The sequence below is a fragment of the Oligella urethralis DSM 7531 genome, from assembly GCF_000372065.1.
GTDB lineage: Bacteria > Pseudomonadota > Gammaproteobacteria > Burkholderiales > Burkholderiaceae_B > Oligella > Oligella urethralis.
On sequence record NZ_AQVB01000001.1, the window covers coordinates 115,344 to 173,014 of the forward strand.

46 protein-coding genes and 1 pseudogene (2 of these 47 cut by a window edge) are annotated in these 57,671 nt (G+C 48.8%); 26 read left to right on the plus strand and 21 right to left on the minus strand.

Going from position 1 to position 57,671, the window contains the following annotated elements; genetic code table 11:
• The 4 genes from A3GA_RS0100555 to A3GA_RS0100570 all read left to right on the plus strand — a co-directional run.
• On the plus strand, positions 1-1,755 hold the 3' portion of the coding sequence (locus A3GA_RS0100555; RefSeq protein WP_018025429.1) for an ATP-binding protein. Its footprint begins 1,638 nt before the window's first position; 1,755 of the gene's 3,393 nt are visible here — the last part of the coding sequence; its start codon lies off the left edge, out of view; its stop codon occupies positions 1,753-1,755.
• Positions 1,745-2,977, plus strand: coding sequence for a Wadjet anti-phage system protein JetD domain-containing protein (locus tag A3GA_RS0100560; RefSeq protein WP_018025430.1), 1,233 nt, complete (start codon positions 1,745-1,747; stop codon positions 2,975-2,977). The genes A3GA_RS0100555 and A3GA_RS0100560 overlap by 11 nt, the downstream gene beginning before the upstream one ends.
• 108 nt (positions 2,978-3,085) lie before the next feature.
• Positions 3,086-3,562, plus strand: coding sequence for a tripartite tricarboxylate transporter TctB family protein (locus A3GA_RS0100565; RefSeq protein ID WP_018025431.1), 477 nt, complete (start codon positions 3,086-3,088; stop codon positions 3,560-3,562).
• A gap of 11 nt (positions 3,563-3,573) precedes the next feature.
• On the plus strand, positions 3,574-5,106 hold the full coding sequence (locus A3GA_RS0100570) for a tripartite tricarboxylate transporter permease (protein ID WP_018025432.1): 1,533 nt from the start codon (positions 3,574-3,576) through the stop codon (positions 5,104-5,106).
• A gap of 80 nt (positions 5,107-5,186) precedes the next feature.
• On the opposite strand, the gene A3GA_RS0100575 is transcribed toward A3GA_RS0100570, so the two are convergent.
• The 9 genes from A3GA_RS0100575 to yihA form a co-directional block, all read right to left on the minus strand.
• Positions 5,187-6,107 carry a DNA adenine methylase gene (locus tag A3GA_RS0100575; protein WP_018025433.1) on the minus strand — a complete coding sequence of 307 codons (921 nt, stop codon included), beginning with the start codon at positions 6,105-6,107 and terminating at the stop codon, positions 5,187-5,189.
• Positions 6,108-6,299: 192 nt separating this feature from the next.
• Complete coding sequence (locus A3GA_RS0100580; RefSeq protein ID WP_018025434.1) at positions 6,300-7,601, minus strand: TRAP transporter large permease; 1,302 nt, start codon at positions 7,599-7,601, stop codon at positions 6,300-6,302.
• A complete protein-coding gene (locus A3GA_RS0100585) occupies positions 7,598-8,158 on the minus strand; it encodes a TRAP transporter small permease (protein ID WP_018025435.1) in 561 nt (186 codons plus the stop codon). Before A3GA_RS0100585 ends, A3GA_RS0100580 begins: the two co-directional genes overlap by 4 nt.
• Before the next feature lie 14 nt (positions 8,159-8,172).
• The gene (locus A3GA_RS0100590; protein WP_018025436.1) at positions 8,173-9,147 is read right to left on the minus strand and encodes a TRAP transporter substrate-binding protein; all 975 of its coding nucleotides are present in this window, start codon (positions 9,145-9,147) and stop codon (positions 8,173-8,175) included.
• Between the two features lie 87 nt (positions 9,148-9,234).
• Complete coding sequence (locus tag A3GA_RS0100595; protein ID WP_018025437.1) at positions 9,235-12,888, minus strand: hydantoinase B/oxoprolinase family protein; 3,654 nt, start codon at positions 12,886-12,888, stop codon at positions 9,235-9,237.
• Between the two features lie 99 nt (positions 12,889-12,987).
• Positions 12,988-15,117, minus strand: coding sequence for a protein-disulfide reductase DsbD (gene dsbD, locus A3GA_RS0100600; protein WP_018025438.1), 2,130 nt, complete (start codon positions 15,115-15,117; stop codon positions 12,988-12,990).
• Complete coding sequence (gene cutA, locus A3GA_RS0100605; protein ID WP_018025439.1) at positions 15,114-15,455, minus strand: divalent-cation tolerance protein CutA; 342 nt, start codon at positions 15,453-15,455, stop codon at positions 15,114-15,116. Before cutA ends, dsbD begins: the two co-directional genes overlap by 4 nt.
• An 86-nt stretch (positions 15,456-15,541) precedes the next feature.
• Positions 15,542-16,558 carry a porphobilinogen synthase gene (gene hemB / locus A3GA_RS0100610; RefSeq protein WP_018025440.1) on the minus strand — a complete coding sequence of 339 codons (1,017 nt, stop codon included), beginning with the start codon at positions 16,556-16,558 and terminating at the stop codon, positions 15,542-15,544.
• Positions 16,559-16,698: 140 nt separating this feature from the next.
• Entirely contained in the window at positions 16,699-17,325 is a 627-nt protein-coding gene (gene yihA / locus A3GA_RS0100615) for a ribosome biogenesis GTP-binding protein YihA/YsxC (protein ID WP_018025441.1), read from the minus strand.
• Positions 17,326-17,577: 252 nt separating this feature from the next.
• Here yihA and A3GA_RS0100620 point away from each other — a divergent pair, with 252 nt between their 5' ends.
• The 3 genes from A3GA_RS0100620 to ccsB all read left to right on the plus strand — a co-directional run bounded on the left by A3GA_RS0100620 (position 17,578) and on the right by ccsB (position 21,953).
• Positions 17,578-18,285, plus strand: coding sequence for a c-type cytochrome (locus tag A3GA_RS0100620; protein ID WP_018025442.1), 708 nt, complete (start codon positions 17,578-17,580; stop codon positions 18,283-18,285).
• A gap of 204 nt (positions 18,286-18,489) precedes the next feature.
• Complete coding sequence (locus A3GA_RS0100625) at positions 18,490-20,595, plus strand: cytochrome c biogenesis protein ResB (RefSeq protein WP_018025443.1); 2,106 nt, start codon at positions 18,490-18,492, stop codon at positions 20,593-20,595.
• Positions 20,596-20,606: 11 nt separating this feature from the next.
• Entirely contained in the window at positions 20,607-21,953 is a 1,347-nt protein-coding gene (ccsB, locus tag A3GA_RS0100630) for a c-type cytochrome biogenesis protein CcsB (protein WP_018025444.1), read from the plus strand.
• A gap of 95 nt (positions 21,954-22,048) precedes the next feature.
• Here the strand turns inward: ccsB and A3GA_RS0100635 are convergent, their stop codons facing one another.
• The 3 genes from A3GA_RS0100635 to lptM are packed head-to-tail and all read right to left on the minus strand — an operon-like array spanning position 22,049 to position 24,876.
• Positions 22,049-23,182 (minus strand): CaiB/BaiF CoA transferase family protein, encoded by a 1,134-nt coding sequence (locus tag A3GA_RS0100635; protein ID WP_018025445.1) that lies wholly within the window; start codon positions 23,180-23,182, stop codon positions 22,049-22,051.
• A 29-nt stretch (positions 23,183-23,211) separates the two neighbouring features.
• Positions 23,212-24,516, minus strand: coding sequence for a diaminopimelate decarboxylase (gene lysA, locus A3GA_RS0100640; protein ID WP_018025446.1), 1,305 nt, complete (start codon positions 24,514-24,516; stop codon positions 23,212-23,214).
• A gap of 39 nt (positions 24,517-24,555) precedes the next feature.
• Entirely contained in the window at positions 24,556-24,876 is a 321-nt protein-coding gene (gene lptM / locus A3GA_RS0100645; protein ID WP_018025447.1) for an LPS translocon maturation chaperone LptM, read from the minus strand.
• A 92-nt stretch (positions 24,877-24,968) separates the two neighbouring features.
• On the opposite strand from lptM, the gene cyaY reads away from it, so the two are divergent.
• Positions 24,969-25,301, plus strand: a complete 333-nt coding sequence (cyaY, locus tag A3GA_RS0100650; protein WP_018025448.1) for an iron donor protein CyaY — start codon at positions 24,969-24,971, stop codon at positions 25,299-25,301.
• Positions 25,302-25,388: 87 nt separating this feature from the next.
• Here the strand turns inward: cyaY and fadB are convergent, their stop codons facing one another.
• A complete protein-coding gene (gene fadB / locus A3GA_RS0100655; RefSeq protein WP_018025449.1) occupies positions 25,389-27,551 on the minus strand; it encodes a fatty acid oxidation complex subunit alpha FadB in 2,163 nt (720 codons plus the stop codon).
• 176 nt (positions 27,552-27,727) lie between these two features.
• A complete protein-coding gene (locus tag A3GA_RS0100660) occupies positions 27,728-30,193 on the minus strand; it encodes a penicillin-binding protein 1A (protein WP_018025450.1) in 2,466 nt (821 codons plus the stop codon).
• Between the two features lie 172 nt (positions 30,194-30,365).
• On the opposite strand from A3GA_RS0100660, the gene A3GA_RS12440 reads away from it, so the two are divergent.
• The 3 genes and pseudogenes from A3GA_RS12440 to A3GA_RS0100675 all read left to right on the plus strand — a co-directional run bounded on the left by A3GA_RS12440 (position 30,366) and on the right by A3GA_RS0100675 (position 33,377).
• Positions 30,366-30,920 (plus strand): shikimate kinase, encoded by a 555-nt coding sequence (locus A3GA_RS12440; protein ID WP_113062403.1) that lies wholly within the window; start codon positions 30,366-30,368, stop codon positions 30,918-30,920.
• A pseudogene (gene aroB, locus A3GA_RS0100670) lies at positions 30,917-31,990 on the plus strand (3-dehydroquinate synthase); the annotation flags it as partial. The gene A3GA_RS12440 and the pseudogene aroB, both read left to right, overlap by 4 nt.
• A 238-nt stretch (positions 31,991-32,228) precedes the next feature.
• Positions 32,229-33,377 carry a deoxyguanosinetriphosphate triphosphohydrolase gene (locus tag A3GA_RS0100675; RefSeq protein WP_018025453.1) on the plus strand — a complete coding sequence of 383 codons (1,149 nt, stop codon included), beginning with the start codon at positions 32,229-32,231 and terminating at the stop codon, positions 33,375-33,377.
• Between the two features lie 59 nt (positions 33,378-33,436).
• On the opposite strand, the gene uvrA is transcribed toward A3GA_RS0100675, so the two are convergent.
• Positions 33,437-36,406: an excinuclease ABC subunit UvrA gene (gene uvrA, locus A3GA_RS0100680; protein WP_018025454.1), complete on the minus strand. Its 2,970-nt coding sequence runs from the start codon at positions 36,404-36,406 to the stop codon at positions 33,437-33,439.
• A gap of 177 nt (positions 36,407-36,583) precedes the next feature.
• Here uvrA and A3GA_RS0100685 point away from each other — a divergent pair, with 177 nt between their 5' ends.
• Both A3GA_RS0100685 and A3GA_RS0100690 read left to right on the plus strand, forming a co-directional pair.
• Positions 36,584-37,774 carry an MFS transporter gene (locus tag A3GA_RS0100685; protein WP_018025455.1) on the plus strand — a complete coding sequence of 397 codons (1,191 nt, stop codon included), beginning with the start codon at positions 36,584-36,586 and terminating at the stop codon, positions 37,772-37,774.
• 88 nt (positions 37,775-37,862) lie between these two features.
• The gene (locus A3GA_RS0100690) at positions 37,863-38,411 is read left to right on the plus strand and encodes a single-stranded DNA-binding protein (RefSeq protein WP_018025456.1); all 549 of its coding nucleotides are present in this window, start codon (positions 37,863-37,865) and stop codon (positions 38,409-38,411) included.
• Between the two features lie 94 nt (positions 38,412-38,505).
• Here the strand turns inward: A3GA_RS0100690 and A3GA_RS0100700 are convergent, their stop codons facing one another.
• The gene (locus A3GA_RS0100700) at positions 38,506-39,516 is read right to left on the minus strand and encodes an asparaginase (RefSeq protein WP_018025457.1); all 1,011 of its coding nucleotides are present in this window, start codon (positions 39,514-39,516) and stop codon (positions 38,506-38,508) included.
• A gap of 350 nt (positions 39,517-39,866) precedes the next feature.
• On the opposite strand from A3GA_RS0100700, the gene A3GA_RS0100705 reads away from it, so the two are divergent.
• The 3 genes from A3GA_RS0100705 (at position 39,867) to A3GA_RS0100715 (ending at position 43,052) form a co-directional block, all read left to right on the plus strand.
• Positions 39,867-40,520 (plus strand): c-type cytochrome, encoded by a 654-nt coding sequence (locus tag A3GA_RS0100705; RefSeq protein ID WP_018025458.1) that lies wholly within the window; start codon positions 39,867-39,869, stop codon positions 40,518-40,520.
• A 6-nt stretch (positions 40,521-40,526) separates the two neighbouring features.
• Positions 40,527-41,594 carry a c-type cytochrome gene (locus tag A3GA_RS0100710; RefSeq protein WP_040613908.1) on the plus strand — a complete coding sequence of 356 codons (1,068 nt, stop codon included), beginning with the start codon at positions 40,527-40,529 and terminating at the stop codon, positions 41,592-41,594.
• A gap of 144 nt (positions 41,595-41,738) precedes the next feature.
• Positions 41,739-43,052 (plus strand): aspartate aminotransferase family protein, encoded by a 1,314-nt coding sequence (locus tag A3GA_RS0100715; RefSeq protein ID WP_244264029.1) that lies wholly within the window; start codon positions 41,739-41,741, stop codon positions 43,050-43,052.
• A gap of 203 nt (positions 43,053-43,255) precedes the next feature.
• Here A3GA_RS0100715 and A3GA_RS0100720 read toward each other — a convergent pair whose 3' ends face one another.
• On the minus strand, positions 43,256-44,299 hold the full coding sequence (locus A3GA_RS0100720) for an AbrB family transcriptional regulator (protein ID WP_018025461.1): 1,044 nt from the start codon (positions 44,297-44,299) through the stop codon (positions 43,256-43,258).
• A 278-nt stretch (positions 44,300-44,577) separates the two neighbouring features.
• Between A3GA_RS0100720 and A3GA_RS0100725 the strand changes: the two genes are divergently transcribed.
• Positions 44,578-45,321, plus strand: a complete 744-nt coding sequence (locus A3GA_RS0100725; RefSeq protein WP_018025462.1) for a GntR family transcriptional regulator — start codon at positions 44,578-44,580, stop codon at positions 45,319-45,321.
• A complete protein-coding gene (gene rfbD, locus A3GA_RS0100730; RefSeq protein WP_018025463.1) occupies positions 45,314-46,144 on the plus strand; it encodes a dTDP-4-dehydrorhamnose reductase in 831 nt (276 codons plus the stop codon). The genes A3GA_RS0100725 and rfbD overlap by 8 nt, the downstream gene beginning before the upstream one ends.
• Here the strand turns inward: rfbD and ubiA are convergent.
• Complete coding sequence (ubiA, locus tag A3GA_RS0100735; RefSeq protein ID WP_018025464.1) at positions 46,124-47,047, minus strand: 4-hydroxybenzoate octaprenyltransferase; 924 nt, start codon at positions 47,045-47,047, stop codon at positions 46,124-46,126. The two genes, rfbD and ubiA, sit on opposite strands and share 21 nt — an antisense overlap.
• Before the next feature lie 140 nt (positions 47,048-47,187).
• Between ubiA and A3GA_RS0100740 the strand changes: the two genes are divergently transcribed.
• The 5 genes from A3GA_RS0100740 to A3GA_RS0100760 all read left to right on the plus strand — a co-directional run bounded on the left by A3GA_RS0100740 (position 47,188) and on the right by A3GA_RS0100760 (position 51,969).
• Positions 47,188-47,730 (plus strand): isochorismatase family protein, encoded by a 543-nt coding sequence (locus tag A3GA_RS0100740; RefSeq protein WP_018025465.1) that lies wholly within the window; start codon positions 47,188-47,190, stop codon positions 47,728-47,730.
• Between the two features lie 115 nt (positions 47,731-47,845).
• A complete protein-coding gene (locus A3GA_RS0100745) occupies positions 47,846-49,135 on the plus strand; it encodes an O-antigen ligase family protein (protein WP_018025466.1) in 1,290 nt (429 codons plus the stop codon).
• 24 nt (positions 49,136-49,159) lie between these two features.
• Entirely contained in the window at positions 49,160-50,206 is a 1,047-nt protein-coding gene (gene rfbB / locus A3GA_RS0100750) for a dTDP-glucose 4,6-dehydratase (protein WP_018025467.1), read from the plus strand.
• Complete coding sequence (gene rfbC, locus A3GA_RS0100755) at positions 50,181-50,717, plus strand: dTDP-4-dehydrorhamnose 3,5-epimerase (RefSeq protein WP_018025468.1); 537 nt, start codon at positions 50,181-50,183, stop codon at positions 50,715-50,717. The genes rfbB and rfbC overlap by 26 nt, the downstream gene beginning before the upstream one ends.
• Before the next feature lie 82 nt (positions 50,718-50,799).
• Positions 50,800-51,969 carry a nucleotide sugar dehydrogenase gene (locus A3GA_RS0100760; protein ID WP_018025469.1) on the plus strand — a complete coding sequence of 390 codons (1,170 nt, stop codon included), beginning with the start codon at positions 50,800-50,802 and terminating at the stop codon, positions 51,967-51,969.
• Here the strand turns inward: A3GA_RS0100760 and A3GA_RS0100765 are convergent.
• The 3 genes from A3GA_RS0100765 to pgi are packed head-to-tail and all read right to left on the minus strand — an operon-like array spanning position 51,966 to position 55,513.
• The gene (locus A3GA_RS0100765) at positions 51,966-52,817 is read right to left on the minus strand and encodes a polysaccharide deacetylase family protein (protein ID WP_018025470.1); all 852 of its coding nucleotides are present in this window, start codon (positions 52,815-52,817) and stop codon (positions 51,966-51,968) included. The two genes, A3GA_RS0100760 and A3GA_RS0100765, sit on opposite strands and share 4 nt — an antisense overlap.
• The gene (locus tag A3GA_RS0100770) at positions 52,814-53,920 is read right to left on the minus strand and encodes a glycosyltransferase (protein WP_018025471.1); all 1,107 of its coding nucleotides are present in this window, start codon (positions 53,918-53,920) and stop codon (positions 52,814-52,816) included. The genes A3GA_RS0100765 and A3GA_RS0100770 overlap by 4 nt, the downstream gene beginning before the upstream one ends.
• An 18-nt stretch (positions 53,921-53,938) precedes the next feature.
• Entirely contained in the window at positions 53,939-55,513 is a 1,575-nt protein-coding gene (gene pgi, locus A3GA_RS0100775) for a glucose-6-phosphate isomerase (RefSeq protein WP_018025472.1), read from the minus strand.
• Between the two features lie 112 nt (positions 55,514-55,625).
• Here pgi and galU point away from each other — a divergent pair, with 112 nt between their 5' ends.
• From galU to A3GA_RS0100790, 3 genes are all read left to right on the plus strand, one after another.
• Positions 55,626-56,465 carry a UTP--glucose-1-phosphate uridylyltransferase GalU gene (galU, locus tag A3GA_RS0100780; RefSeq protein WP_018025473.1) on the plus strand — a complete coding sequence of 280 codons (840 nt, stop codon included), beginning with the start codon at positions 55,626-55,628 and terminating at the stop codon, positions 56,463-56,465.
• 29 nt (positions 56,466-56,494) lie between these two features.
• On the plus strand, positions 56,495-57,367 hold the full coding sequence (locus A3GA_RS0100785) for an acyl-CoA thioesterase (RefSeq protein WP_018025474.1): 873 nt from the start codon (positions 56,495-56,497) through the stop codon (positions 57,365-57,367).
• Between the two features lie 136 nt (positions 57,368-57,503).
• Positions 57,504-57,671 carry the 5' end (the start) of a hemolysin family protein gene (locus tag A3GA_RS0100790; RefSeq protein ID WP_018025475.1) on the plus strand. Its footprint extends 1,143 nt past the window's final position, so only the first 168 of its 1,311 coding nucleotides appear in the window; it begins with the start codon at positions 57,504-57,506; the stop codon falls past the right edge of the window.

The window sequence follows — 57,671 nt, forward strand, 5'->3', positions numbered from 1 at the left end:
GTGGATGCAGTGACGCAAACGGTGAGCTCTTTTGAGGCGGGCGGCTTTTTAGAAAAATTGATTTGGCGTGAGCACGCATATCAAAATTGGCTTAAAAATCATTTAAGCCGTTTTGATCTGTGGTGCGTAGACACGGTGGAGGAATTGAATCGTACGCCTTACTCCATGACGGTAGAGGGTTTAATCCACCTGAAACAGGGTTCTTTTGAGAAAAAAGATCGTCACAAAGTCGATGATCGACGTCAATGGCAATTGGGTTTTGACGCGAAAGCCAAACTGAATTTGTTATTGGCGCAGCAGCAAGCATTGCAAGCCTCGTTAGTCACGGCCAAAGCGCAGGCAGAGAAAAGCCAACAGCAGCGGGATGACTATCGTGAGCAAAGTCAATGGTGTCAGCAATTATTGACCTTTGACTGGGATAGTATTGATGTGCCACGTTATGAAAAAGAACGTGAGGAGTTAAGTAAACGCTTAGCAGCCTTGGAAGATGATCAAAGCGATTTACAACAGGCCAAATTCCGTTGGGAGGAGGCCAAAAAAGCAGTTGTCACGATTCAAAAGCAAAAAGAGGCGCAAAACAAAAAAATCGGCGCTCTGGAAAACGCATTAAAATCAGCCGAAACTCAACATGCAGAGAAATTACCCTTGGCACAAGAGGCTTTGGATGAGGTGGTGCAAGCTCGTCTGGCACTGCGATTGGACGCATATGATGAGAGTGATAAATCACCTTATTATGCGCTTAGTAAAGCCCTGGAGCGAGAGTATGCTCAAGCACAGAATCGCCAAATCAAGGATAAGGAAGCGGTAGCGAGTTTATTAGGTAGCTTTAGAGGACGAGAAAAATGGCAGCCGTATACCGTGGATTGGGTGAGTGGTTTTGAAGCACTGTATGACGCCTTAACCTATCTTGAGTATTTGGAAAAAGAAGGCTTGCCCGTCTTAGTTGAGCAATATCAGGAGCGCTTAAATAAAAATATGACGCAATCGATTGCTTTACTGTATACCAATATTGAAGCGGAGTTCGCTGATATTCGCGATCGTATCAGCCGGATTAATCGGGTGCTGAGTAAAACAGAATTTAGACCCAATAGTTATTTAAAACTGAATCCACGCCGTGAGCGCTATCCTGCGATTCAAGATTTTACGCAAAAAATGAATTTGGCCTTAAGTAGTATGAATGATGCCGATCAGGATAAGCGCTTTAGCTTGGTAAATGACGTGGTCAGTATTTTAAAGAATGCCTTGGAGTCTAGTCGTGTGGATGATGAGCGCTTATTGGATCCGCGTAAACAAATGTCCTTTTATGCTGAAGAAATTCAGTTAGGCACAGAGCAAGTGTTGGATGTATTGGATTCCTCTAGCGGTAAATCAGGTGGTGAAAAGGAGGCCTTTGCCGGTACGATTGTAGCAGCTAGCTTAGCCTATGTATTGACGCCTAAGGATGAGGAGTATCCGGTGTATGCGACGGTGTTTTTAGATGAGGCTTTTTCGAATGCAGCAGAGGGTGTGGCGGCACGAGTGATTAAGGTGTTTAAGGCATTAAAGTTACATGTGAACTTAATTACGCCTTATAAAAATCTGAATGTGGCGCGTGAAGCGGCACGCAGTTTGATTTTGACGGAGCGTAAGGCTGAAACTCATGAAAGTCGATTGCGAGAAATTAGTTGGGAGCTGATTGACGAGCAGCAGGCAAAGCGTCAGCGGGACTTAAAGCAATATGCACAGAGCCAAGGGGTTCAAGTGTATGAGCAGTAAGGCACCGGACTGGGGTGTGTTAGTGACGACAGCGCGCGAGCGTTGGCGTAGTCGTTTTTTGGATAATGCTAAAAACTACCGCAGTGTATTAGCCGGCGAGGTTGAGTTTCCGCTGACGCTACCATTAAAACCACCCAAAAGCGCTAAGGACATTCTTGCGCATACGGCGCACTTTCAAGCTTTTTATCAGCAATGGCAAGCCTTGGAGCGCAGTTTGGCGAATACTGCCTGTGAGGTGGTGTGGGAGCTTAAGCGCTTTCAGTCGGTGGCCGAACAGAGGTTGCCGGTGCGTTTGGTGGTGCACGATGCGGCCGGATTAATGCGTTTTATTGGCTCCTCGGCTTATCAGCAATGGCAGAGCTCAGAGCGCTTATTGCATACTGTGGTAACGGGGATTGGCGCTACAGACTCAGTGAGTCTACGCACGACCTTGATTAAGCATTTAGCCACCTTAGAAGCCATGAGCGAGGACAAGCTGCGCTTATTGTTAGGAGTCTTGCCACAGTTACAAGCGCAGATGGGGCGAGGTGAATACTTAAGAGCCCTGCCGGTCGTGGGTGTTGATACCAAATTTATTGAGCAGCATGGTTATTTGCTCGAAGCTATTTTAGATGTGTTGCATGAGGGGGCGATCAGCGCTGCCGGTGGCTTATCATCTTGGTTAGCTTGCTTGGAAAAGCCGCGTGATTGGCTATTGGTGCGACCTCTATGCCCTAAGCCCTTGGAGGCGTTGGCGGGGATGTCGATTTTACGCCTCTCAACGGAGACGCTATGGCACATGCCTTTGCCAGCACACAATATTTTAATTATTGAAAATGAGCAGTCCTGTTTGGCTTTGAGCCATATTCCGGAGACCATCGCTGTTGCTGGTGGCGGTAAAAACCTAAGTTGGTTAGGGGCGGAGTGGTTGGCCGATAAACGAGTGGCTTATTGGGGTGACATTGACTCCGAAGGCTTTGCCATGCTCAGTCAGGCGCGCACTAAGGTGCCCCAGCTGAAGGCGTTGATGATGGATGCCGCTACCGTTGAGCGCTTTGCGGAGCGGATGGTGGAGGAGCCTCACTCGGTCTTTAAAGCACCGGAATGCTTGCTTGAGGCGGAGCAACATTTATTTCAAAATCTACGTCGTGGTGTTTATCAGCAAGGGCGTCTAGAGCAAGAGCGCTTAGATAGAGATTATATACAGCAGCAGGTATTAGCATGGGCTGTCGCGGAGGAATAGTATTCTCAGCTGTATTGGCAGACTGAAAGCTATCTAAGCATTTACAATATCGCATGACGTTAAAAAAGTCATTGTCGTATCGTTGAATTTATTTTAGGGATGTACTGTATGCGCTTTAAGGTGAATCGTAAGGAACTGTGGTCAGTGTTGCTGATGCTGATATTGGCGGTGCCTACGATAGTCGGAAGTTTAAATTATCAGTTGGGAAGCTTGGCACGCATGGGACCAGGGTATTTCCCGTTGATTCTTGGCTGTGTCTTAGCTTTTTTGGCGCTGCTTTTGTTATTTAGTCCCGAGCCTGTTGAAACGAGTATCAATGAGGGGGTCGAGGAGCATAGTTTGAGTCTTAAGGAGCAAGTCATCACGTGGCTTACCATCATCGCATCCGTGCTCGCATTTATCCTCCTTGGCAAATACGGTGGGCTAATTCCAGCGACCTTTGTGATGTGCACGCTAGCCGCGTTTGCGGATAGAAGAAATTCCTGGCTTACTAATCTCATGATTGGTGTGGTGTTGACAGTGGTGGCAGTGGGCCTATTTCGCTATGGCTTACAGATTCAATTTCCACTCTTTACATGGGGTTAATGGGATAGCGTATGTGGGATAACATTGTATTAGGCGTACAAACCGCTTTTCATCTGCATAATTTATTCTTTGCCTTAATCGGCGTTTTTATTGGTAACCTCATAGGCGTGCTACCGGGGGTCGGTGCTTTAACGGCTATTTCAATGCTGTTGCCGCTGACCTATAGTTTAGAACCGGCCGCCGCATTAATGATGTTAGCTGGTCTTTATTATGGTTCCAGCTACGGTGGGGCGGTGACAACGATTTTGTTGAATTTACCGGGTACGCCGACGCATGCAGTGGTCAGTATTGATGGTCATCCTTTGGCGCGTCAGGGTAGAGCCGGCGTGGCTTTGATGATGGCCATGATCGCTTCTTTTATTGGTGCCACCATCGGGGTGATCTTAATTAATGTGGCCGGTCCACTGTTTGTGAAGATTGCTTTTAAATTCGGCCCGGCAGAGTATTTTTCTTTAATGTTGTTGGGCTTATTAGCGGCATCAACCTTAAGTAGCGGCTCACCACTTAAAGGCATTGCCATGGTGGTGATCGGTTTGATTTTTGGTATTGTCGGTACCGATGTAAATACCGGTATAGCGCGCTTTACTTTTAATCTCCTGGAGCTACAAGACGGGCTGGCTTTGGTGGCGGTGGCGATGGGCTTATTTGGCATTTCTGATGTGTTGCGTAATACCAATCGGATCGCTCAAGGACAAGAAACCACAAGTAGCAAAATTGGTTGGCGTGCGATGCGAGTTGAAAAAAATGAATTAAAAAGCTCTGCTTCAGCTATCGGTCGTGGTGCCGGTATTGGTTCTTTCTTTGGGGTGCTACCAGGGGCTGGTGGCACGATAGCTTCTTTTATCTCCTATGCGATTGAGAAAAAGGTCAATAAAAACTCGAAGAAATTTGGTCATGGTGCGATTGAAGGTATTGCCGGTCCGGAAGCGGCTAATAGTTCCGCAGCAATTACCGCTTTTATTCCTACCTTAAGCCTAGGTATTCCGGGTGATGCTGTGATGGCCTTAATGTTGGGTGCCATGATGATTCATAATGTACTGCCCGGGCCACAAATGATGGTTGAGCATCCAGATGTGTTTTGGGGCTTAATGGTTAGTTTCTGGATTGGTAACTTCTTTCTGATGATTTTGAATGTACCGCTCATCAGCATGTGGGTGAAGATTTTATCGGTGCCGTATCGTCTGTTTTTCCCCGCCATTCTGCTCTTTATTTGTTTGGGTGTGTATAGCACCAATAACAATCTCTTTGATGTGGCGATCGTGCTATGTATTGGGATTTTCGGGGCGATTGCACTTAGGCTAAAGTTTGAACCAGCGCCTTTGCTGTTAGGCTTTGTCCTGGGGCCGATGATGGAGGAAAACTTCAGACGTGCGCTGCTATTATCCCGTGGTGATATGCTGACCTTTATTGAACGACCGATTAGCGGTGTGTGTATTGCCATTGGCTTTTTATTGGTGGCGATGGTGGTATTTAGCCGTTTAAAAACACGGGCGCAGCACCTACAGCGGCTGCGGATGAAAGCTTCTGGGGCGGCAGAGGAGTAATTGTTTGCTGTGAGTAAGGCAGTGGGTGGGTCTTCCCCACGCGAGTGGGGGTGTTCCTTAGCCCCTAAAAAGTCTGAAGTTCAGACTTTGTCTTTCCCCACCCTCTGATTAGTAATCAGCAATTCATTCAGTTTTCCCCGTTTTGATGCCTTGGAATTAATCGCTCGAGTGGCTTGAATTCGTCGGATATGATAGTTGCTATACAGTTCATCAAAAAAGTGATTATTACTATCTGAGTTCTTAGGATCCGAATTGCTTAAAATCCATACGTGCCCTAAGGCATCTAATTGATGGCAAAAATTCGCTAAGGCAATTTGCGCATCATCATCAAACTCATTTTTTGCATAGGCATTAAAACTGGAGGTGGTGCTCAAGGGCTTATAGGGTGGATCGAAATAGAATAAATTATGTTCTTCATCAATAGCTGACAGGGTGTCGCTATAACTACCATTAAGAATGTCTACCTTTTGTAGCGCCTGGTGTACCGCTAGGAGATTAGCGCTATCGCAGATAGTAGGTTTACGATAGTCGCCCATAGGTACATTAAATTCATTATTACGATTCACACGATAAAGTCCATTAAAGCAGGTCTTATTTAGAAAAATAAATAGCGCAGCGTGTTCTATCGCATCGGCTTGGCGTAAGTTAAAACGCTCGCGTTGCGCATAATAATATGCCTTTTTAGACGCTGTTTCAGCTAGTGGGATAAATGTGTCTTGGTGCTTTTGTAGGCGCTCAATCAACGGCAGCGGCGACTGTTTAATCACTTGATAGACATTAATTAGGTCTGTATTAATGTCATTGATGACCGCTTTTTGGAGATTGGGAAAATGATTGATGACCCAAAATAACACAGCCCCGCTACCCACAAAGGGCTCGATAAAGGTAAAAGGCTTTTCTGTGAGTGAGTGTGGCATCAGCTTTGCAATCTCAGGGATTAATTGCGTTTTACCACCCGCCCATTTTAAAAACGGCTTTGCTTCGTTGCGTGTTGAGTTCATTTGCTATGGCTTGTTTTAAGGTATGTGGGCATTGTAGCAATAGATGCTTAGATGGCTTCGCTTTTACGACAGGTCATGCCTGACAAAGAATAGATTAAGACCTTTAGCAAAAACTTAAATCGCCAACAGGCTACTCAAGTCTTTTTGTGCAAAGGTCTTATCGTCGTGCGATGTCAGCCTTAGTGACTCAATTTAGCTGTACATCATTTTTGGTAAGAACATCACAATCTCTGGAAAGACGGTGATTAGAATCACACCCAACAATAGCATCAGAAAAAAAGGTAAGGTGGCAAGGGATAAATACCAAATATGTTTGCCGGTCATGCCTTGTAGCACAAAAAGATTCAAGCCGACTGGCGGTGTAATCTGTGCCATTTCAACGACTAACACCAGAAATAAACCAAACCAAAGGGGGTCAATACCGGCGGCCTGAATGCTGGGTAGCAGGATCGAGGTGGTTAATACGACAATAGAGATACCGTCGAGAAAACAGCCCATGATCACAAAGAATAGCGCCAGTACGGCGATTAGAGCGTAGTGATTGAGTCCCAGCTCAGTAATCCATTGCGCCAACAACATGGGGATATTTGAGTAGCCCATGGCCACGGTTAGAAAAGCCGCACCCGCAAGAATAAAGGCAATCATGGAGGAGGTCAGCATGGCCGAAAAGAGCCCAGCTTTAAAGCTTTGCCAATTTAAATCACCGTAGAGCCAAACCAAAATTAATGACAGCACAACCCCAACGGCCGCGGAGTCGGTAGGGCTGGCAATGCCCAGGTAAATGGAGCCCATGATGCCGATAATCAGTAAGGTGACAGGAATCAGACTGCCACTGGCTTTGATTTTTTGGATAAAAGAAATGGCCGGATCCTTTTGAGGGACTTTGCTTGGATTTAGGATGGACCAAATCGCGACAAAACTCATAAACAGGGCGATCATCAATAGACCGGGGATGATGCCCGCTACAAATAAACGGGTGATGGACACATCGGCGGCCACGCCGTAAACGATCATAATGATTGAGGGTGGAATTAAGAGCCCCAAGGTGCCCGAACCAGCGATCGTGCCAATGGTGAGTTTTTCATCGTAACCGCGACGTTTTAATTCGGGTAGGGTCACTTTAGCAACGGTGGCGCAGGTGGCAGCAGAGGAGCCACTGACGGCAGCAAAAATACCGGAGGCAACAATGCCCACATGGCTTAAGCCACCGGGCAATCTGCGCATCCAGGGCGCCAATCCATTAAAGAGATCCCCGGCAATACGTGAACGAAACAGTATCTCGCCCATCCAGATAAATAGGGGTAAAGCCGCCAGCGACCACTCGGAAGAAGAACTCCAGACATTGGTGGCGAGGACATTACTTAAGGGGGCGTTTGAAAACAGTAAGATACCGACGATGCCGGTTAAAAAAAGCGCAACTGAAACCCAAACCCCTAACGCCAGCGCGCCGATTAAGCTAAAGACTAAAATAAATGAAAAAATGACCTCGCTCATTCAGGCACCTCACCTGTTTCGGTAGGGTCCGGCGTGACTAAGGCCACTGAACGACCATAGCGTAACATCTCAATAAAGGTATCAATACACGCAATACTGAAAATCACTGAACCTAGGGCTAAGCCTGCCTGTGGCATCCATAACGGTGTACGCACCAGACCGGTTGCTGTGTTGTTCCAGCGCCAAGAATCAATAGTGAGCTCAATCAGACTATAACTGATTAGAATGGCTACTAGCACACCCAGTAAGGCCACGAGGGTGTGGCTCCAACGCCGTACGCTGCTGCTAAAGCGCAGCTCTAACAAGGTCACACGAATATGGGCATGGTGCCTGAGGGCAATTGCCAGGGATAAAAAGGTTGCCAGACCTAAGGCATAGCCGGAAAACTGTGCATAAGAGGGAATTAGTAGCCCAAAGCGTTGGTTGAACAAGGCATGGGCTACATAATCAATGATATTGAAAGTGACTTGGCCAAATAGAATCAGCACAATCACTATTAAAGATAATGCAGCGCCGGCCCCACTGAGTTTATAAAGTAAATCGAGACTTTTGCGCATCCTACACCTTGGGATTATTGATTAAACTCTTTCAAAATGGCTTCGCCTTCAGCGCCTGCTTCCTTACTCCACTCGGCAGCCATTTGTGTGCCGATTTTCAGTAGGGCTTGGCGTAGCTCCTCGCTGCCTGGACTGAGCTCAATACCATTATCAATGAGCGTTTGGTTTTGTTTCACCATATCCTCTTTGGAGAGCTCCCAACCGCGTTCCTCGGCCTTGGCAGCCGCTGCGAGTACCGCTTTTTGCGTGTCCTCATCCAAAGACAACCAACTGCGTTTGTTCACTACCACGGCATTTTTAGGTAAAAAAGCTTGCACATCATAGTAGTACTTTAAAAAGTCCCATGCAGCAGAGTTAACGCCGGTAGAGGAAGAGGTGATCATGGCATTGACGCGACCAGTACTAAAGGCTTGCGCCACATCGGTGGCTTCAATTTGAGTCGGTACAGCCCCGGATAATTGAGCGAGGCGCTCGGTCTGTGGGCTATAGGCACGCATACGCATACCGCTTAAATCCTCCAGCTTACTCACTGGGGTGGTGGTATACATGCCCTGAGGTGGCCAGGCAACTGAATACAAGAGCTTCAGATTTTGCTTGTCCAGTAGCTCTTCTAAGGCCGGTTTGGATAGTTGGTAAAGCTTCCAAGAAGCGTCATGTGAAGTCGCTAGAAAAGGTACAGAGTCGAGCGCAAACAGCGGATGCTCATTGGCCATACCAGAAAGAATAAATTCACCCATTTCGATCTGACGTGAGCGAGTCGCATTTTTAATTTCCATGGGCTTAATTAAGGAGCCACCGGGGTGCACGGTAATATTTAATTTGCCCTGAGTCGCTTCTTTAATATCGGCAGCAAATTGCTTGATGTTTTGGGTGTGGAAGTTTTGTTCAGGATAGGGGGTGGCCATGCGCCAGTTTTCTGCATAGGCGGTGCTCACTGTAAAAATTGCACTACTGGCCGCAATGGCTAATGATAATCGCGTTAATTTCATTGCTTGTCTCCTTGGGTTGTTATTGAGGTGGTTAAGGCTTAGGTTCATGCTTGCTGACTAAAATCGCGCCGAATGTCGTTGCGGTGCTTAGTCTGCCTCACCGTAGGACCCACCACCTGGGGTTTTGATCACAAACACATCTCCTCGCTGCATCGCTGCTGAGGCGCTAGAATCCAGTATCTCAATACGACCATCAGCACGTTCTATGTAGTTAGCTCCTACCTCGGCAGCCCCTCCACCAGCTAGACCGAAGGGGGCAATGCGACGACGGTTGGAAAGGATGGAGGCGGTCATGGCTTGTAAGAAACGGATGCGACGAGTGCCGCCGTTACCGCCATTGACCTTGCCGACGCCACCACTGCCTTGGCGGATGGAGAATTCCTCCAATACCACCGGATATCTGAACTCTAGCACCTCGGGGTCGGTTAGGCGTGAATTGGTCATATGGGTTTGCACCACATCGGTACCCGCAAACAGCTCCACACGACCGTCAGGGTGCGTGATTTTACCCGCACCGCTACCACCGGCAATGGTCTCATAGTATTGGTACTGCTCATCACCGAAGGTAAAATTATTCATCGTACCTTGGGCAGCTGCGTTTACGCCTAGTGCGCCATAGAGCGCATCGGTAATGCATTGCGAGGTTTCCACATTACCCGCTACCGTTGCCGCTGGGTAGTGTGGATTCAGCATGCAACCCTCAGGGATAATCACCTCAATCGGCTTTAAGCAGCCTTGGTTCATGGGGATTTCATCATTGACTAAGGTGCGGAAAACATAGAGTACCGCAGCCATACAGACGGCTTTGGGGGCGTTAAAATTACTGGCTAACTGCGCGGAAGTGCCGCTGAAGTCAACGGTGGCACTGCGTGAGGCCTTGTCTACACGGACACTCACCTGAATCTTGGCGCCGTTATCCATGTCGTAGCAGAATTCACCGTCTTGCAGGGCCTCAATAGCGCAACGCACCGATTCCTCGGCATTGTTTTGTACGTGTTGCATATAGGCTTGCACGACCTCCAGACCGAACTGATTGACCATGTGGCGTAATTCCTGAGCGCCTTTTTCATTGGCGGCGACTTGGGCGCGCAAATCGGCGACATTCTGATCAAAATTACGTGCCGGGTAAGGCGCACCTAAAAAGAGCTCGCGCAACGCCTCTTCGCGCATACTGCCATTTTCTACTAAGAGAAAGTTATCAATTAATACACCTTCTTCGATGATGTTTTTACTGTCCGGTGGCATGGAACCCGGGGTAATGCCACCCACATCGGCATGGTGACCGCGTGAAGCAACAAAAAATAGGATTTGCGCTTGTTGCTCGTCAAAAATCGGGGTGACCACCGTGATATCCGGTAAATGCGTGCCGCCATTGTAGGGGTCGTTGAGGGCAAAAGTATCCCCCGGCTTGATGCGCCCTTGGTTTTTGCGAATTACCGTCTTAATACTTTCGCCCATGGAGCCTAAATGCACCGGCATATGGGGTGCATTGGCAATTAAATTACCCTCATGGTCAAACAGTGCGCAAGAAAAGTCTAGTCGCTCTTTAATATTGACGGAAAAGGCTGTATTAGCAAGCGTTGCTCCCATTTGTTCGGCAATGGACATAAAGAGATTATTAAAAATCTCGAGCATCACCGGATCGACGTCGGTGCCAATAGCCATGGTCATTTGCTTGGGCTTCACCCGACTCAGTAGCTGCTCACCTGCACTGAGAATATCCATGCGCCACTCAGGCTCAATCACGGTGGTGCCATTGCTGTCAAAGACAATGGCGGGGCCCTCGATACGCATGCCAGGAATTAGGGTGGCACGGTTGAAAATCGGTGCCCGGTGCCTTTGCCCGTGGCTAAAAAGCTCAATATCCGCCAGTGCGGTAGGCGTGCTGTGCGTAGCTTCCGTGGTATAGGAGGCGGCCAGTTCCTCACCGCTTTTGCCGATAAGCTCTACCGATACTGCCTCAATCATTAATGGGCGATCGTGCATTAAAAAGCTGTAGCGCTGTAAATAGGCCGCATAAAAGTCTTCGCGCATGCGCTCAGGCGTTGCAAAGTCCACCATAATGGCTGAATCTGTACCCTGATAGCGTATATGCGCCCGTCGAATGATTTGCATTTGTGCTTGGCTGATGCCTTGCGTTAGGAGCTCCTTGCTACATTCCTCAATTAAGCCATTAAGCGAGGCTTCAGCGGCTGTCATGGAGGCTTGTCCCAAAGGTAGTTCCACAGCGCTTTCACGCATGGCGGTGATATCGGCTAGACCCATGCCGTAGGCGGAGAGAACGCCAGCAAAGGGGTGAATCAGCACCTTTTGCATGCCTAAAGCATCCGCTACCAGGCAGGCATGCTGACCGCCCGCACCGCCAAAGCTGACCAAGGTGTATTTACTGACATCGTAGCCGCGCTCAATGGAAATCTTTTTAACCGCATTTGCCATATTGGCTACGGCAATTTGCAGAAAGCCCTCAGCGGTTTCTGCGGCTGTGCTACGTACGCCGGTTTGCTCATAAATGGTCTCAGCCAGCTGATTAAATTTTTCCTTAACCAGTTCATAGTCTAATGGCAAGTCGGCGGTGGGGCCAAAAATCGCAGGGAAGTAGTCAGGCTGTAGCTTGCCTAGCATCACATTGCAATCGGTGACCGTGAGTGGTCCACCATTACGATAAGCCACCGGTCCGGGATAGGCACCAGCCGAATGTGGACCAACACGCATGCGTTGACCGTCAAAATGCACAATGGAGCCGCCACCCGCAGCGACTGTATGTATATTCATCATCGGCGCACGAATCCGCACACCGGCTACCGCTGTATCAAAGAGACGCTCAAATTCACCGTTATAGTGCGACACATCGGTTGAGGTTCCACCCATATCAAAGCCGATCACCTGCGCTGTGCCAGCAGCGGCAGCAATGCGTGCCATCCCTACAATACCGCCAGCGGGGCCAGAGAGAATGGCATCCTTACCCTGAAAATTATCCGCTGCTGTTAAGCCGCCATTAGACTGCATAAACATCAGGCGGGTCTCATCTACCTCGGCATCAATGCGGTCTACATAGTTTCTTAATACAGGTGATAAATAGGCATCCACCACGGTGGTATCACCTCGACCGACGAGTTTCATGAGGGCGCTGATCTGATGAGAAACAGAGATTTGAGTAAAGCCGATGCTTTTTGCAAGGGCTGCAATCAGCTCCTCATGCTGGCTAAAACGATAGGCATGCATTAACACAATCGCCACCGAACGAAAACCCGCATCATAGGCTGCCTGCAGTTGCGCCTCGGTGCGAGCCCTATCTAATGGCTTAGCAATCGTGCCGTCAGCTAGGATGCGCTCTGCTACGCCCTCAACCCGGGTATAAAGCAATTCGGGCTTAACAATATGACGATTAAACAGTTGGGGCCGTGCCTGATAGGCGATGCTAAGCGCATCTTCAAAGCCCTCGGTAATCAATAATACGGTGGGCTCACCCTTGCGCTCAAGTAAGGCATTGGTCGCTACGGTGGTACCCATTTTGATGGCTTCAATTTGTGCCCCAGGAATGGTCTCATGCGACGCTAATCCCATCAGCCGACGAATGCCGGCTAAGGCAGCATCGGCATATTGCTCCGGGTTTTCCGAGAGTAATTTGTGGGTGCAGAGGCTGCCGTCCGGCTTTTTAGCCACAATATCGGTAAAGGTGCCGCCGCGGTCAATCCAGAACTGCCAGCGCTTGTCCTGAGGGGATACATCCTGTGTGCTCATCAATATCCTGCGAATCAACTATCCAATCAAGCCTTAGATTTTAGGGAATCGATGTTGTACTTAACATTGGGTATTACCCGATTTATGTTTGGCTTGAGTTCATTGGGCTAAGATGCGATCTAGGCTTTCACTAAAGCGCTCGGCATTTTGAAAGCCCACGACGCGGATATCCTCTCGTTCATTACCCATGGCATCAAAGAAAATAATACCGGGTGGCCCGAACAGTCGGAAGCGCTTTAAAAGCTCACGATGGGCTGCGGTGTTTGGTGTGACATCGACCTGCACTAAGGTCATTTGCGCCATTTTTTGGGCAACGGCAGGCACACTAAAGGTCAGCGCCTCCATTTGATGGCAGGCCACACACCAGTCAGCATAAAAATCGAGCATGACAGGTCGACCGGCACTTTGTGCAATGACTTGCTCCAGTTCGGATAGCGAGTCGATACGTTGAAAATCAACTTGAGAAATGGTGCTGTTGGCGCCGACCGAAGTGCTTGCGGGCGTCGCAGTGAGCGCCAGGGTTGAAGCGCTAGTGAAGCCTTGCAGTGGGGTTAATAAAGCAGGGCGACCGCTGGCGAGACCGATTAAAAGCAAGATACCCCAAACGAGGACCAAATAGGCAATGGCTTTGCTAAAAATAGCGAAGATCGTGCTATTTTGCGCATCGATGGCCTTAAAAGCACCTAAGACCACACTTAAACTGAAGGCGAGTAAGGCCCACAGTAGCACGCTCAACCACGTAGGTAGCAGGGCTTGTACCATCCACAGTGCGACCGCCAGTAGGAGTAGACCGCAGAACTGTGTCACGCCCTTCATCCATGCGCCGGCTTTAGGCATTAAGGCACCAGAGGTAGCGCCAATCGCGATGAGTGAGACGCCTTGACCCCAAGCAAGTACAAAGAGCGCTAGCGCACCCGTGAGGATATCCCCACTTTGTGAAATAAATAACAGCACACCGGCCAATGGTGCTGCCACACAAGGACCAGCGATTAGCGCCGAGAGCATGCCCATCAGCAAGGCGCTACCATAGCGACCACCAGGCAGCTTGTCCATCAGGCGGTTAAGCTTGGCTTGCACACCTAGTGGGGTTTGTAGGGAAAAGCTGCCAAACATGGCAAAGGCTAAAAGGACGAGAATAATCGCAAAAATACTCAGGGTCCAAGGGTTTTGAATCCATACCGCAAGGGCGGCACCAATGGAGGCGGCCGCAATGCCTAACAGTGTATAAACAATGGAGGTGCCCAAAACATAGGCTAAGGTGAGCGCAAGGCTACGGCGACGAGTGTTGGCCGTCTTTGTACCCTGAGTGGGGTGGTCCTTGTCAGTGCTCGCAGCGTTCGGACTAGCAACTGCCGTTTGATTCTGCTGCCCCACCACGAGTGCCAATAAAATCGGTAGCATCGGCAGCACGCAAGGGGTGAGTGATAGCAGTAGACCCAGGCTAAAGCTAATTAGGATGATTTTAAAAAAGCTAGACTCATTCAGCCAATCGGCAATTTGTGTGTCGCCGGCATCACTTAGCTTGGCGAAAGCGGAGTCATCAGTACGAGCCTGCGTTTGCTGCTCAGGGACGGTGATTGCGGTGACGCTAGTTTGAGCGCTGCGCTCATCCGCATCAGCTGCTGCCGCCGCCTCAGTGGGGCTGCTAGCAGTACTGGCGCTGGTAGCCGCTAAGGCATTGAAGTCTAAGGCGGGTGCTGCGCCACGTGTATCACTGCCCAACATGCGCTTAAATAAACCTGCTTGCTGACTGATTTGATAGCCACCCGGCACCGGTTCTAAATCAATGGGATAATCCTCGGGCGGGTAGCACAGACCGGCATCAGCGCAACCCTGAGCAGTCACGATTAAACGTACCGCTTGATTGAGGGGCTTAAGCGGTACATCAATCACCATCGGATCATAAAAAACCGGCATTTCCTGGCCGAAGGTCTCATCAAATTTAATCATGGCTTCGCCAAAGATCGGCTCACCTAGAAGCGCCTCTTTAAAACGCTCTGCCTCATCATCACCCACCACCTTAAACTTAACGTGGTTCATGTACATATAGTAATTGGGGGCGATGTTAAAGCGAATGTGTAGATGATCGGGTGTGGGCGTGGAACTACTGATGACAAAGGCTTTATCAGGCGGTAAAAAATCCTCTTGCGCCTGTGCAGGCACCAGACTTAAAAATAAGCTGACAATGGCAAAGAATAAAGCGGCGAAGTATGACTTAACTGTGTTCATAAGGTTTGACGGGCGATCCACTGTAGATAGTCTGCTGAACCACCGATGATTGGTAACACGATAATCTCCGGTACATCATAACTATGCAGTTCTTGGATCCGAGCAATGCATTGGGCTTGGCGACCGGCGCTGGTTTTGATGGTTAAGCTAAACTCCTCATCGCAGTGAAGCTTATCTTCCCATGAGTAAATGGACAAAGAAGCTGGACTTAAGTTCACACAGGCTGCTAGCGATTCTTGCACCAAGGCCTCGGCAATGGATTTGGCGAGTGCTAAGCTCGGGCTAGTACTTAAAATAAGGACGGCCTCAGACTCAGTGTGCTTGCTATTGATGCCCATAATATTTGCTCCTTGCTGACCGCATATCAGCCTAAAAAATAACAGGGCTTAGCCGCATTAGCCTAAGCCCTGAATCATGGTGCGTCTTAGTTGTGCGCTTTCAGCCAGCGCGCCGCTTCGAGCGCAAAGTAAGTCAGAATGCCATCGGCACCCGCACGTTTAAAGGCAAGGAGCGATTCCATCATGACTTTATCATGATCTAACCAGCCGTTAATCGCTGCTGCTTTGAGCATGGCGTACTCACCACTCACCTGATACACATAGGTTGGCATACGAAACTCATCCTTGACCTCGCGCAAAATATCTAAGTACGGCATGCCCGGTTTGACCATCACGGAGTCTGCCCCTTCTTTGATGTCATACGCCACCTCACGCAGTGCCTCTAGTCGATTAGCCGGGTCTAATTGATAGGTCATTTTGTCGGATTTCCCTAGATTGGAGGCGGAGCCGACTGCATCACGGAAAGGCCCGTAAAAAGCACTGGCATATTTGGCGGAGTAGGCCATTAATTGAGTGTAAATCAAACCCACTTCGTCCAAGGCCTTACGAATAACACCGATACGGCCGTCCATCATATCGCTTGGCGCGATCCAGTCTGCGCCAGCGGCGGCTTGGGCCACGGCTTGCTTAACTAACACCTCCAGCGTGGGGTCATTTAGCACATAGCCATTTTCATCAATGACCCCATCTTGGCCGTGACTGGTAAAGGGGTCCAAAGCCACATCACACAGTACGCCCAAGTCCGGAAATTCCTTTTTAATGGCGCGTGTCACTCGTGGGATTAAGCCATTTTCATCGGCCGCTGCAATACCGTCAGGTGTTTTGAGGCTGGGATCGATGTTGGGGAATAAGGAAATAACCGGAATGCCTAGTTTGACGCATTCCTCTGCGACCTTGAGAATCGTATCCGGTGAGTAGCGCTTTTGACCAGGGAGGCTACCAATCTCTTCCTCAACGCCTTGCCCTTCACGCACAAATACAGGATAAATAAAATCATTTGTCGTTAATACGCTTTCACGCATCAAACGGCGTGAAAACTCATGCTTGCGATTACGACGAGGGCGGGCTGCGGGGAAGTCAGCGAGAATAAAACTAGATGACATAATAACAACTCCAAAAACTTCACATTTAAAATAACTGCTATCAATGGCTGCCGTAGTGGCTTTAACGCTGCGCTTGGGCTAGCTGCCCAGTCAAAGGCTGTAGGACAGTAGGCGGCAGCTTTTGCTGGTAGATTAGCTGATTAAGGCACTACTTGGGGTGAGATCCAGTTAAGGATTTTCTCCGTTGCCTCTTCGAGACCAATACGATTGGTCGCCGAAAATGCAATGGTCTCAACATCGCCTAGCTGTGTTGCTACCTCCTTGCGAATGGTGGCAATCGCTTTTTGTCGTTGACCGTAGGGGAGCTTATCCGCTTTGGTCAGAAGTATCAGTACTGGGCGCTTGGCTTGGGCAATCCACTCAACTAAACCATAATCCTGCTTGGTGATGCCACGACGAATATCAATGAGCAAGACCACGCCCGCAAGAGAAGGGCGCTGCACCAGGTAGTTGCCTAGCTCACGCCCCCACTCTTGCTGTGCTGCAAGCGCAACCGAGGCATAGCCGTAGCCGGGTAGGTCAACCAGATAGCCTAAAGGGTGCTCCGGATCCAAGGGATCGGGGATGCCGAACATATTAATCAGGCGGGTACGACCGGGCGTCTTACTCGAATAGGCTAGACGCTTTTGGTTGGTAAGGACGTTGATGGCTGAGGATTTGCCTGCATTAGAGCGTCCTACAAAACATACCTCGGGACCTCGGGGCGCAGGTAGCTGTGAAACCTTGCTAGCCGACTGATAAAAGGTGGCTCTGTGTAAAAGAGACATTGCGCTGAGACAAATTGATAGTGAATAATCTCTATATTGTATCGTTTTTGCTTAAAATGAATCGACAAAGCGGCTAAAATTTATTACAAAGCATATGAATTGCAACTATTTATCGCATATTGCTTTAAAATATAGAGCGTTTATTTGTATTTGAGCGGCTTGTTTTTAGGTAGTTTATCATCAACTGGTCGAGCTCGCTATTAGTGTTAAATTGGCACCTGCCTTTTATTGGTATGGTTTCAGAGGATATTCATGAAGCACGTTATTTCTAAAATTGTCATGGCTGGTGGTTTAGCTTTAAGTATGGCTAGTGGTGCTGCCCTTGCTCAAACTGCAGTTGGTCCAGTTAAGCCGGATTTTGAACGCGGTCAGCAACTCTATATGAATGGTGACCCGGCACGTGGTATTGCCACCTGTATTGCCTGTCATGGTGCTGATGGCATGAGCATGGTATCTCTTTACCCGCATATTGCTGGTCAATCCTATGAGTATATTTTGAATCAGCTCAAAAACTTCAAGGTGCCTGAGGGCGCGACACAAAGTCATCGTCGCAACCAAAACGCCATGTTGATGGCGCCTAACGTGGTGCAGATGACGGAGCAGGAGATGGCTGATTTAGCATTATTCGTGAGTAGTCTTGAGTTGACCAAGCCTTCGGTGGCTGAGTTAGCGGCGGATCAGGTGATGGTGCAACGTGGTCGTCAGATCTGGCGTGGCGGTATCCCCGAGCGTAATGTCCCTGCCTGTGCTTCTTGTCACGGTGCGGATGGTCACGGTATTCCGGGACAGTATCCTCGTCTGAGTGGTCAGGTACCATCGTATCTGTACGAGCAGCTGATTGCCTTTGCTGACGGTGAACGTGATAATGCCGGTACGGAAAACCACATGGCTGAGATTGCTAATCGCATGAGTCGCCAGGATATTAAGGCAGTGGCGGATTATGCTGCCGGTATTCGTTAATCGATTCGATTCTATACCTGTACCCCACGTTTAGGGAAGAGGAATTATTTTAAGGCTCTAGGGAACTCTAGAGCCTTATTGCACTCAAATACCCTGTAAAATTTTTTTGCGTTTTGTAGTATTTACGAGATGCGCAAAAATTCACCACCCACTTATCTTTACATTGTTTGTTGAGCTCCGTCGGGAGCCTGCTGTTACCCTGTTATGCAAAACGATAAGATTCAGGGCGCAAAGCGCTCACGAAGTGTAGGCAGAGATATTTATGAGCTGCTGGGCTCAATGCGCTTTGCAGTCAGTCTTTTAACCTTTATCGCAATTGCGACGATTATCGGTACCGTGCTTCAGCAAAATATGACTGAAATCGAGTATATCGATATGTTCGGTACTTATTGGTACTCCGTTTTCAGTAAGTTTGACGTAGCAGAAATTTATAATACCTGGTGGTTCTTGCTGATCATGGCTTTTTTGGTCGTTTCCACGACCGTGTGTCTGATTCGTAACGTCCCTAAAATGATCAAAGATATGCGTACTTTCCGTGAGTACGTACGTCAAACAAGCTTACGCGCTTTTCCGCATAAGCTTGAGCTTGCGTCTGATTTGTCACAAGAGGAGAGCGTCACCTTAGGTCGCTCTTGGCTAAGGCATCATGGCTATCAGTTTAAGGAAAAGGCCGATGGTGATACGGTTTTATTAGCGGCTAAAAAGGGTAGTAGTAATCGTTTAGGCTTTATTTTTGCCCATATGGCGATTGTGGTGATTTGTGTTGGCGGTTTGTTGGATAGTGAATTACCTAATCGCTTACAAATTTGGACTGGTTTTAAGCGGGCGATTCCCGAAGAGGTGCGTTTTGTGGCGCAGGTGCAGGAGGATTCACGCTATGCCACGAATAACCCGAGCTTTCGCGGCAATATGATGATCTCTGAAGGGCAGGCGTCTGACTATGCCTTATTAAGCATTGGCGGTGGCTTTTTTATGCAGGAATTGCCCTTTCAGGTCAAGTTAAATAAATTTATTATCGAATATTACCAGTCTAATGGTATGCCCAAGCGCTTTGCCAGTGATGTGGATATTACGGACTATCGAACGGGCAAAACCGACAATCATATTATTGAGGTCAATCACCCCTATACCATTAATGGCGTAACCTTATACCAGTCCAGCTTTGATGATGGCGGTTCCAAGCTTTATCTGACAGCGCTACCGCTACAGTCAGGCGCCAAAGCGGCATTTGATGTGCAGGGTGAGGTGGGCTCAGCGATCCCCATGCAGCTTAGCTTGGTTGATGGGGGCGAGCCGTATCTAGTCCGCTTTACCGGCTTTACACCGATTAATGTTGAGGATCTTTCCAAGCCCGGTGAAACTAAGCGCAGCTTACAGGAGCAGGTGGTTGCAGTGACTGGTAGTGCCGCCCGCAAAAATAATGAAAAGGTGCATAATGTTGGCCCCAGTTTCACTTACACCTTGACCAATGCGGCAAATCAATCCATTGAGTTTAAAAACTATATGTTGCCAGTGCCTTTGGACGAGGGCTTGGTGTATTTATTCGGTATTGCGGATGAGTCTGGCCAAGGCTTCCGCTACATTTATGTACCGGCAGATGATAAGGGTGCCTTAGATGAGTTTTTGGCCATGCGCACAGCCTTGAGTCAGCAGTCTACGCGCACGCGTATTGCTAGGGATTACTCACAAATGATGGAAAGTCCCGAGGTGCCGGCAGCCGCTATTATTAGCATGGCGGATACGGCCTTAAATGTTTTTGCTGAGGGCGGTTTTCCCGGTTTAGATCGCTACATCAGCGGTGAGGGTGTGCCGGAGGCCGAGCGTCTGCCTGCTGAGCTACGAGAGCCAATGCAGCGCTTAATGCGTGACTATATCGTTTTTAGTACAATGAAGGTGCGCGAGTATGTGCGTCAGGATCTAGGCTATCCAGCATTGAATTTTGAGAGTTTCGAGCTGGTTGAACAAAATGCGCAATGGCTTAATTTGGCCATTCGCGCCTTATCTGATTTAACCCATTATCCGGTGCCGATGACCTTACAACTCAAGACCTTCGAGCACGTGCAGGCGAGCGTATTGCAAGCCACGCGTTCTCCGGGTAAATGGATTGTTTATTTAGGTACCATGTTCTTAATGATCGGTGTCTTTATGATGCTGTATGTGCGTGACCGTCGCATTTGGTTCTGGGTTAACCGCTGTGCGGACGGTGGTAGCGAGATTAAAGCGGCAATGACTTCGCATAAGCGGACATTAGACTTCCGCAAGGAGTTTGCTAAGTTTAAGCATGATTTCTCGGATGTCGCAAGGAGTTAGGGGTAATTACAATGAGTCAAACAATTGCACAATCAAAAGCTGCCTCGGTGGCGGCCAAATGGGAAAAAGCGTCCGCTGAGGTTACGACTGAGCGTCATCGCGGTCGCTTTAATTGGACCGATATTGTGTTTTTCCTCGTCTTGATGGCGGCGGCGGTTTACTTTCTGCTCGAGTGGTCGGACTCCATGGATATCTATGAAAAAGTTATCCTTGTTAGCTCTACCTTTGCCATTGTATGGGTGGGCTGGTTGTGGCGTCCACTGCGCAGTTATTTGATCCTGACCTTTGCGCTATCCGTCTTTGCAATCTTGCTCTACGGTGGCGATCTGTCCAAGGCGGAAAGCAACTTTTTCTTAAAGTATTTTCTTTCATCACAATCCGCTGTGCTGTGGATGTGTGCCTTATTCTTTATGTCCACCGTGGCCTATTGGTTAGGTTTAATCAGTGAGCGCTTGAGCTGGATGGGGTCGGCTTTTGCTTGGGCCGGAACGGTGATGGGCTCTATCGGTTTATTAGTGCGTTGGCGTGAGAGTCATCTGATTGCTTTCGATATGGGTCATATCCCAGTCAGTAATTTATACGAGGTGTTTGTTCTCTTCTGTTTAATTACTGTGCTTTTTTATTTGTATTATGAGCGTCGCTATCATACCCGTGCCTTAGGTGGTTTTGTGATGTTGGTGGTGGCGTCGGCGGTGACTTTTTTACTGTGGTACACCTTTTTACGTGATGCGGCCACGATTCAACCACTTAATAATGCCTTAAACAGTTGGTGGATGAAGTTGCATGTGCCGGCAAACTTCGTGGGTTACGGTACCTTTGCCTTGGCAGCTATGGTGGGCTTTGCTTATCTGGTGAAATTGCATGGTGAGACCACCTCTTGGCGACCGATGATTCCGCTGTTATTGGTGGGCGGTGCTTTGGTAGCAGAGCCTTTGATCTTTAGTTCACGTGGTGACTACGGCGTTTGGGTTATTTACTTCGGCGTGAGTGTGCTGATTGTCGCCGGCATCTTGTTAGCACGTAAGCGTATTGCGGCGCATTTACCGAGCTTTGAGGTGTTGGACGACATTATGTACCGCGCTATCTCCATCGGTTTTGCATTTTTTACCGTTGCTACCGTGCTTGGCGCGTTCTGGGCGGCAGATGCCTGGGGTACTTACTGGCAGTGGGATCCTAAGGAGACGTGGGCCTTTATCGTCTGGTTAAACTATGCGGCTTGGTTGCATTTGCGCTTGATGCGCGGTATGCGTGGTCAAGTGATGGCGTATTGGGCCTTAGTCGGGCTGGTGGTAACAAGCTTTGCCTTCTTAGGGGTAAATATCTTCCTCTCCGGCTTACACTCTTATGGTGAGCTATAGGGTATAAAAATAGCGCTGATGATTGATTTTTCATCAGCGCTATTTTGTGGTGCAGCGTCTTTCTTCTGTGCGAGTAGCCGCAGTAACTTGCTTAGTTAATTACACACCTTACGCTCTCTAAAGACTTGAATTTCCTCTGCCGAATAGCCAAGTGATTGTAGGATGGCTGCGGTATGCGCACCGGCTGGATGCACTTCACCTGCCGTGGCGGGGGTGCGACTTAGTATAGGTCCGGGCGCCGGGCAAGCGATACCGTCTATCTGCTGAAAGCTATCTCTTGCTTGGTGATGTGCGTAATGCACCGCTTCATTAAAATCTAACACGGGTGAAAAGCAGGCATCAGTGCCTTCTAAGATCTCACACCATTGGGCTTGGGTTTTAGTAGCAAAGAGCTCAGCCCACGCCTGTTTTTGTTGTGGCCATAAGGCCTTATTCATTTGCTCTTGGAAAATGGCCAGATCCTGTACCCCACAAAGCTCGACTAAGAGCTGATAGAACTGGGGTTCAATCGCACCAATGGCAATAAATTTACCATCGGCGCAGCGATAGCAACGATAAAAGGGGGCGCCGCCGTCGAGCAGGTTTGCGTCACGCTCCACATTCCATAGCCCTTGCTTCATCAAGGCATAGTACATGGTACTGATCAGCGAAGCGCCCGAGGTGATGGCAGCATCCACCACTTGCCCCTTTTGAGAGCGCTGACTTTCAAAGAGTGCGCACACAATGCCATAGGCAAGCATCATCGCACCGCCACCCATATCCCCCACCAGATGCAGTGGTGGGCTTGGTGGTTCATCGCCCTGACCCATGGCGTGTAAAGCACCAGAGACAGCGATATAGTTAATATCATGCCCTGCTGTTTTGGCTAAGGGGCCATCTTGTCCCCAACCGGTCATGCGACCATAGACTAATTTTGGATTAATTGCCCAACAATCCTCGGGCCCTAAGCCTAGTCTTTCCATCACCCCAGGGCGGTAGGGCTCTATCAATACATCAGCCTGAGCGAGCAGTCGTTTAACAATGGCTTTGGCTTCATCCTGTTTTAAGTCTAAGATCAGATTGCGGCGACCGCGTTCAATCACGGTGCCACCACCGCCTAGGAAGGTATCACCATGGCGATCGATACGGATGACTTCTGCGCCCATGTCGGCTAACATCATGGCACAAAAGGGCGCCGGTCCAATACCGGCCATTTCAATCACACGAATACCGCTAAGGGGTCTAGTCATAGTGTGTCTCTCCTAAGCTGTTGCATGGTTTAGATAGCGTTGGGAATGTGCTCGTGCTCAAATAGCTCCTCAATGGTCTCACGGCGTCGAATCACATAGCTTTTATCACCATCGACCAGTACCTCAGCAGCGCGCGGACGGCTATTGTACTGACTGCTCATCACAAAGCCATAGGCGCCCGCTGACTCAATGGCAATGAATGCCCCTGGGGCAATGACAAAATCTCGATCCTTGGCTAACCAGTCACCCGATTCACAAACGGGACCGACCACATCATAACGTTGCGTTTCACCTGCCTTAAGCTCTACCGCTAAGGCGCCATGATAAACATCGTAGAGTGTGGGGCGGAGTAAGTCGTTCATGGCGGCATCCACGATAGCAAAGTTTTTGCTCTCACCCTGCTTTAAAAACAGTACTTCCGTCACTAACATGCCGCTATTACCTACTAAAGAGCGACCCGGCTCCAGCACTAACTGTACGTCAGCATAACCACGGGCTTGCAGTGTTGCAAGGGTGGTGTTAATTAAGTCATGTGGATGTGGTACCTCCTCGTTCAGGTAGCTTATGCCTAAGCCACCGCCAATATCCAAATGCTTTAATTGAATGCCCTTGCTCTTTAGTTGATCCATTAAGCTTAATAAACGCGCTAATGCATCTTGATAGGGTGCTAATTCGGTGATTTGTGAGCCGATATGACAGTCTAAGCCGACAATGTCCACATGCGATAAGCACATGGCATGCTCATAGGTAGCCAGCGCATCCTCCATGGCAATACCGAATTTATTATCTTTGAGACCGGTAGAAATATAGGGATGCGTTTTTGCATCCACATCTGGATTAATCCGTAAGGAAACCGGCGCTTTTTTATCCATGGTTGCGGCAACTTCTTGAATTAACGCGAGCTCCGGGATGGACTCTACGTTAAAGCACTTAATGCCAGCGTTTAATGCGTCTTTAATCTCCCAAGCCTGTTTGCCCACACCAGAAAAAATGATTTTCTGCGGATCGGCGCCGGCCTTGATGGCGCGTGCCAATTCGCCGCCGGAGACAATATCAAAGCCAGCCCCCCATTGGGCAAATAAATTTAAAATGGCTAAGTTTGAGTTCGCCTTCATGGCATAGCAAATTAACACATCACGCCCATCGATTGCTTCCTGATAGCGCGCCCACGCCGCCTTTAATGCTGCTTTAGAGTAGATGTACAAGGGCGTACCATACTGCTCAGCCAGGGCTTTAATGGCAAGCTGTTCGACATATAAGGCATGATCTTGGTAGTGGAAATGGGGGGCACCAACTGGTGTGCGAGTGGTGGAATGAGCTAAGTGATGTTGCATAGTCGTAAAAATAAAATAAATGGCTGATGTGCTTTAGTCCTAAGGCTGCGTATCCTCGTCAGATAAGGTCTCTTGGGACTGGCGATAGGCTTTGGCGCGCTGCTTGCCGTATTCGATACGAGCTTCACGGGCAGCGCGTTGCTCTGGCGTCTCATGCTTAAGCGCCGCTTTGCGTGCCTTGATACGTGCTTCACGCTCTTGCATCGCCTGCTTTTGAGCGCCTGATGGCAGGTAAATTGGTGTTTTTTGACCGCAAGCCGTCAGCAATAAGGCGCCTGCAATCACGAGCACGAGCTTTTTAGCGGTAGCCCCACTGGGCACAAGGTCGTTCTTGTCCGAATGAAATAATTTAATTAACATGAAATCCAATCATCTGTAAATAGAAGCTTGCTTTGTTATAGTATCTAAAAAGCTTAGCCTATTTTAACTAATTGTTTTTAGAAGAATATATTATGACAGAATCTGAATTCCTTGCCTTAGCAGATGCCATTTTGGCCGAAGTCGAAGATCAAGCGGAAGGCTGGTTTGATGAGTTGGATCTAGACTTGGATACGAACTTGGACGGTCAGGTGTTGACCATTGTGTTTAATCGTAGCGATCATCTAGTCTTAAATAGCCAGTCACCCTTACAGGAGATGTGGTTAGCTGCCCCTAGTGGCGCTTGGCATTATGGTTACCAAGACGGTAAGTGGGTCGATACCCGCGGTGGTCCTAATCTAGACGAGCGTCTGAGCGAGCTCTGTACGGGTTTGGCTGGGCAAAAGCTTGAGGTGAGAATCCCTTAGCTTTGCTTTGCTTTGATGCGCAGCGCACGATTGTCAAATGCCGATCGCCACAGTGGTGACGATCGGCATTTTTTATTGTCGCATTAATTAACTAAAAAAGCGTTCACCTTTGGCGGCCATCTCACGCAGAATTTGCGGCGCTTCATAGGCCTTACCGAGGTGGGCGTAGCGATCGCACAGGGCAACATATTCCTTAAGACCTATCTGATCGATATAACGTAAGGCACCTCCGCGGAATCTTGGGAAGCCAAGACCCATGATGAGTGCCATATCCGCTTCTTCGGGGCTGGCGACGATTTTCTCATCAATGCAGCGGGCAACTTCGTTGCACATGGCGAGCATTAGGCGATCGCGAATTTCCTCTGCCGTAAAGTCCACTGAACCTGGCGCAGCGGCGTCCACATGAGGGGCGAGGATGTCTTTTACCTCATCATCAGCGGTTTTGCGCTTACGACCACTGTCATCGGCAACATATTTGTAGAAACCCTTGCCGTTTTTCTGACCTAAACGATCGGTCTTAAATAATGCCTCAGTGGCACCGGTATAATCAGTTTTCATGCGATCAGGGAAACCGTCCGCTAGCACTTTGGATGCATGGACGCAAGTGTCTAAACCAATCACATCGGATAGGTAAGCAGGACCCATCGGCCAACCGAAGTCCTCCATCACTTGATCGATTTTAATCAGGCAAGCGCCGTCTTTAATTAAACGGTCAAAGGCACCGAAGTAGGGGAATAGCACACGATTAACCAAAAAGCCGGGGCAGTCTTGCACCACAATTGGTGATTTACCCATGCTGAGGGCTAAGGCAACAGCGGTAGCAATGGCCTCATCAGAGCTTTGCTCGCCACGGATTACCTCAACCAAAGGCATAACCGGTACTGGGTTAAAGAAGTGCATCCCAACAAAATTCGCTGGACGCTGTAGCCCCTTGGCGAGCTCCGTGATGGAAATGGTTGAGGTGTTAGAGGCTAAAATTGCGTCTTCGCGAAGCGCATTTTCAGCCTCCTTGAGCACCGTGTTCTTAACCTTGATGTTTTCAGTGACTGCTTCAATAACAATATCTACGGCATTAAAGCCGTCGTAGCTTAGGCTGGGTTCAATCAGTTTGAGGGTAGCGTTCTTTTTGTCCTCGCTGATGCGACCGCGCTGTAACTGGCGCGCTAATTGCTTTTCAGCCTCATTCATGCCTAAGTCAAGCTGTGCCTGACCGATGTCCTTCATAATCACCGCTGTGCCTTTGGTGGCTGCTTGGTAGGCAATACCGCCACCCATAATGCCGGCACCGAGTACGGCCGCTTTTTTCACCTCACGTGCGGCAGTAGCGTTTTTCTTGGCAGCGCGTTTAATGACCTGATCGGCTAAGAATAAACCGATTAAGGCATCGGCTTGTGGGGTTACCGCCACGCCAGCAAAATGCTCGGCTTCTACCGCTACCGCCTGATCGCGTGCCATGTCTGCTGACTTTTCAATCACATCTAAAAACGCTTTGCTGGCTGGATATTGCTCAGGGTTAGTGGTTTTGGCAAGCTCTGCACGTACGCCTTCAAAATAGCTATCGGCAGCACCACCTGGTACCTCAACGGCTTGTAGTTTAAGGGCACGTTTGGCTTGCCAATCAATCTCACCGGCAATGGCTCTTTTAAGTGCTGCTAAGGCGGTATCGCGCAGTTTATCATGTTCAGCGACCTCATCAACCGCGCCGTCAGCCAGGGCATCGGCGGCTTTGCGAGGGCGAGTGGAGCTGATCCATTCAATGGCTTTAGCCATACCAATCACCCGCGCCAGACGAATAATACCGCCAAAACCAGGGATTAAGCCAAGGGTTAATTCTGGTAGACCGACTTGTGCCTTATCACTCATCACACGATAGTCATTGGCTAAGCACATTTCAAAGCCGCCACCTAAGGCAAAGCCGTTAATCGCTACGACTTTTGGAATATCCAAGTCTTCAAAGGCGTTAAAAATGCGGTGAATATCCATGGTCCAGTCTTGAATATAGTCGCGACCATGAGCGAAGACGCCGCCGAATTCGGTGATATCAGCACCGACGATAAAGAAGTTTTTACCAGAGGTGACTAACAGCCCCCGAATCTCAGGATGTGCTTTTACCGCTTGCACCGCCGCATCTAAATCATCTAAGGTCACACGGTTAAATTTATTAACCGATTCATTTTGTAAATCAAATTTGAACTCGGCAATGCCGTCATCTAACATTTGCACCGTAATGGCCGGTCCGGAATGAATCATTGCTTACTCCTAATCACTCTTTGGTTTAAGTAAAAATCCGCTAAGACTTGTCTTTTGACATACTACTATAATCATACGTTGTTTTAGCATCTTTGAAAGTCCTTACCAAGACAAAAAAATGACCGCTACGGAAACGCGTAACGGTCATAAAAAGCTTTGCCAAGTTTGTGCTGCCCTTAGAATCGTATGGGCGCACCACCGGTTGGGTTAAAGGACTCGATAGTGCGTTGCACCGGGTCACGTCGTGGCTGAATGGGGCGGAAGCGCTGCGCTTCACCACCACTGCCACCACCCGTGGCTCCGCCACGGGTGCCGAGATTAGCGATAGCCTTGCCCTGAGGGAACTCCTCAAAGTAGTAGTTGCCGCCGTTTTTGGCTAAACCCTTAGGTAGGGGGCCAGGGGCGGTCACGGGTGTGCCTTTGAGGGCGGTCTGCATATATTCGATCCAAATCGGCATGGCTAATTGACCGCCAGTGGCATTACTACCCAAAGAGCGTGGTTGGTCATAGCCTAACCAAGCAACACCCACTAAATCACGGGTGTAACCGGCATACCACGCATCAAAAGCTTGGTTCGTGGTACCGGTTTTGCCGTGTAAATCCTTGCGGCCTAAGGTGCCGGTCGTGCGTGCGGCGGTACCCGAGGTGGTTACCCCATGGAGTAGATCATTCATCACATAGGCCGTACGTGCATCTAAAACGCGATTGGCCTCATCGCCGGCTTTTTGCGGTTGGGCACGCATGATTTCATTACCATCCGGATCCAGTACATAGTCAATAATGTACGGATTCACACGATAACCGCCATTAGCAAAGACGGCATACGCACCTGCCATTTGTAAAGGCGTGACGTTACCAGCGCCTAGCGCCATGGTGAGGTATGCGCCTTTTTGTGGTTGACGACGGATATCAAAGCCGAAACGGGTGATGTAGTCACGGGCAAAGTCCGCACCCACAGCTTCTAGGATACGAATTGAGACCATGTTGCGTGACTGGTAGAGACCGTTACGCATGGTTTGACTCTCCGTGTAGCGACCGCCGTAGTTTTTAGGCTGCCATGGTTTGGAGCCCGTTTGACGGGCAGTCAGCACAAAGGGCTGATCCGAAATGCGAGTTTCAGGGGTTAAACCGCGCTCAAGGCCGGCAGCGTAGATAAAGGGCTTAAAGGTTGAACCGGGTTGACGCCAAGCTTGGGTCACGCGATTAAAGTCGCCGCGGTAGAAGTTAAAGCCACCCACCATGGATTGAATTGCACCGGTCTTGGTATTGAGCGCCACAAAAGCACCCTCGACTTGTGGCTGATTGACAATGCTCCAGCCATTTTCACCAAAACGTTGAATATAGACGATTGAACCGCGCAAAATGGGTTTAGCATTATTAGGCTTGGGAGGTAAGGCGCGGCGTGCGTTATTTAATTCCTTGCCGCTGAGCTCAATAATTTCACCCACACGGCGCATTAAGGTGACCTTGTCCGCAGCGGAAGAAAGCACCACCGCGACTAATAAATCATCGTCATTAGGATGCGATTTACGCACCTCATAAATGATTTTTTCCATGGCCTTATCATCATGCTCTACCCCCTCAGCCAACTCAATTTGACCCTCTGGTCCTGGGTAAGGGCGGTTATTGGTGAACTGCATAATGTTTTTGCGTAAGGCACGATAAGCCACCGCCTGATCCTTTGAGTCAATGGTGGTATACACGTTTAAGCCGCGACCGTAGACATTGTCCTTGTAAGTCAAGTACATCAGTTGACGTGCCAGTTCTGCCACATAGCTACCTTGGCGTTGGGCTTGGGTAATACGGGCCGACTCCTCGCTTTCTACCTCCGCCATGGAGCGTGTGGTCACCGCCTCGGCGCGCGCCTCATCAAACTCCGCTTGAGTGATATAGCCTAAACGCAACATACGATTTAACACATAGTGCTGACGATCAAGCGCACCTTGTAGATTGGTGAGCGGGTTGTTGTTTGATGGGGCCTTGGGAATACCGGCTAACACTGCCGCTTCGGCTAAGCTGACCTCGGATAAAGGCTTGGCAAAGTAGGTACGCGCCGCCACTGAGAAACCGTAGGAACGATGGCCCAAATAAATCTGGTTCATATAGAGTTCAAGGATCTGATCCTTGGTCAGATTTTCTTCAATTTTGTAAGTTAATAGCAATTCATAAAACTTACGCAAGTAGGACTTTTCAGTGCTTAAGTAGAAGTTACGCGCCACCTGCATGGTGATGGTACTGGCACCTTGAGCGCGGCCGCCGGAGGAGAGGTTGGCTAACACAGCACGAATCACGCCACGCCAATCCACACCGGAATGCTCGTAAAAGTTATCATCCTCAGCCGCTAAAATGGCTAATTTCATCTTTTCAGGGAACTCGTCGATACGCAGGACATTACGCCGCTCCTCACCATACTCGGCAAGCAGGATTTTGTCTGCGGAATAAATACGCAAGGGAATGCGTGGACGGTAGTCCGTCATGGCAGTCAGGTTAGGTAAGTTGGGCCACACGGAGCTGACGACGAGGGTGCCGAAAATTAGCCCGCACACTGCTAAGCCTGCGCCGAGGAACAATACTTTAATAATAAAGCGACCAATAAAGGCACCGAAACCTGAAACTTTAGGTGATTGCTTTTTTTGACTCATAGGTAAAATACGCTTTCAGAAGCGAAGGGATAAACCCGGATACAATACGGCTATTTTAAACGTAGCCCCTAGTTTAGCTTTAAAATCACAACAAAGACAGCGGGAAATGTGTAAAATTTGGCTAAACCACCATTTTAACTAATTAAAAATTACGATAACGTTTTACAAGACGATGACTGACACGGTAGCACCTAAGGATTTGCCCACAAAAAGCCTCATCATCCTGATCGGGATGATGGGTGCCGGTAAAACAACAATCGGCCGTGCCTTGGCCAAAAAAATCGGACGCAAGTTTGTCGATTTGGATCATGCCATTGTTGAGCGTTGCGGTGTCGACATCCCGACTATCTTCGACATCGAAGGTGAGGAAGGGTTCCGTAAGCGTGAGTCAGAGGTATTGCAGGACGTGTTGTTAGAGGACGAAATTGTCTTAGCCACCGGTGGTGGTGCGGTCTTAGCTGAGGCTAATCGACAATTAATGCAGCGCTACGGTGAGGTTTTTTATCTGCGGGTGGATGTGGATGAGCTTTATCGTCGCGTGGCCAAGGATAAAAATAGGCCTTTATTAGCCACCCCTGATCCTAAAGCCCGTTTAGCTGAGTTATTGGCTGCACGTGCCGATATTTATGAGTCAATGGCCGATCATATTATTGATTCGGCGGCGGATTCACTCAATACGGTAGTCGATCAAATGATTAACTTATTAGCTGAAAGAGATTCCAAATGAGTATTGTGAGAGTAAATGTACCTGGCGGCTCCTATCCGATTGAGATTGCGCCAAATCTGATGCAGCAGCTTGCTACCTCCATACCGCCGGATACCAGTGCCATCTTGTTGTTGAGTAATCCGACCGTACGTCAGCTTTATGGAGACACGGCATTAAAGGCGTTAAAGGCTAGCGGTAAGGAGATTTATTGCTTTGATATCCCTGATGGTGAGCAGTATAAAAATCTCGATACCTTAAATGAGGTCTTTACCTTTATGCTAGAGCATAAACTGGATCGCAAATCGGTGCTTGTGGCTTTGGGTGGCGGGGTCGTTGGTGATTTGGGTGGCTTTGCCGCAGCAACTTTTATGCGCGGTATTCGTTTTGTACAGGTGCCGACTACTTTATTGGCTCAGGTGGACTCATCCGTAGGCGGTAAAACCGCAGTTAACCATCCCTTAGGTAAAAACTTGCTGGGCGCGTTTTATCAGCCCATTGCTGTTGATATTGATATTAATGTCTTAAAAAGCTTGCCGCAGCGTGAGATTGCCGCAGGTCTTGCTGAGGTCATTAAGTACGGTCTGATCATGGATCGTGAGTTTTTTGATTGGTGCGAGGAGTTTGTGGAGGAGCTGAAGGCGTTGGAGCCACAAGCGATTAATTATGCTATTCACCGTGCGTGTGAATTAAAGGCACAAGTGGTCGAAGAGGACGAAAAGGAGTCGAATCGTCGCATGATTCTGAATTTTGGCCATACCTTTGCGCATGTGATTGAAAATGGCTTAGGTTATGGTGAGTGGTTGCACGGTGAGGCGGTCGGTTGTGGCATGGTGCAGGCAGCAGAGCTGTCGGCGCTAGTATGCAATTTCCCCCAAGAGGATGTAGAGCGTGTACGCCGTTTGGTAGCACAGATCGGTTGTCCTACGGTAGCGCCTGCCTTAGGTGGCAAGGATACTTGGTTTGACACCATGAAGCTCGATAAAAAGGCAAGTGGCGGCAAAATTAAGTTTGTGCTCTTAGAAAAAATTGGTCAGGCGAAGGTACAAGGTGCGCCGCAAGAGCTGCTTAGTTTGGTATTGAGCAAAACGACCTCGGCTGAGGTTAAGGCTAGCAAAGCGCTGAGCTCGCCAGAAGTTGCTGATACGGCGAGCGAGTCTCGCCAGGCAGTGACGCCCTCGGTGGCAGCAAGTGAAGCGCTTAGTACGGTAGTCGATAGTTCGGAAGCGGCGGCAGAGGTGGCGCGTCAAGCGCAAATTGCCCGCGATGCAGGTGCTGGTACGGGGCGTACCGGTGGTATCTACGGTATTGACGGTGTCAGGCCAGCGACTGATGAGTGAGCGCATGATCTGCATTGCTAATCTGGCTTCCTATGCGGTACACCCTGAGGCATCACGCGGGCGTCGTTATGCCGAGGAAGCGGATCCTAAGCGCAGCCCTTTTCAGCGCGATCGGGATCGCATTATTCATTGCAGTTCATTTAGGCGCCTTGAGTATAAAACCCAGGTTTTTGTTAATCATGAGGGTGATTTATTCCGCACCCGGCTAACCCATAGTTTAGAAGTGGCCCAGATAGGGCGTGCCTTGGCTAGAAACTTATTGATTAATGAGGATTTGGTTGAGGCCATTTGTTTAGCGCATGATTTAGGGCATACACCCTTTGGTCACGCTGGTCAGGATGCCTTAAATGAGTATATGCGTGGCCATTTACCTGAGGAGGTGGGTGGTTTTGAGCATAATTTACAAAGTTTGCGCATGGTGGATGAGCTAGAAGAGCGCTACGCTGATTTTAACGGCTTAAATCTCAGCTTTGAAACGCGGAGCGGTATTTTAAAGCATTGCTCCTTAAAAAATGCGCGTGAACTTGGCGAGGTAGGGCAGCGCTTTCTTGAGGGCAAACAGCCCTCTTTAGAAGCGCAACTGGCTAATTTAGCCGATGAAATCGCATATAACAACCATGATATTGATGACGGTTTACGCTCCGGTTTAATCACGCTAGAGCAACTGAGTCGGGTGGAAATTTTTGCTCAGCATTATCAGCATGTGAAGCAGCGCTATCCGAGCTTGGGTGGTAAGCGTCTGATTGCGGAAACGATTCGCCGGATGATTAATACCCTAATTCGGGATGTGACTGATCATACGCTAGCGCAAATTACTCACTATGGGGTTAAAACGCCTGAGGATGTGGCCAATGCCCCGGTCTTGGTTGCTTTCTCACCTGCAATGCGAGCCTGGCAGGATGAACTTAAGAAGTTTTTGTTGGATAATCTCTATCGCCATTATAAAGTGATGCGGATGGCTGTGAAATCGCGTCGTGTGATTCATGAGCTGTTTGAGGCTTTTTTAGAAGAGCCTCGTTTGCTACCGCCAGACCATCGCTTTAAGGATGCTAACCGGCAAGCGCGGGGGATAGCAGACTATATTGCTGGCATGACCGATCGCTATGCTATTAAAGAGCATCGCCGGATTTATAAGATTTGAGGGTGGTGCGCCAGCGTAGCCCATCGCATCGGCTAACTAGTAGTCGCAAGCTAAGTGTGCTACTTCACCAAATACGGTGCCAAATACTGCGCCGTGGCGCTGGCTGGGTTTTTTACAATCTCCTCTGGCGTGCCCTCAGCCACGATACGTCCACCGCCTTGTCCACCCTCTGGACCCAGATCAATAATCCAATCCGCCGTTTTGATCAGATCCAGATTATGCTCAATAATCACCATGGAGTTGCCGGCATCTACCAGTCGATTCAGTACCCCTAGGAGTAACTCAATATCGGCAAAGTGTAAACCGGTCGTTGGCTCATCTAATACATAAAGTGTGTTGCCGGTGCTGCGCTTGGATAGCTCCAAAGACAGCTTAATGCGCTGTGCTTCACCGCCGGAGAGGGTGGTGGCGCTCTGACCCAAACGGATATAGCCTAAACCCACTTCGTTTAAGGTTTGTAGGCGTCGTTGAATCGAAGGGACGGCGGCAAAGTATGTGAGGGCTTGTTCAACCGTCAAGTTGAGGACCTCACTGATATTTAAGCCGCGATAGCGGATGTCTAAGGTTTCGCGGTTGTAGCGTTTGCCGTGACAGGCATCACAAGGGACGTACACATCCGGCAGAAAGTGCATTTCCACCTTAATCACACCATCGCCTTGGCAATGCTCACAACGGCCGCCTTTGACATTAAAGGAGAAGCGACCAGGGTCATAGCCACGAGCGCGAGCTTCGGGTGTGCCTGCAAAGAGCTCCCGGATGGGTGTAAATAAGCCGGTATAAGTCGCTGGATTACTGCGTGGGGTACGCCCGATAGGGCTTTGATCCACGGTGATGATCTTATCTAAATGCGCCAGTCCGCTAATGGATTGATAAGGCGCTGGCTCAGTCTGTGCCCGGTTCAGTTTCTGCGCGAGTGCTGAGGCTAAGGTGTCATTTATCAAGGTGGATTTACCCGAGCCTGAGACGCCGGTGACACAGACTAATCGTTGTAAGGGGATATGTAGATCGACATGTTTTAAATTGTTGCCACTGGCGCCCTGCAAGTGTAGCCAAGGCAGGGGCGATCGCGGAGTGACGGGTCTGCGCTTAGGTACAGGGATCTTTTTGGCGCCACTTAGATAGTGACCCGTGAGGGAGTTAGGATCTTCTTGCAGTTGGGCTGGCGTGGCGCTGGCCATGACCTTGCCACCATGCTCACCGGCCCCGGGTCCTAAATCAACCACCCAGTCCGCGGCGCGAATCATATCTTCATCATGTTCAACCACAATTACGGTATTGCCAAGATTGCGTAGATGAATCAGGGTTTCAATTAAACGATCATTATCCCGTTGGTGTAGGCCGATTGAGGGCTCATCCAGTACGTATAAAACGCCAGTTAGACCAGAGCCGATTTGACTGGCTAGTCGGATACGCTGCGCCTCGCCGCCAGAAATGGTATTGGTCTTACGGTCCAAGGATAAATAATTCAAACCCACATTATTCAAAAAAGTTAAGCGCGATTTAATGGCTTGTACGATGGGGCGGGCAATCTCATTGTCAGCGCCGCTGAGATTGAGCTGCTCGAACCATTGCTGCGCCCTCGCTAAGGATAAATGACTGACTTCGCTGAGGCTATAGCCAGGCAGGCGGGCGTTGTTGTCGGACTCCGTGTGGGATGCGCTGGTGGCTTCTGCTGGCGTTGAGGGTTCAGGCAGCACGGCTGCTTCAATTGCTGCGCCTATACGGACAAATCGTGCCTCCTCTCGTAAGCGTGTGCCATGACAGGCAGGGCAGGGAATGGTGCTGCGTAAAAGCGCTAATTCCTCACGCACGGCGTTAGACTCGGTTTCTGCCCAACGTCGTTCTAAATTAGGTAGTACGCCCTCAAAGGCATGGCGTTTGATCGTGCTTTTACCCTTGTCATTTAAATAAACAAAATCAATTTCGGTGCTGCCAGAGCCATATAAAATAATGTCTTGAATGGCTTTAGGCAGTTTATGCCAGGGCGTTTCCAAATCAACATCATAGTGTGTGGCTAAGCTATTTAATAGCGCCATACTAAAGAGGTTGCGCCGGTCCCAGCCCTTAATGGCGCCATTTAATAAGCTTAGATCCTCGCTGACAATGACTTTATCCGCATCAAAGACTGCCATTAGACCGACGCCGTCACAGCTCGGGCAGGCGCCCTCGGGGCTATTAAAACTGAACATCTTAGGTTCTAGTCGCGGGATTTGATAATCACAATGAGGGCAGGCGTAGCGTCCTGAAAAGGCATATGTTTGCTCCTGCTCCATATCGACAATCAGCACTCGCTCATTGGCTACTTCAAATGCCGTTTCAATGCTGTCGGCAAGGCGTTGCTTTTGTTCAGGACGTACGCGTAGACGATCAACAATGACTTCGACTTGGGCAAAGTCCGTAGCTAGGTCCCCGGGTAACTGATCTAAGTCATAGATTTCGCCGCCAAGGCGCACACGAATATAGCCTTGGGCCTGCAGGCTGTGTAACAGACTGATCAAGTCTTGTTGGGGTGCTGGCACCACTGGCGCCAAGATCATCAGCCGTGTTTCAGGTGCTAGCTGTAATACAAAATCAACGATTTGCGAGACTGAGAAAGACTGTAGCGGTACCTTATGCGTAGGGCAGTAGGGGGTGCCAACACGTGCATAGAGGAGGCGCAAATAATCACTAATTTCGGTAATGGTACCGACGGTCGAGCGGGGATTATGGCTGACGGATTTTTGCTCAATGGCAATGGCTGGGGATAGGCCCCCAATTAAATCCACATCCGGCTTATCCATCAGCTCCAGAAACTGACGCGCATAGGTGGATAAGCTTTCTACATAGCGCCTTTGCCCTTCGGCATAGAGCGTATCAAAGGCCAAGGATGACTTACCCGAGCCTGACAGTCCGGTCAAAATCACCAGCTGATTACGCGGCAAATCCAAGTCGATGTTTTTTAAATTGTGGGTACGCGCACCTCGGATGCGAATCAAGGAATTTGCCTGTGCTGGTAGGGGCTGATGTTTTGAGGAAAATGAATTGCTCATGCACTTTTTAAGAGAAGTTCTATAAACTTTCTACTATAACCTACCTAGCGCATTTATGAAGAGCATGCGCCCCATGAATGACGATGTCGAGCTTAAAAATACCAGCGCAGTGATATAATGAACGATTAGTTTCTTAATCACCAGCCGTTAGGGCCTTGCTTTTTCTAAAGAGTTTTAATGAGTACAACAACAAAGCTTAAACTCACCCCCTTAGAGCGTAAAACAAGTGCTAGCCTAGCCTTGCTTTTTGCGGTGCGGATGTTGGGTCTTTTTTTGCTCACCCCTGTGTTTGCTGATGCTGCTAAAAGCTTGATTGATGGTGATAATCCGCTGATGATTGGTATTGCGATTGGCGCATACGGTCTGACTCAGTCGCTGATGCAGATCCCGATGGGTTTTTTATCCGATCGTTTTGGGCGTCGTGCAGTGGTGATTTTCGGTATGCTGCTGTTTGTGATTGGCGGTATTATCTGTGCCTTTGCACCGAGTGTCACGTGGGTGGCGGTGGGTCGTGGGATTCAGGGCTTCGGTGCGGTATCGGCCGCGATTACCGCATGGATTGCTGACGCCACGCGGCCTGAGGTGCGTTCGCGCGCAATGGCCATGGTGGGCGCTTCCATTGGTTTAAGCTTTGCTGTCTCCATGGCGGTGTCGCCGCTATTGGTTGAATGGATTAATCTCTCCGGTTTATTTTGGACCATTAGTGTGTTAGGCTTTTTGTGTTTGCTATTGGCGGTGTGGGTAGTGCCGGTGGTACCTCAAGATCAGTTGGCGATCAATCGCTCTTTGACGATGGTGGATGTGCTAGCCTCTAAGAGTCTATGGCTGTTAAATCTCACGGTGTTTAGTTTGCACTTTGTCTTAATGGCGATTTTTGTGGTGCTGCCACCAGCGTTGATGGCCTTGGGTGACTTAAGTATTGGCCAATTATGGCGCGTGTATTTACCGGTGATTGTGGTGGCTTTAGTGCTGATGGTACCGGCGGTTATTTTGGTCGAAAAAAAGCGCAGCCACCGAGAAACTATCGGACTTACCCTCATCGTTATCATGATGGCCATGGGCTTGATGATAACGGGTATGTACAGCTTTGCGATGTTGGTCTTGGCGCTGTTGTTGTACTTTATCGCCTTTAATATTTTAGAGGCTTTATTACCCTCGGCGGTGTCTCGTAGTTGCCCACCTGAGCAAAAGGGTTTGGCGCTTGGGGTATTTAATATGACGCAAGCCTTAGGGGTAGCCTGTGGTGGTTTTTTAGGTGGCTTGGTGGCCGCTAAATTGGGCAGCATCAGTGTGTTTATTATGGCGATGCTATTGTGTGCGATTTCTTACTTAGCCACTCGTCGGGTACAGCTCAATTTTGTACAATAGATGGATAGTGATTGCCTAGGGCATGGAGAGGTGGCTTATCAAAGCCATGCCTCTGCTTTATTGTGGATTTTTTAAAGGATTTAAGCGTATGTCAGTAAATAAAGTGATTCTGGTCGGGCGTTTGGGAGCCGATCCCGAGGCGCGTGCGACACCTACCGGGCTGCAGGTGTGTAATCTGAGTATTGCGACCAATCATGTGAGCTATGACCGTGATGGTAATAAAAACGAGAGTACGGAATGGCATCGCGTGGTGTTTTTTGGGCGTCAGGCCGAGGTATGTGAACAGTATTTGCGTAAAGGTAGTCAGATTTACGTTGAGGGTCGTCTCCAAACTCGTAAGTATACTGATCGCGATGGTATTGAGCGTTATGCTACCGATGTGGTTGGCGAGCGCATGCAGATGTTGGGTGATGTAGGACGTGGTCCCGGCTCTACGTCAGTGGATGGGGGTTGGAAATCCAAGTCAGACACTGGCGGTGATGACGTTTTTGGTGATAATGGCGGTTTTGGTAATAATACCCGCAGCTTACCACCAGGCCGTGGTGGACAGAATCCGCCGTCAGTAAAGCAGCCCCCTGCGCAGCCATCAAGAAAACCGGACTCCTTTGATGAACTAGAGGATGATTTGCCGTTTTAATGGTTGATGATGTGATGTTAGGGCGCATGCATAGCGAGCAGGGATTGCCTTTTGCGCATGCGCTCAACGCTGCTTTTGCTTAGCTTGCGAGCGATTAGTAGCTCATACTGGCCTGGTAGTCAGCAACGGCTGCTCGGGGCGCTAAGCCATTTTCTAATATAAGCCATAGCAGTAGGCGTGCCTTTTTAGGGCTTAAAAAGCCGGCCATGATAGCGCCGTGCTGTTGCAACTCCACCTCACCACCGGGGTAACCGTAGGTGCTAAAGGCGGTGGAGCCGGCGCCAGTGCCACGACACACTAAGATAGCTTTTAAATTAGCCCACTTACTAATCCAGCGCGCAATTACTGGGCTGACATGACCGGCTCCAACACCGGCGAAAACTATCCCATCAAAGCGCTCGCCGAGTGGGTCAAAGCTATCCTGCTGGGTTAAGAAATCACTTTCTTCGGCAAGGTGATTGGTCCACAATAAAACACGTTTTGAGCAGCAGCTAGGTTTATCAAAGAGCATGCGCTTAGGGGGCGCCGCAAAATACAAGGCTTTGCCTTCGACAATGGTGCCTGCTTGTGCGACCTCTGAAATAAAAGCTGCAGTGCTTAAGCTATGCTGCTTTTGTACCCAACGCGCGTAGTGAATTTGTTCATTCATCACCACCAACACCCCACGATCTCGACTATTAGCACTCACCGCCACTTGGATGGAGCTAAGCAGGTTAGCCGGGCCGTCAGCAGATACCGCGGCGGCACCACGCATAGCGCCCATTAAAATCAGCGGCTCCGAGTGTGGCCACAGTAAATCAAGTAAAAAGGCACTTTCTTCTAGGGTGTCAGTGCCTTGCGTCAGAATTACGCCGACGGCGCCCTCGGCCACTTGGCGCTCGGCCCAAGCCAAGGCCGCCAATAAATCCTGAATGCCCAGATGAATACTAGCGACCTGCTTCAGTGCTTCGGCATGTACCTCGGCGAGCTCAGCCACACCAGGAATGGCACGAATCAAATCGGCGGCAGTAAGCGTCGGCACAATGCCATCACTACTCGCGGCCGGTGTCATGCTGATGGTGCCACCTAAAGAGCCCACGGCGACTTTTGCTAAAGGCGTTGACATGCTTTCCCCCTAACTATGTGAATACGGTCTACTCTGAGGCTTATTGTATAAGCGAACGCTTGCTATTGATCAAGGCGCTAGCTAATTTTGAAGAAAGTTCTCCAAAAACTAGGGTAAATGCCTAGGTGTAAGACAAAAACAATCGGCTAAGCTGTAATTCTCACATGCTTAGGGAAAGTGATTTGCATGAGGTGAGACTCAGCGAGATGAATTCATATTTGTAAATTTAAAATAACCTCATGTAGAATGACGCGGTGCCCGACATCCGTTTGGCATATTCCCATTTTTAAATCATAGGTATTCAATTTATTCTTGAGGAGGAAATTGAGATGATGTTTAGGTCAAGGAAGATGGCCAAAGCGTTACTTATGACTGGGGCATTGGCTATTAGTTCCGTAGCGATTGCCCAAGTTGACCAAGCCGTGCTTGACCGCGGTAAGGAAGTATCTGCGCTTTGCGTAGCCTGTCATATGGAGTCCGGTGCGGGCTCTAGTATACCGGGCGTTGAGTATAGACCCCGTCTTACCGGTTTAGATGCCGGCTATATACAGCATCAAGTCGAGTCATATAAAAATGGCACACGGGTTAATGTCAGCATGAAGCCTTTTGCTGATTTATTAACTGAGCAGCAGTTGCATGATGTTGCTCATTACTATGCATCCTTGCCAGCGGTTAAGGCCGAAGACTTTAAGGTTGAGGCGAGCGAGGAGACCCTGGCCTTAGGTGAGAAGTTGGTTTATCACGGTGACTGGAATCGCTATATCCCGGCCTGTGTGGCCTGTCATGGTGTCGATGCCTATGGTATCGGCAATACATTCCCTAATATTAACGGTCAAAATCCAGCGTATGTTAAAAAAGCCATTAATGACTGGAAGGAAGATAGCCGTACTAATGATCCTCTACACTTGATGTCACGCGTTGCTAAGCGTTTGACTGAGGCAGATATTGATGCGGTTGCAGCCTATTTGGCGTCTCAACCCGCAGCCAAAGAGGAAAAGAAATAGGGGGCCATGATGAAGAAATTATTATTAGCATTGAGTTTGGGTTTGGGCTTAGCAGTGACTGGTCCTGCGAGTGCTCAATTGACAAAAATGGCATCAGACTTGACGGATGAAGAGCGTCAGATGCTAAGAGAGCTATTGCCTGGTTTCCCGGAGCCTAAAGAGGGTGAGTTAGTGCATATCCCACCAACCATGGATGATTTGGAAGCGGCCGAGATGCACCCCAAGCTCAAAGAGGCCATCCGTTACGGCTATGATCTCTTTACCAATACGCAGCAGCTACGCGGTAAAAACGTCTTTAACGACATGAACTGTTCAAGCTGTCACGTAGGTGCGGGTTCTCGTCCCTTTGCTGGTCCAGTGTGGCCTGCGGTGGTGACATTGCCTGATTTCCGCGGCAAAAACAATCACGTCAATAACTTTGAAGAGCGTTTGGCTGGCTGCTTTAGCTATTCAATGAACGGTAAGCCACCTGCCTACGGTAGTGATGAGATGGTTGCTTTAACCGCCTACCATCAGTGGTTAGCCAAGGGTGTGGGCATGTATCCTGATGCCAAGATTTACGGTCGTGGTTACCCACGTCCAGCAGCCTTACCTGAGGGTAGAGAGCCTGATCGCGTGCGTGGTAAGGAGCTTTACGCACAGAACTGTGCAGTCTGTCATGGCGAGGACGGTCAGGGTCAGTTTACCGGTGACAAGGCCGTATTCCCACCGTTATGGGGTGATGGCTCGTATAACTGGGGTGCCGGTATTTCTCGCGTGTTCACCTTAGCGGGCTTTATTAAATACAATATGCCTTTAGGTGCAGCTCCGCTGATTGAGGATGCGGATGCATGGGATATTGCTGCTTACGTGGACTCACAGGAGCGCCCACAGGATCCACGCTATACTGGTGATATCGCTGAAACTTTGGCATTGTACAAAGATACTTTCCACAAGCATACGCTGTATGGTCAGGAAATCGACGGCAAGGTCTTGGGTGACCATGATAACGTCGGTTACAAGGACTTCTTAAAGCCAGATGCGCTTAAGCCACGCTACTTTGGTAAAAAGCCAGAGGAAGCAGAAGCTAAGTAGTTCATGCTATAAATAGCAAGGATAACGACGTTTTGGGGCTTACCCTAGAACGTCGTTTTTTGTTAGCTTTTTGCATTTAATTGGCTACTATAAGTAACATGCTAAACAGCATTAGATTTAAAGAATCGTAATTTAAAGGAGCAGATGATGACTCAACCATTGACGAATGACGATGTAAAAAAAGCCGATTTATCTCAGGTGTTTCATTCGTGGTCAGTACAGGGTGCCTTAAACCCCTTAGCCATTAAGTCCGGCTTGGGGGTTAAGGTCTGGGATTTTGAGGGTAATGAATACCTCGATTTCAGTAGCCAATTGATTAACACCAATGTCGGCCATCAGCATCCACGCCTCATCAAAGCGATTCAGGCGCAGGCGGCAGAGCTAGCAACCATTGCACCATCGCATGCCAATATCAGCCGTGCGCGTGCTGCAGAAGCCATTTTGAGCGTCGCTCCCAAGGGTTTTAAAAAGGTCTTTTTTACAAATGGCGGTGCGGATGCGGTAGAAAATGCCTTCCGTATGGCGCGAGTTTTTACCGGCAAGGATAAAATTCTGTCTCAATACCGTTCGTACCATGGCAATACCAGTGGTGCAATTCAAGCCACCGGTGAGCGCCGTCGCTTTAAAAACGAATATGCGCATAGCTTTGTGCATTTTTTTGGTCCTCATCTATATCGTAGTGATTTTTGGTCCACCGGCGAGGAGCAGGAATGTGAACGTGCCTTACAGCATTTGCGTCGAGTGATTGAGTCCGAGGATCCTAGCAATATTGCGGCCATTATTTTGGAGGGCTTGCCAGGCAGCGTCGGTGTGATTGTGCCACCTCAAGGCTATTTTGAGGGCGTGCGTCAGCTCTGTGATGAATTCGGTATTATGCTGATTATGGATGAGGTGATGTCTGGTTTCGGTCGTACCGGTAGATGGTTTGCGCATCAGCATGCCGATGTTCGTCCTGATTTAATCACTATCGCCAAGGGCGTCAATTCAGGCTATGTACCAGTGGGCGGCGTGATTATCTCTGAGGCGATTAGTGATTATTTTGACGATAAAATGTTCCCAGGCGGTTTGACTTATTCAGGACACCCCTTGGCGATGGGTTCGATTATTGAAAATATCGCAATTATGAAGGATGAAAACTTAGTTGAGCATGCCGATCGCCTTGGTCGTGAGGTCTTGGGCCCCGGCTTAAAAGCCTTGGCCGAAAAGCATCAGATCGTGGGTGATGTGCGTGGTCGCGGCTTATTCTGGGCGATTGAGTTAGTTACTGATCGTGAAAGCAAAAGCACACTGTCTGCGGCCGCAATGAATGAGCTCAAAGGCGCCTTACTCGCTAAGGGCATGTTGCCGATGCTGACTGATAATCGTATCCATGTGGCGCCGCCTTTGGTGGTGAGTGAAGAGCAACTTAAAACGGCGCTGGCTATATATGATGCGGCACTCGCAGACACTCGCTTCTAGGGGCTGAGCTCATTCACTCGTCGATGAGCGTTTTGTAAAGAGTCGCTGTTCATCATCGCTACACCTCCTTAGCGATCAGGTCACAATATGTCGTCATAAGTATATTGTCCTGCGTAGTGAGGGGGTGTGCGAGTAGGGAGGTGCCATTCTCTAAGGTGGTGAGTACATTAGAGTAATTGACTAGAAGGGCACTTTTACAGTGTTTACAGCATACCCTTCCTGCTTAAATACTTAGTCACGACACGATAGCTTGGTCCCACCGTCAATAACACAAAGACTAAGCGACTCACTTGAAAACTCGTCACCAGCGGTGCACCTAACATCAACACCTTGGCAGTAATTGCCATCTCGGCTAAGCCACCGGGACTCATGGCCAGCACAGCGGTAGGAAAGTAAATACCAGACAGCTTAGCGACAAATACACAAAAAATAAACGCCAGCAGCAAGTAGATGATAGTCATTAAGCTAACCGCACCTAAAAACCGTGGCGCCTGTTTAAAAAAGCCCGGCCTATAGTTACTGCCTAAGGCCCAACCTAATAGCATCTGCCCCATATGTTGAATTTCCGGCTGCAAATGCGTAAAGACAATATCATTTGCCGTCAGTAAAGCCGTCACTGAAATACCACCTAACATCATGGCATTGGGCGCATCTAGCCTGTCCAAAATAAAGCAAACAATCCCGGTTAATAGCAACAGCTTCAACAGCCCTATATAGCTATACTGAGCCAACTGCGCCGCCGTCGTGACATCGCCTTTAAGCCCTAAAAACTGATATGTAAAAGGGATTAAGATCACGATAATTAAAACGCGTAAGCTATGCGCTGAGGCGACGAGGGGGATATTGCTTGAGCCATTTTTTTCGGCTAACACTACCATCTCACTAGCACCGCCGACGGTACTAGCAAAATAGGCGGTAGCAAAGTCCACCCTCCCTAATTTGTACAGAATAAAGGCACCCACCCAAGCAATCAGCACAGCGAAAAGGCAGCCTGCAATGATATACACTGACAGACTTTTAATAATCTCAACGGTAGCCGGTGTAAAATGCAGCCCCAGCGCGATGCCTACAATCCACTGACCGATTTTCCTAAAGCCGACATGCGATTGAATCTTGGCGCCATTAATCTTAAAAAGTGCGGTAAAAAACAGTGAGCCTAATAACCAGGGAATTGGCGTACCTACCGCGACGGCAATTAATGCACCGGCAAGAGCAACTAAAAAACCAAAAAATATTTGTTTAGTCATAACACAAGTTGAATGGTTGAAATATCATTGACCCTAGAAAAACTACGCTCGACATCACCCTAGGTTGAGTGATTGTTAAAAGGCACTAGCGATTATATGCGAGCGCCCCTTATCCTAAGTGTGGATGAATTCTCCTCAGCCTAGCTCATATGTGTCCATCAAAAATTGATTGTACCTGAATTTTGTATTCATTTGTATACATTAGTTTTCGAATGTCGTTTTTATATATAATAAAGAAGCTTTTACAGTGCTAATCACGACAAGTTTTTTTAATAGCGATGACAACAGCCAAATCAGTTCAAAAAAATGCAGCGAAGAATAAGCCTGCGCTCAAAAAGACGCCGTCCTTAGAGACATTTGAGGAGGATAATAAGCAGCGTGGGACCACGTCGGCGCAACAAGCTTATCAATATGTGATTCAGGGCTTGGAGCAAGGTCGCTTGGAACCTGGTACCAGGATACGTGAGACGGAATTAGCCGAACAGCTGGGTATCAGCAGAACACCCGTGCGCGAGGCCTTGAATCGTTTAGTGAGCGAGGGCTTGGTGAGTAATGATCCACATCGTGGCATGATTATTACTGAATTGGATCAGGCCTTGGTAGGGGAGTTGTATGAAATGCGTGCAGTGTTGGAGAGCACGGCTGCTTCCTTAGCGGCCAAGCATGCAAGTGATGTAGAGATTAACTTATTAAGAAGTTTGATGGAAGCCGATAGGGTAATGACGGATCCGATTGAGATAGCGAATAATAATCGTATGTTTCATCAGGTGTTATACCAATGTGGGCATAATCGCTTTTTATTAAAAAGCTTGCAAGCCTTACAAAATTCCATGCTGTTGTTAGGTCATAGCACCTTGACTGAAAGGGGGCGACCAGATGAGGCGCGCAATGAGCATGAGGCGATTGTAAAGGCACTGGAAGCACGAGATCCTGAGGCGGCAGCGGAAGCTGCTAAAAAGCATATTAATGAGGCGTATAAAACACGCTTAAGCCGCTTCCTGTTTAATAAAGCTTATGACTAAGCTTTTAATCACAGGCGGTGGCGGGCAGTTAGGGCAGGCATTTGCCGCCTATCAGCGCACACCAGTGCAAAGGCACGCTATCGAGATGATGGTGTTAACACGTGCGGAGTTAGATATCACCTCGGCGGCATCGATTCAAACGGCGTTACAGCATTCTCAAGCAAGGCTTGTGATTAATGCGGCCGCTTATACGGATGTGGCAAGGGCGGAGCTGGAGCCGGACAAAGCCTATGCAGTGAATGTGGAGGGGGCGGCCTTATTGGCTTCGCACTGTGCTGCTGCTGGCGTGGATTTGATACAGCTATCCACTGATTATGTGTTTGATGGGACTAAGGGGGCGCCTTATGAGGTCACTGATCAGGTAAATCCACTGAATGTTTATGGTCACAGCAAAGTAGCCGCTGAAAAGGCAGTGATGCAGGAGCACCCTCAAGCGATCATTGTTAGAACAGCGTGGCTTTATAGTGAGTTTGGGCATAATTTTCAGACCAAGCTATTAAGCGCAGCTAACAGCAGTCTGCGCTTAAGGGTAGTGGACGATGAGTGGGGTACACCGACGAAGGCCAGTGATTTAGTGCGTTTTTTAATGCGCTTAAGTGAGAATTTGGTGCCTTATCGTAGCCAGCGGATGCACTTTGCCGGCGAGCAGGTGATGAGCCGGTGGGAATTGGCACAGCAAATCGTAGCTGAGGCCTTTGAGCGTGGGGAGTTAGCAGTGCTACCCCAGATTGAGGCAGTGAAAACGACCACGCAGGCAAAGGGGGTCAATCGACCCCTTAACAGTGCCTTAAAAAGCTCGCTACTAAGCCGTGATGGCGCCTAGCCATGCGGCCGCAATCAGTAGCACCCCAGTGGCAACATTGGCTCTAAATAAATAAAAGCTGCGCTCGGGTTTATTGATATCAAAAATCACTAATTGCCATACAAAATGCGCAGCAATCACTGCCATGATGACAAAGTAGCCCCAACCTATAGCCATTGAGTAGCCGGCCCAGAGCCAACAAACCATGGTCAAGAGATAAAAGCCACTTAGCCAATAAATACCCTGCTCACCAAAGCGAATCGCGGTGGATTTTAAGCCCAGTTTTAAGTCATCTTTGATATCGGTATAGGCATACATTGTGTCATAGCCGATTTGCCAGGCCACCGCCCCAGCCCACATAAGCCAAGCAGCGAGTGGTACGGTATTGGTGGTATCGGACCAGGCCATTAACATGCCCCAGTTAAAGGCGGCCCCTAGCACGGCTTGTGGCCAATGGGTAAAGCGCTTACAAAGTGGATAGATAATGACTAGAGGGACTAGTGCCAAGGCCATCCATCGACTGTAGCTATTAATAAAAAATAGCAAAGCGGCTGCCACGGCAAATTGAGCGAATAAGAAAATGACGGCTTGCTTGAGCGTGATGGCGCCGCTAGTTAAAGGACGAAAACGGGTGCGTTCCACATGCTTATCAAAATCACGATCCCAAATATCATTGATGGTGCAGCCCACACTGCGCATCAATAAGGCACCTAGTGCAAAGATAAATAATCGAAACAAGTCCGGGAAACCGCCTGCGGCCTGAAACAGTGCAGCAATACAGGGCAACAGTGTGAGCCAGGTACCTACGGGGCGATCCAAGCGGGCAATACGCGCATAGGGACGCCATGAGGCTGGTAGATAGTGCTCTACCCAGTCATTGTGACGGATATCATTTAAATCGGCTTGGCTGCTAGAATGCTTCACTGCTACTTACACTTAAGATTGTTACCAGCTGCTATTGTAAGCAATTACGCTAGCCTGATGAATACCCTAGGGGCTGATTAAGGAATTAATGCTTAAAATTAGTCTGTCGTCTAGTAGTTTAGAAAGTTTAGGAGGTCGATATGCGAATTCAATTTGATAAAGCAGCCTTATTAATTGTGGATGTACAGGACAGCTTGTTACCCTATATTCATCAGGCTGAACAGATGCATGCGAAGGTGTTGTGGCTTTGTAAGTTAGCTGAGTATTTAAAACTGCCGACTGTGATTAGTGAGCATTGTGTGGATAAAATTGGCGGCACCAATCAGGCGGTGTCTGCGGCTGCCGCAGGCGCTCAGGTTTTTCAAAAACGTAGTTTCTCCGCCGTGCGTGATGGCTTGGTTGAGCGCACCTTATTAAAAGATAAAGCACATGTGATTGTCTGTGGTATGGAGTCTCATGTGTGCGTATTACAAACGTGTTTGGATTTGCTTGCTAAAGGCAAAACCGTTTACCTAGTGCGTGACGCAGTCTCTTCGCGTAAGCGCAGCAATATCAAATTAGCCATGGCACGCCTTAGACAAGCGGGGGCGATTGTTGTGAGTACGGAAATGGTGGCTTTTGAGTTGATGGCTAGTGCGGATCATCCTAGCTTCTCGTCGGTCTTAAAGCAGTTGATTAAGTAGTTTGTTGTGCTTGAGCAAGTGTTTGCTCGATAACAACTTGCCTCAATTGCATTTGACTTATAATTGAGTTCCTTGACAGTCTATCGTTTTTACAGTCTCAATTTAAGTTTTCTTTATGGCGCTTCATCCACCTTCTGTGACCGAGCTACTCGTTTATCAATCCAGGCCTCCCTGTCCGCGGCTGAAAATTTATGCCGAGCTCAGTGTTTTTCTGTTGGGCTTTTTGTGCTTGATTATTCCTAGTGGCTATTCCTATGGCGCAACGTTGTTATTCGTGGGCGGTCTTTATACCTTATTCACTCATTGGCGAGCCTTGCCGTTGGACCGCTATGATAAGTTGATTCTAGGCGCGGTACTATTATTTGGCGTGCAGGGCCTTGTTAGTTGGCTAATCCATGGCTTTGATGGGGATGTGGATAAGTTGTCACGCTTTATTTTAGCGCTCCCTGTGTTTTTTCTGATTTATAGGGCACGTCCCTCGCTCCATGCTTTGTGGTTGGGTTTGGCGTTTGGCGTTTTAGGGGCCTTGCTGTTGGCGCTTTATCAGCGCCTGATTTTAGGTGAGCTGCGGGCGGATGGCTTTAGTAATGCAATTCAATTCGGTAATTTGGCCATGCTGATGGGGATGTTGTGTTTAGCCGGTTTGGCTTGGGCTCATTCCTTAAGTAGGCATCGACGTAAGATGTTGGTGTTACTTAGCTTGGCCGCAGTGGCCGGCGTCATCACCTCAGCTTTATCCGGAAGCCGTGGCGGTTGGCTTGGATTACCGATAATTTTAGTGGTGATCTTTGTGGCCTATTATGCGATTTTTTCATTGCGGGCCAAGCTATTGGTGTTGCTCTGTGTGGTGTTGGGTGGATTTTTCTTACTCAGTAACCCGCATATCGGGGTCAAGCAGCGTATTGCGGAGGCTTATCATGAGATCGCTTTGTTCCAAGACGGTACTGTGCAGACCTCCGTTGGTTATCGTTTGGAAATGTGGCGTGGGGCCATAAAATTAGCGCAGGAAAAACCCCTTTTCGGCTGGGGCGATGAAGGCTATCAAGAGGGGATGCAGCAATTACGCGAAACTAATCAAATACGCGGTCGTGCCGATCTCTTTACGCATGCCCACAATGAGTTTATTGATCGCTTAGCCAAGCAGGGTATTACCGGGTTGATAGCATTGATTCTCTTATATCAAGTACCGCTCTGGACCTTTGCTAGTGCTAAGCGAGCGGCACATTTGCCGACGCGGGCGGTGGCCATGGCAGGGATTCTTTTGTCACTGTGTTATTTTGATTTTGGACTAACACAGGCCTTTCTAAGGCATAACAACGGTGTGATGGTGTATGTGTGCTATATGATGGTGATTGCAGCTTATTTTAAAGTGATGCGCTTTGAACAAGCAAAGATCAGCAGTTAGTGACATTAATCCCATAGAGCAAAGATGATGAAAATTTTAATTACAGGTGGGGCTGGTTTTATCGGTTCTGCCTTGGTCCGTTTTATTATCGAGCAACAGCAAGATGAGGTGTTGGTTGTTGATAAGCTTAGCTATGCCGTGCATCCCTATGCCTTAGCGAGTGTTAACGCAGATCCTCGTTACCATTTTAAAAAACTGGATATTACAGCGCGGGATGCGTTACAGGAAGTTATTGACGCCTTTAAACCGGATGCGGTGATGCATCTAGCCGCTGAAACCCATGTGGATCGCTCAATTGTGGGCGCAGATGCCTTTATGCAAAGTAATTATCTGGGTACCTACGCCTTGTTAGAGGCGGTGCGGCAGTATTGGCAGGCACTGCCCACAGCAAAGCGTGAGCAATTCCGTTTGCTACATGTGAGTACGGATGAGGTGTATGGTGATTTACCGCATCCGGATAGCGAGCCGAAGGCCAGTGCCTTAAAGTTTACAGAATCATCTACCCTTTGTCCCAGTTCGCCTTACTCGGCCAGTAAGGCGGCATCTGACCATTTGGTGCAGGCTTGGCATCGTAGCTATGGTCTACCAACGATAATTAGCCGTTGTTCAAATAATTATGGCCCTTTTCAGTTCGCTGAAAAGTTGATTCCCCATATGGTGCAAGCGGCGCTTAAGTTACAGCCATTGACGATTTACGGTTCAGGTCAACAAATACGCGATTGGCTATATGTAGACGACCATGTGAAGGCGCTGTATTTATTATTAAGTAAAGCAGAAGTAGGGCAAGTTTATAATATCGGTGCGGATAATGAGCATCGTAATTTGGATTTGGTGCAGGCAATTTGTCGTATTCTGGATCAACGGGTACCGCGCGGAGATGGTGCATCTTATGCTGATTTGATTATGCATGTGAGCGATCGCCCAGGGCATGATCGTCGTTATGCAGTCGATTCCTCTAAGCTACGGGCAGCCACTGGCTGGGCACCGACGCAGGATTTTGAGGAGGGCTTAGCTAGCACCGTCGCTTGGTTTGTGAGGGATTTTGATGCAGCTGATAAATACCGAGCTTAAGGGGGTTAAACTACTCAAGCCCGAGGTGCATTATGACGAGCGCGGCTTTTTAATGGAGTCATTTAGTCGCCAGCGCTACCTATCGCTGCTTGAGCTTGAGCAGGATTTTGTGCAGGATAATCTGTCCCAGTCAAAGCAGGGGGTATTGCGCGGCTTGCATTTTCAAAAAAACAAACCACAGGGTAAATTAGTGATGGTCGGCTGGGGTCGGATTTATGATGTGGTGGTTGATATTGCCCCAGACTCACCTACCTTTGGCCGACACCTTGCGGTTGAATTAAGTGCGGAGAATCAGCTGCAGCTTTGGGTACCACCGGGCTATGCCCATGGTTTTTGTGTCTTAAGTGAATCTGCGCAGGTGCTGTATAAATGCACGGATTACTATGATCCGATGGATCAAGCCGGTGTACGCTGGAACTGCCCTGATTTAGCGATTCCTTGGCCCATCAAAGCACCTATTTTATCGGACAAAGATCAGCATTTACCAAGGCTGGCTGCACTTCATCGTTAATAACTCATTTTTGAACTGTCACTATACTGTCAACATCTATCGTTACACTAGCTTTGTTTTTTGATAAAAATTTAGAGCTTAAATGAAAATAGTTGTTGTTGGTACGGGTTATGTGGGTTTGTCGCTAGCGACCTTATTAGCTAAGCAGCATGAAGTGATTGCTTTAGATATTGACTCAGTGAAGGTCGATTTGATTAATCACAGAACTTCTCCCTTAGTGGATGCGGATATTGAAGCTTATTTTAAGCAGTATCCGCTTAAGTTACGGGCTACCACCCAAGCGGCAGAGGCCTACCCCGGGGCAGATTATGTGCTGATTGCTACGCCGACAAACTATGATCCAGAGACAAATTACTTTAATACCGCCTCTGTGGAGGCAGTGGCGGCCGAGGCATTGCAGTATGAACCCGAGGCTACAATTATTGTTAAATCCACCGTGCCGGTTGGTTTTACCGAGCATCTGAAAGCACAATTAGGCGCATCGAATATTTTATTTTCACCAGAGTTTTTAAGAGAGGGCAAGGCGCTGCATGATAATTTATATCCATCGCGTATTGTGGTGGGCGAGCGTTCTGAGCGTGCCGAGCGTTTTGCTGAATTGTTGCGGCAGGCAGCGCTCAAAGAAGCGATTCCCGTCGTATTGACGGATAATACCGAGGCCGAAGCGATTAAGCTATTTGCTAATACTTACTTAGCGATGCGAGTTGCTTTTTTTAATGAGCTCGATACCTATGCTGCCACCAAGCAGTTAAATACTGAGGCAATTATTCAAGGGGTTTGTTTGGATCCGCGCATTGCTACCCATTACAATAACCCGTCTTTTGGCTACGGTGGTTATTGTCTACCAAAGGATACGAAGCAATTATTAGCCAATTACCAAGATGTGCCGCAAAATCTGATTCAATCGATTGTGGATTCGAATAGCACGCGTAAAGCCTTTATCGCTGAGGATATCAGCCGACGTCAAGTGACAACGGTGGGCATTTATCGGCTGGTGATGAAGGCTGGCTCGGATAATTTTAGAGATTCTTCAGTGCAAGGCGTGATGGAGCATTTGCTGGCCAAAGGCTTGCGTTTGGTGGTGTATGAGCCGATGTTAAAAGCAGCCGAGTTTCTGGGTTGTCAGCTAATCCATGATTTGCAAAGCTTTAAAGAGCAATCGGATATCATTGTGACTAACCGCCAGAGCTCGGAGCTGGCAGATGTAGCGCATAAAGTCTATACCCGAGATATTTTTGGTGGTGATGCTTAGTGCGTGCGTGAAAGCGATTTCTTCCAACGTTTAAAGCGGTTGAAAGCTGGTGCGATCAATGGATGGTGCGAGGCACGGATTCTTTTGCCTAGGCGATGACCATTCCGATTTGGTGCGTGAAAGCGATAAATATGCGTGTTAGAGGTGTGTTGAGTATTGCGACCGAAGGGATCGGTGGTGTAAAAATACGCAAAGCCTTCACTTTGTGCGATGGCCAAGTAATCCTCGTCAAAATAGCCTTGGGGCCAGCAGAAGTGCTGACTACAGGTGCCGAGTTCACGAATAAAGGTTGCTTTAGAATCCCTTAGCTCCTGACGAAACATGGTATTTTTATCAATGCTTGGGTCTAGATCCCAGCGAGTATGGCTATGGGTGTGGCAGTGAAACTCAACTAGGCCAGCATCTATCATGGCTTTTACCTCAGACCACCGCAAAATCACCTCATCACTGCAACCGTGCTCAATTAGCTGTTCGCATTGTGCATGTTCCGGGCATGGTGGCAGTTCAGCAGGACTTTTGGCGGTAGCTGTGTTGGCTCGAATTTCGCCATGATGAAGCCAGCCGCTGACGAGAAAAATGGTCGCCTTAAAACCATACTTCTGCAGCAAGGGAAAGGCATAGACCCAATTATCCAAGTAACCGTCATGAAAGGTGATCACCACCGCTTTTTTACGAGTTTCGCCCGCCAAGTGAGCGGCGAATTCTGCCAAGCTTAGACTCTCGTAGCCCTGATGTGATAGCCACTGTAATTGTTGCTCAAAATGTTCAGGGGTGCAGGCAATAAACCCTGCCTCCGGTCGGATATGGTGATACATCAATACTGGTACTGAAGTCTCTAAAAATTTCATTTGTTAAGCTCCCTCAGCCAGTTATGATAGCTGTTTAGTGTAAGTTGTCCAACCCTATCCATGGTAAAGCGCTGATCTGCTACCACAAATTGATAACCCGCTGCACCCATTTGTGCTCTTAGTTCGGGATTGTGTATGAGTGTTGCTAAGGCCTCGGTAAATGCCGCAATGTCTTGTAGGGGCACTAGCAAGCCACTGACACCGGGATTAATCATCTCGGGAATGCCTGTGACGGCATAGCCCACCGTCGGTAGCCTAGCCGCCCCGGCTTCGGCAAAGACGGTGCCGGATGCTTCGGTGTGTGAAGCTAAGGCAAAAATATCAAAATCACTCAGTAAGGCGGGCACATCATCGCGTCGGCCCAAGAAATGCACCTGTGCATTGAGTCCCAAGTCTGCCGCTTGTTGTTGCAAATAAGGGCGTTGAGCGCCGTCGCCAACGATCACTAGGTGCAGTGAGGCCTGTTGCTTGAGTAACGGCGCCATGGCCTGGATGAGTTCATCCATATGTTTATCTTTGCGGAGCACTGCTACGCTACCGACAATGACGTCACTCTCGGAAAGCGCTAATTCCTGACGCAAAATAGCGCTGGGCAAAGGCGTGGGTAAATTCACTGGCGGTCCGATGACTTGAATATGCTCAGGCGGCACGCCTTTGTGAATTAGCATTTGGCGCACATACTCACTGGGGGTAATCAGTCGTTGTGGGATCATGCTGTAAGCGAGCAAGGAGTTTATCGGCTTGGCCAAATGCCGTGTTCTGACAACTAACGGTACCCTGGCTAAGCGTGCCGCTAAGCCTGCTCGTAGGGTGTCTTGGCGACTATTGGTATTGACAACATCATAGCCACGTTCACGCATCAGCCTACGCATAGAAAAAATGGCAGGCCAACTCCGGATGCCTTTACGCATATCCGCTGTATGCACCTCAAAGCCATCATCTTGTAGGCGTGACACGAGTTCAGCCCCAGGCATACATAAGGCCTCCACCTGCTGACCTTGCTCACGTAGTGTCAGCATTAAGCGATGGATATAATGCTCTTGGCCGCCGTAGCCTTGGGCATGTTCAGTAAATAAGATATTTAAAGGCCTTGCGCTTGTCATAAACTATTGGCTAGCGACTTAGGCTTTAAACTGTTCAATCCAATATTGAGTTGAGCGGTCCAATTCAAGAGGCTTGTGAGGCTGGAATGAGTCCTTGCTTAATCGCTCAAAAATATCATCAGCGAGCACCTTGCCGAGTTCCACACCCCATTGGTCAAAGGGATTGAGGCCCCAGATCAAGGCTTCAACAAACACCTTATGCTCATACATGGCCAGTAGGGCGCCAAGTGAGAAGGGTGTGAGTTGTGGTAGCACGATCAGATTGGAGGCTCTGCCACCGGGCTGTTTGCGGTGATGCGCAAGCCATTGCGCCTGCTCGGGTGCCATGCCTTTTTGCAGATTCTCAGCTTCAGCTTGAGCCGTGGATTTGCCGTGTAACAAAGCTTGGCGCTGGGCTAAGCAATGCGCTAAGAGTTGCTGATGGTGCTGCTGCCATTGGTGGTCGGCCGTTTTACAAACAATAAAATCGACCGGTGCCCCCTCACTACTTTGATGTAACCATTGAAAGAAGGTGTGTTGGGCATCGGTGCCGGGCATGCCCCACACGACCGGACCAGTAGCGACATTGATAGACCGTCCTTGGTGGTCGACGGATTTGCCCAGCGACTCCATCTCCAATTGCTGTAAATAGGGGATTAAATAACTCAGTCGAGAATCGTAGATTGCAAGATTGCGTGAGCCATAGCCCAATACGCTACGATTAGCTAATTCTGCTAGGGCTAATTGAATGGGGGCGTTTTCCTCGGGTGGCGCCGTGAGAAAATGCCGATCCATGGCATGAGCACCACTTTGTAAACCAGCTAAAACACCGGAACCTACGGTTAAGCCTGCGGCCACGCCAATGGTGGACCAGAGTGAAAAACGACCACCGACCCAATCCCAAAAACGGTAGATATGGTGGCGTGGAATGCCCCAGGCAGCAGCGGCTTCTGGGTTGGCGGTGACGGCAATCATATTATTGCCCGGGTTGACACCTGCGGCTTCAAACCATTCACGTGCACGTGCGGCATTTTCCATGGTTTCAGCGGTACGGAAAGACTTGGTTGCCACCACCACTAAGGTATCGTGCGGATCCAAACCGGCTAAACCGCCCTCAATGGCGTGACCGTCGATATTGGAAACAAAGCGTATGTGGCGCCAAGAACCGGCATAACCAAAGGCCTGTGTGACTAAGCGCACGCCCCAGTCACTACCGCCAATGCCTATATGGACAATATTGCGCCAACGTCGATCATTATCGACACGTCGCACCAATTCCAGCATGCGCAAACGCTCACTTTGAACCTCCATGAGGGGCTGTGGTTGGCGCAACATTGTATGCCAAGCCGCACGATCCTCGGTGCTGTTAAGATGCTCACCATCAAATAAGGCCTGTCGTAGCGGCTTAAACTTCCTTGCTTCTAATAACTTAGTGGCAGCTTGGCTTAATTCGGTGGAGCGGCGCTGGGCGCTCAGATCAACCTTAAGTCCGGCGGCGTCTAAAATCACCGTCTGCTCACAGTTGATATTGGCGCTTAAAACGGCTTGCTTAAACTGCGCCCATTCGGGCAGTTGATCTAAGGGCTCAAGCTCTTTTAATAGCTGGTGTATCATAAAATTTTGCTACTCGCTTAAATGATGCTAAAACGCTTTACTTATTGTTATCTGATTTTATATTACAATTGAAGCGTTGAATTCAAATTAGCGATTATATATAAGGATAGTAATGAACCCTGTTCGTAAGGCTGTATTTCCTGTTGCCGGTTTAGGCACTCGTTTTTTACCAGCCACTAAGGCAATGCCTAAAGAAATGTTGCCGGTGGTGGATAAACCCTTGATTCAATATGCAGTTGAAGAGGCGGTGAAGTCAGGTATTACCGATTTAATCTTTATTACCGGTCGTCATAAGCGTTCGATTGAGGATCATTTTGACTTTATGCCCGAGCTTGAGCATGAGTTAGAGCAAAAGGGCAAGCATGAGTTATTAGAGATTGTGCGTGGCATTCTCCCGACTAATGTGAATTGCATCTATATTCGTCAGCCGGCACCTTTGGGTCTAGGTCACGCCGTATTGTGCGCTGAGCCGGTGGTGGGTAATGAGCCTTTTGCGGTGCTATTGGCGGATGATTTGATTGATGCCGAGGTGCCTGTGACGCAGCAGTTAATTGATGCAGCCCATGCTTATGGTGGCAGTGTGTTAGGGACCCAGGTCGTACCCCAAGCGGACACTAAAAAGTACGGTATTATCGCTGGCGCAACGGTGGCTGATGGGGTCAGACGGGTGGAGCAGATTGTAGAAAAACCTGCCCCTGAACAGGCCCCATCGACCTCGGCCGTGGTGGGTCGTTATGTGTTGGAACCAGAGATTTTCGAGCATCTTCGACACACGCAAAAGGGTGCGGGCAATGAAATTCAATTAACCGATGGCATTGCCTCCATGCTACAAAGTCGTCAGGTGTTCGGCTTTGATTATGAGGGTGTGCGCTATGACTGTGGTTCCAAAGAGGGATTTTTCCAAGCCAATATCGCTCTGGGGCAGAAGTATCATGGTTTGAGTCTTGACTAAGAAATTGACCATTTGATATTGATATAGCAATGAGTATTTTAAATCGCCTTATCTCACAGTTGGCGTTAGAGCAAATTGGTGAGCGACGTTTTCTTGGGCGCAGTACCGATATTTTTCGCAGCGGTCGTGTATTTGGTGGGCAGGTCTTGGGCCAGGCCTTGATGGCAGCCAGTTATACTACACCCGTCGGTCGGTTAGCCCATTCCATGCATGGTTATTTTGTGCGTCCAGCAGATGCGACTAAGGCCATCGAGTATGCGGTAGAAGTGATACGTGATGGTGGTAGCTTCTCGGTGCGTCGGGTCACGGCCAGCCAAGAGGGCAAGTTTATTTTTACCCTATCCTGTAGTTATCAATCGCTTGAGCTCGGCTTTGAGCATCAGCTGGCGATGCCTGCCGCACCACCACCAGAGGATTGTCCCTTAGAGCAGGAGATACAGCAAGCGCTGGCGCAGCGTCTCGGCACCGGGGAGTGGGATGAGCGTCTTAAGCGTGAACGGCCGTTAGAAATCCGTTTAGTCTACCCCGAGCGCCAGTTAGAATTAGGGCATTATGAGCCAAAGACCATGTATTGGATTAGGGCCAATGGCTTAATGCCTGATGATCAGCGACTACACCAGGGTATGCTGGCTTATGTGTCGGATTTTTATTTAATGACGACAGCGTTACTACCGCACGCGCGTTGGCATTTTGATTCGCAAATGCAGATGGCCAGTTTGGATCATGCCCAGTGGTTTCATCGTCCTATTGATATGAATCAGTGGCTACTCTATGTGTCTGAATCAACTGCGGCGCAGGGTGGACGCGGCTTAGTGCATGGGGTCTTCTTTAATCAGCAGGGGCAGTTGGTTGCCAGTGCTAGCCAAGAGGGCTTGATGCGATTAAGAGAAAAATCGGATTAGGCTTCATTTATCTGTCATATGGATCTGCTAGACTGCAGCGTTTAGTGATGGATAATGATGACAAGCTGCGCTTTTTCAGCGTAATATACCTTGATGACATATTTTTATTCTCGTGTGGAGATTTAGCTAAGTAACAATGATCGGTACTCTGATAATTTTATTGTTAATTTTGGTCAATGGCGTCTTTGCCATGTCCGAAATTGCGCTTGTGTCGGCTAAGCGTATGCGCTTACAACAGCAGGCAGATCAAGGAGATAAAGCGGCTGCGGCAGCCTTGCAATTAGTTGATAATCCGAGCCGTTCC

Excerpts from the sequence above, each read along its gene's own strand:
- A3GA_RS0100560 (WP_018025430.1), top strand. The coding sequence starts at position 1,745 with ATGAGCAGTAAGGCACCGGACTGGGGTGTGTTAGTGACGACAGCGCGC.
- A3GA_RS0100565 (WP_018025431.1), top strand. The coding sequence starts at position 3,086 with ATGCGCTTTAAGGTGAATCGTAAGGAACTGTGGTCAGTGTTGCTGATG.
- A3GA_RS0100570 (WP_018025432.1), top strand. The coding sequence starts at position 3,574 with ATGTGGGATAACATTGTATTAGGCGTACAAACCGCTTTTCATCTGCAT.
- A3GA_RS0100575 (WP_018025433.1), bottom strand. The coding sequence starts at position 6,107 with ATGAACTCAACACGCAACGAAGCAAAGCCGTTTTTAAAATGGGCGGGT.
- A3GA_RS0100580 (WP_018025434.1), bottom strand. The coding sequence starts at position 7,601 with ATGAGCGAGGTCATTTTTTCATTTATTTTAGTCTTTAGCTTAATCGGC.
- A3GA_RS0100585 (WP_018025435.1), bottom strand. The coding sequence starts at position 8,158 with ATGCGCAAAAGTCTCGATTTACTTTATAAACTCAGTGGGGCCGGCGCT.
- A3GA_RS0100590 (WP_018025436.1), bottom strand. The coding sequence starts at position 9,147 with ATGAAATTAACGCGATTATCATTAGCCATTGCGGCCAGTAGTGCAATT.
- A3GA_RS0100595 (WP_018025437.1), bottom strand. The coding sequence starts at position 12,888 with ATGAGCACACAGGATGTATCCCCTCAGGACAAGCGCTGGCAGTTCTGG.
- dsbD (WP_018025438.1), bottom strand. The coding sequence starts at position 15,117 with ATGAACACAGTTAAGTCATACTTCGCCGCTTTATTCTTTGCCATTGTC.
- cutA (WP_018025439.1), bottom strand. The coding sequence starts at position 15,455 with ATGGGCATCAATAGCAAGCACACTGAGTCTGAGGCCGTCCTTATTTTA.
- hemB (WP_018025440.1), bottom strand. The coding sequence starts at position 16,558 with ATGTCATCTAGTTTTATTCTCGCTGACTTCCCCGCAGCCCGCCCTCGT.
- yihA (WP_018025441.1), bottom strand. The coding sequence starts at position 17,325 with ATGTCTCTTTTACACAGAGCCACCTTTTATCAGTCGGCTAGCAAGGTT.
- A3GA_RS0100620 (WP_018025442.1), top strand. The coding sequence starts at position 17,578 with ATGAAGCACGTTATTTCTAAAATTGTCATGGCTGGTGGTTTAGCTTTA.
- A3GA_RS0100625 (WP_018025443.1), top strand. The coding sequence starts at position 18,490 with ATGCAAAACGATAAGATTCAGGGCGCAAAGCGCTCACGAAGTGTAGGC.
- ccsB (WP_018025444.1), top strand. The coding sequence starts at position 20,607 with ATGAGTCAAACAATTGCACAATCAAAAGCTGCCTCGGTGGCGGCCAAA.
- A3GA_RS0100635 (WP_018025445.1), bottom strand. The coding sequence starts at position 23,182 with ATGACTAGACCCCTTAGCGGTATTCGTGTGATTGAAATGGCCGGTATT.
- lysA (WP_018025446.1), bottom strand. The coding sequence starts at position 24,516 with ATGCAACATCACTTAGCTCATTCCACCACTCGCACACCAGTTGGTGCC.
- lptM (WP_018025447.1), bottom strand. The coding sequence starts at position 24,876 with ATGTTAATTAAATTATTTCATTCGGACAAGAACGACCTTGTGCCCAGT.
- cyaY (WP_018025448.1), top strand. The coding sequence starts at position 24,969 with ATGACAGAATCTGAATTCCTTGCCTTAGCAGATGCCATTTTGGCCGAA.
- fadB (WP_018025449.1), bottom strand. The coding sequence starts at position 27,551 with ATGATTCATTCCGGACCGGCCATTACGGTGCAAATGTTAGATGACGGC.
- A3GA_RS0100660 (WP_018025450.1), bottom strand. The coding sequence starts at position 30,193 with ATGAGTCAAAAAAAGCAATCACCTAAAGTTTCAGGTTTCGGTGCCTTT.
- A3GA_RS12440 (WP_113062403.1), top strand. The coding sequence starts at position 30,366 with ATGACTGACACGGTAGCACCTAAGGATTTGCCCACAAAAAGCCTCATC.
- A3GA_RS0100675 (WP_018025453.1), top strand. The coding sequence starts at position 32,229 with ATGAGTGAGCGCATGATCTGCATTGCTAATCTGGCTTCCTATGCGGTA.
- uvrA (WP_018025454.1), bottom strand. The coding sequence starts at position 36,406 with ATGAGCAATTCATTTTCCTCAAAACATCAGCCCCTACCAGCACAGGCA.
- A3GA_RS0100685 (WP_018025455.1), top strand. The coding sequence starts at position 36,584 with ATGAGTACAACAACAAAGCTTAAACTCACCCCCTTAGAGCGTAAAACA.
- A3GA_RS0100690 (WP_018025456.1), top strand. The coding sequence starts at position 37,863 with ATGTCAGTAAATAAAGTGATTCTGGTCGGGCGTTTGGGAGCCGATCCC.
- A3GA_RS0100700 (WP_018025457.1), bottom strand. The coding sequence starts at position 39,516 with ATGTCAACGCCTTTAGCAAAAGTCGCCGTGGGCTCTTTAGGTGGCACC.
- A3GA_RS0100705 (WP_018025458.1), top strand. The coding sequence starts at position 39,867 with ATGGCCAAAGCGTTACTTATGACTGGGGCATTGGCTATTAGTTCCGTA.
- A3GA_RS0100710 (WP_040613908.1), top strand. The coding sequence starts at position 40,527 with ATGATGAAGAAATTATTATTAGCATTGAGTTTGGGTTTGGGCTTAGCA.
- A3GA_RS0100715 (WP_244264029.1), top strand. The coding sequence starts at position 41,739 with ATGATGACTCAACCATTGACGAATGACGATGTAAAAAAAGCCGATTTA.
- A3GA_RS0100720 (WP_018025461.1), bottom strand. The coding sequence starts at position 44,299 with ATGACTAAACAAATATTTTTTGGTTTTTTAGTTGCTCTTGCCGGTGCA.
- A3GA_RS0100725 (WP_018025462.1), top strand. The coding sequence starts at position 44,578 with ATGACAACAGCCAAATCAGTTCAAAAAAATGCAGCGAAGAATAAGCCT.
- rfbD (WP_018025463.1), top strand. The coding sequence starts at position 45,314 with ATGACTAAGCTTTTAATCACAGGCGGTGGCGGGCAGTTAGGGCAGGCA.
- A3GA_RS0100740 (WP_018025465.1), top strand. The coding sequence starts at position 47,188 with ATGCGAATTCAATTTGATAAAGCAGCCTTATTAATTGTGGATGTACAG.
- A3GA_RS0100745 (WP_018025466.1), top strand. The coding sequence starts at position 47,846 with ATGGCGCTTCATCCACCTTCTGTGACCGAGCTACTCGTTTATCAATCC.
- rfbB (WP_018025467.1), top strand. The coding sequence starts at position 49,160 with ATGATGAAAATTTTAATTACAGGTGGGGCTGGTTTTATCGGTTCTGCC.
- rfbC (WP_018025468.1), top strand. The coding sequence starts at position 50,181 with ATGCAGCTGATAAATACCGAGCTTAAGGGGGTTAAACTACTCAAGCCC.
- A3GA_RS0100760 (WP_018025469.1), top strand. The coding sequence starts at position 50,800 with ATGAAAATAGTTGTTGTTGGTACGGGTTATGTGGGTTTGTCGCTAGCG.
- A3GA_RS0100765 (WP_018025470.1), bottom strand. The coding sequence starts at position 52,817 with ATGAAATTTTTAGAGACTTCAGTACCAGTATTGATGTATCACCATATC.
- A3GA_RS0100770 (WP_018025471.1), bottom strand. The coding sequence starts at position 53,920 with ATGACAAGCGCAAGGCCTTTAAATATCTTATTTACTGAACATGCCCAA.
- pgi (WP_018025472.1), bottom strand. The coding sequence starts at position 55,513 with ATGATACACCAGCTATTAAAAGAGCTTGAGCCCTTAGATCAACTGCCC.
- galU (WP_018025473.1), top strand. The coding sequence starts at position 55,626 with ATGAACCCTGTTCGTAAGGCTGTATTTCCTGTTGCCGGTTTAGGCACT.
- A3GA_RS0100785 (WP_018025474.1), top strand. The coding sequence starts at position 56,495 with ATGAGTATTTTAAATCGCCTTATCTCACAGTTGGCGTTAGAGCAAATT.